The sequence below is a fragment of the Bacteroides muris (ex Afrizal et al. 2022) genome, assembly GCF_004793475.1.
Classification (GTDB): domain Bacteria; phylum Bacteroidota; class Bacteroidia; order Bacteroidales; family Bacteroidaceae; genus Bacteroides; species Bacteroides muris.
Genome location: NZ_SRYZ01000026.1, coordinates 1 through 56722 on the forward strand (window position 1 = coordinate 1; position 56722 = coordinate 56722).

A 56722-nucleotide genomic window follows, 5' to 3' on the forward strand; every position below is an offset into this window, starting at 1 on the left:
ATATATGCGATATTTACAAATTAAAACTAGCAAGCTGAACTTGCGAAACTTAAATTATGTTATTCTATAATTTTTATGGTTATGAAGAATTCAAGGCCCGTTTCGGACTTGAAAAGAGAGGAAATGGTGTGGCATTGTTAATCTCACGGGCATAGACAATCTTCTCACCGATTTTATGGGTCGTATTACTTTTCACCAGTTGTTTGTCACTATCCCATTTTAAAGGATCAATAGTATAACCAACCGAGAAACCGACTTCATTCTTCTTGCTGTTCCATCTTACCCGAATCATTACCTGCCCGTTCTTCATTACATAGGCTCTTGTGCTAAAATTTGTCTTTTTCATACGTTTTATTTAATTTTACCGCGAATCTAAAGAGAAGATTTTAAAAGGGAAATGGGCTGACACTACATGCATATGACTGATAGTACAAACTACTTTTCCATGGGTTTGCTTGCCTAATTCCAAGAGCGAAGATACGAAGACTAATCGGGGGGAGTAACCCCCTTTAACTACTCCCCCGATTTCTAAGAGTATATGATATTAATTGAATTTATATAGTAGATATCTTTTTATTATAGTGTTGATTATTAGTGTTTTGTAACTCTTTTGAAAATCAGATAATATCATTCAGAGACTCCTCCAGGTCCACTAATGGCAAGGAGACAGAATAATTAGGTTCATTATTAACTAAAATAAAATCCTTATGAAAAAGTTCTTTTTGCTATTTTTGTGTGGAGGAATTTTATTTTCTTGCTCAAATGAAGAAAAAATGTCCAAATTAGATGTGGATGCTCACAACGTTACAAAAGATGCGATGATTGAAGAAGATGCGTATCAACTTTATGAAGACTTGCAGTCTTCACTTGTGAAAACAAGAAGTTTGAATGCATCATACCCGGATAACTATGGAGGAAGTTATCTTGATAGCAATGGAGAGTTTGTTGTTTTAATTGTTGAAGGACAGGAAACGAAAAATTTGAATTTCGTACCAAAAGGTGCTGTTACAAAACCATGTAAATACTCATATAATGAGTTGCTTAATGTTCTTGATGTACTTACAGAGTACAAACTTTCGGACAATCGAGAAATTTATAATAACTTTTTGGTATTTTATATAGATGATAAGCAGAATAGGATAATAGTGGAACTAACAGACTTTTCTGAAAATGCGAAACAGGCATTTAGAGAAAATGTTTCAAATTCGGAAACGATAATTTTTGTTGAAGCATCTGTTAAATATGAATTACCTGTAATTCCATTTGGTAATTCTAATAGCGAAGAAATTGAGTATAAACCTTCTTGTGCAATTGAAACAAGAGCCGCAAATTATCCTTTTTTAGCAGGGGCACCTTTTGGAAATATATCAATAGGTTATAGAGCTAAAAAAGATGGCAAGATAGGATTGGTAACATGTGGACATTCGAATGCTCTTGGTAAAACATTTACAGTTAATGGTCAAACGATAGGTAAAATTACAGCGTGGATGTATAAAGGGACTGTGGATGCTTCTTTTATTGAGATAACAAATTCAGATTATGAGGGTTCTAACCAATTATATAAATACCCAGGAAGTACAGCTAGTGGTGAAATAAGTCCTGACATTAAAGAATATGGTGTCGGCTTTACTGTTAATAAAATAGGTCAGACGACTCAGCGTACTTGGGGGGAAATTTATACGACAACTGCAAGAATTAAAGATAAAGATGAAGCTATAGAATTTTATCCAATGACAGGAACGAGATATAATTCAGCAGGTGGAGATAGTGGTGGCATTGTTTATTCGTATGTAAGCTCAACAGATACACGATACACAGTGGGTATTCATAAAGGCTCTATGTTAGATGCGAGTGGTAACAAATGCTCTTTTTATGTTAAAGCCAATGATATTAAAAATGCTTTAAATGTTACACGGTACTAACCATCATCTCCTTTTATGTAGCAAATAATATCTGTAATAAAAAGAGTCAAAACCGATTTACTTGGTAGCCTCTTTCATTAATTGTTCGAGATGCTTCACGATATCGGGATGCTGTGCAGCTACATCATGTTCTTCCCTGATGTCATTCTCTAGATTATAGAGTTGCATCTGTGTATTGCCTTTCCGTGTATTCGTAATGATTCCCTTCCATTTTCCCATGCGGATTGCTTTGTTTCCGATTCTGGGATTGGGATATTCCCAATATAAGTATTCGTGTTGCTTTTGCTCTTCTTTTTTACCGAGTAATGTAGGGAGGAAACTGATACCGTCTGTCGGTGGACAAGAAATCCCTGCTATCTCAGCCAAGGTAGGCATTACATCCTGGAAAGCACAAATATGATCACTTTCCGTACCAGGTTTGATATGTCCCGGCCATGTCATGATTGCCGGAACCCGGATTCCACCCTCATGCAGGAAACATTTGCCCCATCCATATTCCGACTTGAAAAGACCGCCACTGTTGAACCAGGGCGAATCACTTCCACCGTTGAATGTGGCTCCGTTGTCGGAAGTGAAAACAATAAGTGTATTCTCATATAGATTTTCTTTTTTCAATTTTTCTATCAATCCGCCTATTTGTTCATCAAAATAGCTGATCATTGCTGCATAGGTGGCATGTGGATAACGGCAGGGCAGATAACCCGCTTTGCCTGTATAGGGTTCTTCGTCACCGAACTTTTCTACATAATACTTCACCCAACGTTCAGGAGCCTGTAGGGATACATGTGGTAGGGGAGTAGTCCACATCAGGAAGAAAGGAGTGGATTGATTGGTACTGACGAATTTTAGAAGTTCATCGAAGATTAAGTCGTTAGCATATTCTTTTTGCGTATATTTGGCATAACTGGCCGGATCATTCGGGTCAGCATTTTTGTCTAAGGGACTTCGGTGCGGGTCGGTCACCTTGTTGGATAAATAGATACGTTCTTCATTCTTATATAAAAATGGTGGATAATACGTATGTGCCTGGCGCTGGCAGTTATATCCATAAAACTGATTGAAGCCCTGCTTGCCGGGCGTTCCTTCGGATCCCGGATAACCAAGTCCCCATTTTCCGAAACATCCGGTAGCATACCCTGCCTGTTGCATCATTCGTCCGATAGTCATCGTGTTGGCTTGCAAGGGGAACTGTCCTTCCAGTTCTTTATGCACATATACGGAATCATAGTTGTTGACGGCTCCGCGTTCGGTCATTTCATTATTGAAACGGATTTGTGAGTGTCCAGAGTGCATGCCCGTCATTAATACGCAACGTGCCGGAGCTGATACAGGCGAACCGGAATAATGCTGTGTCAGTTTGATGCCTTCTTTGCATAAACGGTCGATGTTGGGTGTTTCTATTCTTTGTTGTCCGAAACACCCAATATCCCCATATCCCAGATCGTCCATTAAAATATAAATAATGTTGGGTTGTGTATGTAAAGTCTGCCCTTGTAGATAACTGCCGCATAGGGCGGAAACACCGATAAATAAGTTCCTTTTATTCATGATATTCTTTTTTTAATCCCATTTGTAATCTTGCGGCACTTCGCTTTTTAAAGCCGGCCCGAATTCATATCCTTGCTGTTCGAACCATTCTTTCTTTTGAAGCACGTGCTCATAGAAACGGGTAAAGTCCAGTGGCTCTCCCTGATACCACATCTGTTCTGCCAGTCCGATGATGCGGGGAAACAGGCGTTGGTCTATCATGCGTTCCGTCACTACGTCGTCTGTCCATAATGCGCAGCTCATGCCGAGAATCAAAGGATTCTTTTCATTGCAGGCCTTGTTTGAAGGATTGTTCAAATACAAGTCTTTCAAGTCGAACGTGCGTTCTTTTGCATATCCCCGCCACGGAGTGAGCGGGAAGTTGAGATACGTATAGTAGTTGGAGCTGCAAATGACCGGATAGTTGTGTTTGAGTGCATTGCGGAGCGCTAAGTCTTTATGTCCACGGTAGTTCCACCATTGGATGACTGTATTGTCGGGCAGCGGATATCCGTCCTGATATACGACATCTCCCCAGAAGATGGCTTTGCGTCCCTTTTGCTTCAAGTGGTTTGCCATCTGTGCAGAGAACCATAGTTGGAGGTCGTGACTGTCTTTCAGATTCAACGCTGCTATTCTCTTTTGGCAGTCTTCACATTTGTTCCAATTCCCCTTCGGTGCTTCGTCTCCTCCCAAATGGATGTAGGGGGAGGGGAATAGTTCACATACTTCGTCCAATACGTTTTTCAGGAAAGTCAGCACCTCATCTTTTCCGGCACAGAATATGTTTTGGGTGAATCCATGTTGAGGCACTTCGACGGGCAGCCCGAAGCAGCCCAACTCCGAATGGGCGGAAAGAGCAGCTTCCGCGTGTCCCGGCATATCTATCTCGGGCACGATGGTGATATTGCGCTGGCTGGCATAGCTGATTACTTCACGTATCTCTTCCTGTGTGTAGAATCCGTGTTGTTCTTCTGCCTTTCCTACCGAACCTCCTATTTGGGCAAGGCGCGGATACCGCTTGATTTCTATCCGCCATCCCAACCCTTCCGTCAGGTGCCAGTGGAAATAGTTCATTTTAAGCAGGGAAGCCATGTCGATGTACTTTTTGATGGTGGATACCCGTTGGTACTGGCGTCCGGAATCCAGCATAAAACAGCGCCATTGCATACTGGGGGAGTCGGTGATGTCGGCACAGGCAAAGGTAAGTTTCCCGGCCGGGCCCGAAACCCATTGACGCAAAGTCTGCACGGCGTAGATGAATCCTCTTTCGCCGGAGGCGGTTATGGTCATCTGTTTCGGATTGATGCTTATCTTATATCCTTCGGGCGGAAGCGACGGGTCGTTCATCCAGCAGATGTGAGCGGTCGATGCGTTGGACTGCCATTTGACGGAAGAGTTGCGGAGCACTTCGCTACGCAAAAGGCTTACGTAAAATGCGGTGGTGTCCGCAGTGTACATGGGAATGTTCTTTCGTAAGGTGAGTTTGCCTTTTTTCATTTCCACTTGGTTGGGAGAGGGAAAGACGATTTGACCGCATGTGATGGCTGCATAGGATACAAGCAGGAGAAGAATGGATAATCGGTGTTTCATACAGGTTATCTTGATAATGGTTATTTGTAGGTAAAGTTAAGAATAAACTGTCCAAAGTGGCAAACACTTTGGACAGTTTTAATTGATTAAGGTCTATTTATTAATTCTCACTTTCCCAACCGGGGTTTTGTTCGAGTTGAGGGTTTAACACTCGTTCGTTGCGTGGGATGGGGTTGAGGTAATAATAGTCGGGCCACAGATGAGTCTGTTGGGGATGGAACTCAAGATACCCTTCACTACCTCCACCGTCGATGGTGACACTGACGCCGGGGAAGTCGGATGAACGTACAAATTGTCCGAGTTTCTTTTTCAGTGCATAGTGGCATTTCTTCCATCTTCTCAGGTCGTCGAAACGGAAACCTTCGGAGAAGAGCTCGATGCGTCGCTCACGGCGAATCTCCCACAACAGGGGATTTACTTCGTAGTCGCCCGAATAATCGGAGTTTCCTTTGTCACGCTTCGGGTCGAAAGAAGCATTGATATTCGTAACAATCATCGGTGCTACATTAGCACGTGGGCGCAACTTGTTGATGGTAAGGTTGGCTACGGTCTGGTCGAATTCGCCCAATTCGCACATGGCTTCCGCATAGTTCAGCATCACTTCTTCGATGCGGAAGATAGGCATATCCGTCTCCTCATTTCGTTGGCTACCCATGTCTAAGTAGCAGCAATAGTATTTCCAGTTGTTGTATCCGAAAGCTGATTTATACCACGGCTGGTTGTTCAAGAAGAAGTCGAAGTGTGGCGAGGCTCCTAAGATACCGCCGATATATCCTTGACGGAACGGTAACGTTTTCTGCCGCTCTTTGGAAGTGCCGTATCCTATTCCTATACGCGTGCTGAGGCTGTCGATGAAACTTCTGTCTTTAGGATTGTCGGTAAATTCCCATTTGTTGTCCCATGCGTCGTTCGATTTGCTACGGTCTACGGTGTAAGGCGGAGTGACGTGCAGCCATAGACGGTGGTCGCGGTTGCTGAATTCATCGTACAGGTCTTCATCGCCTTTAAACAGAACGCTTGTCCAGCGTGGCTTACCATCCGAGCAAAGATAGCTGTCTACCAAATCACGGGTAGGATTGTAGAACGATGTGGCAGTGGTTCCGCCGATACTTACAGCGTGTACCACACCGACGGTGTTCGAGTACTCTCTGTATAAAATTACACCTGGAACGTCTTTCAGTTCCAGTGAGCAGAATAAGTCGTCATAGCAGTCGGCTACGTTGGGATACTTCTCTATCAGTTCGGCAGATACCCGCTTGCATTCTCGCAGGTAGGTTTCAGCATTACCCAAACCGTGGTATTTACGCCATGTACCTTCAAACAGACAGAAACGCGACAACAGTGCTTGCACGCAGGCTTTGTTGATGGTATTTGCCCCTTCGCCGTCTACATTGATATCCCTTTCGGCATCTTTCAAATCGTTCAGGATATGTTCGGCTATTTCATCTCTCGATGCTCTCGGGCCTTCGATTAATTCCGTCTCATCATCGCTCAATACGTGGTCAATCCAGGGCACACCGCCATAGGCCGACAGGAGAGAGAAGTAGCGGTAACTGCGGAAGAAATATCCCACAGAACGCCAGTGTTTTTTCTCCGTATCCGTCATATCGCTGCCTTCGATGCGGTCGAGCATTAAGTTCACACGGCGGATATAGCTGTAGTAACTCCATACAGTATTGTCTTTTGTGTCGGGAATAGTCACTAACTTCCGAATCCAGTTACTTTCGCTCGAACCTCTTGTCTGGTTGTACGAGATGTCGTCCGTAGAGTTTTCCGAACCGTATCCCAATGAAGGCAAGGTTTCGTACAGTCCCCAGGCGTAAGCCTTGAAGTTGTCGTATGTTTTAAAAGCTGTTTCGGCGGTCGGGTCTCCCAAAGGATACCTTTCCAGGAAATCATTATTAAGACAGCCGGTTAATAAAACCGTACATATCAGATATAAATATTTTCTCATAATGCATGGGTTATTAGAATGTAACATTGATACCAAGAGAGAATTTTCTCATAAACGGATATTCCCAAATGCCTTTTTGCAACATATCGGTTTCCAATCCTTCGGGCAAGTGGTCCCAAGTATAGAGATTTTCTCCACTGAAGAATACTTTCATTTCATCAAAATAGATGCGTTGCGACCACGTTTTGGGCAGCGTGTACGAAAGTGTGATATTCTGTAATTTCAAGTAAGATGCATCTGCCAGATACTTGGTTTGTTTCCAACGGTTGTAGGAGGTATTTACTGCATCGTTGGCATATACGCGCGGAAAGTGTGCGTTCGTGTTTTCGGGTGTCCAGAAGTCGAGCGTTTCTTTAAACAAGCTACCCCAGTTTCCGGTAGGCCATGCAATCTGGTCGGTACGCCAGTAATCGCGTTTGCCCACACCGCGTAGGAAAATAGACAAGTCAAATCCTTTCCAGCTTATTCCTGCGGTGATACCGTAGTGGAAGCGCGGTGTTGAGTTACCGATGATGCGTTGGTCACCTGGGTTGTCTGCCGTTCCCCGTCCACTCCAGATGGTTTCTGTATCATCGTCGAAGTTTTTGTATAGGATATCTCCTGGATACACTTTTCCGGCTCCTTGCGGTTTAGGAATACCGGCTTTCAATGTTCCGTCTTCGTTGAAGTCGTCTACGGTGTAGAAACGGTCGGTGACGTATCCCCATATTTCTCCCATTTTCATACCTTTACGATAAATGTTGTCACCCAACAGGTTGGTTTCGTTGTTGTACTTCGTAATCTCGCTTTGTGAGTCGTATAGGTTGAAGCCAATCCGGTAACTCCAGTCTTTGTTGATGCGGTCTCTCCAGTTCAATTCCAATTCCCAACCATAGGTTTTCAGGTCGGCGGCATTCTGTTTGGCGGCAGTAGCACCGATTACCCACGGAAAGTCCATACCGGGAGCCAACATTCCTTTGGTGTCGCGGCGATACCAGTCGAAAGTACCGTTCAGGCGGTTATTGAAGAATCCGAAGTCGACACCGAAGTCCAGTGTATATACTTTCTCCCATGAGAAATTGTTGCTTACCATTACAGGAACTGCCAATGTAGTGGCTTTCTGTCCGTCTACTAACCATTCTGTGAGATAAGGCGCCATGGAAGGAATGTACGGATAATTGTCGGGGGTATTGTTAGGCTTCAGGATAATTTGGTTTCCGATAGAACCCCACGAAGCGCGCAGTTTCAGGTTGGAAAGAATGTCTCTTGTTTTTTCCATAAATGGTTCTTCAGAGATTCTCCATCCGGCTGAGAAAGATGGGAAGAATCCGAAACGGTTCTTCTTCGGGAAACGGGAAGTTCCGTCGTAACGTCCGTTGGTTTCCAGCATATATTTGCCGGCATATGCATAATTGACACGGTAGAACAAACCTCTGATGGCATATTCGTCAAAGCTATCGCTGACAGAAGCCGTACCGGTCGAGCCTGAAAGAGAAGGCAGATTTTCCAACAATACGTCCGTACGTTGCGACCATTGGGACTCCTTGTGGCTCTCTTCCTGGTTATATCCTCCCATGATGGCAATGTCGTGTTTGCCTATGGAGAAGTCGTAATTGGCAAATACGTTGATGGCATTGTAGTTGGTGGTTCCTTGTGTCAGGGCATAACTAGAGTTTTCCACATTGTTCAGGACTCCCGTAAAGTTGAAACCGATGTATCGGTATTTGTTGATATACATCCGGTTGTATTCGGTAGTGCGGTTAAATGTATATTCACCCGTTATTTTCAATCCTTTTAACGGAGATATGATAACACGGCCCAATGTGCGCAGGTCGTTTTTCTTGATAACTCTCGGTTCGCCATAACGTACATAAGTAGCCGATGTTTCGGCCGGATATACTACACCGTCTTGTTCATACGGCAGGATGTTATGGTAAGATGGCAAAGCCATCGCACTTCCCCACACACCGTTGCGGCCGCCTTGCTCTACTTTATTTTGAGTAGAGTTGGCATATCTGATATCCAACTGAGTGGTAAGCCATTTGTTGACATCCACGCTGAGGAAGCTGGACATATTGATACGGTCAAACTTGTCTTTGTCTGTTATCAAAATTCCGTCTTCACCGGTATATCCTAAACTTAAGCGGTAATTGGTGCGTTCGCTACCTCCCGATACGGAGAAACTGTGGTTCTGCATGAAGCCGAATTCTTCCATCATGTCGGCAAACATATCGTTTTCCCGCATTAAAAACAAATTGCCTTTGTCGTCAAATATATAACCGTTAGGATATTTGGAAGGGTCGCTTTGGTAGTCGCGTATGTATGATTCCCACTGGGTGATGTTTTTTCCGTCCACATACGTGTCATTCGCCCATCCCATCTCCTTGTAGGCCAATACCGACTCCAATGGACTGGCTTTTTGCGGCAACTCCAATGCTTTCGAGAAGGAGAAGTTGTTATTATAGTTGAATTTGGGAGCCATATCTTTTTTACCTTGTTTTGTCGTTATCAAGATAACACCGAAAGCGGCACGCGCTCCATAGATAGCTGCCGAAGCGGCATCTTTCAGGATAGATACGGTTTCAATATCTTGTGGGTCAATCATATTGATATCCATCGGTACGTTGTTGACCAGCACCAAGGGCTCACCTCCGTTGATGGAAGTTGTTCCACGGATATTATATGTCATATTATCGCCGGGAGCACCTGTGGCCGATTCAATTTTCAAACCAGGCACAACACCTTGCAAAGCTGCCGATACATTGGTTATAGGACGGTCACCTAAGGATTCCTTAACGTTTACGGCTCCTACGGCTCCGGTCATATTCACTTTTTTCTGTGTACCGAATCCGATAACTACAACTTCCTCCATTATTTGTGTGTCTTCCTGCAACTGTATGTTGAAGGATGTCTGGTTTTTCACAGGAACTTCTTGTGTGGTGTATCCGATATAAGTGATTCGGAGTTTACCATTTGCCGGAACTTCCAATGAGAATTCTCCGTTGAAGTTGGTAATAGTAGCTTGCTTGCTACCCTCTACAAGAACGTTGGCACCAATCAAAGGCTCGCCTTGCATATCTGTGACGATCCCCCTTATTTTTATATTCTGTTGAGTTGTATTATTGGAAGGCATTTCCGCTTTTGTCGGAACAGGGACTATGATGATATGTTTCCCTTCCGGTCTGTAAGTGAATCCGGTTCCTTTTAATATCGAGTCCAGAACAGAAGAAACTGTTTCTTTGGTGAAATTGACGGTTACCTTTTGTTTGACGTCCAGTTTCGTCTGATTATAAGCAATACTTAAATCTGTCTGGGCTTCAATACTTTCAAATACTTTTAATAGAGATTGGTTTTTCATAGATACCGTTATTTGCTGTTTTTGCCCGAAGGCTGTGTTATAAAAACATAAAGCAAATAACAATATATAAATTTTATGAATTTTTACGGGGTAATTCTTACCCGATAACTTATAAAGTTTCATACTTTTGTGAGTTAATCATTAATACTAATTTAAGTGTATGCTACAAATTGAATCAAGTAATTTTGATTGATTTAGGGGAGTTGGTATCCGCGAAGTACCGGCTTCCTTTTTTTTGCCTATCTGCCTCCTTTCTTGTTTTGAGGTGAATAAATTAAAAGCACGTTCTCGTCCTCTACTTTATAATCGATGCTTCCTATCGTTTTTGTTACAATATTCATGATATCTTTGATAGGAACTTTATGTTTGAATTTAATCGTATATACATCCGTAGTGGCTAGATGTGGAGGAACGATGATATGTATATTATATATTCTTTCTATTGTAGTGAAAATGTCTTTGAGAGTCATTCCGGCAAAGTTTAATTCACCTTTGGTCTAACCGGAGTATAAGGAAGCGTCAATGATTTTTTTATTGAATTCTCCGGTTGGATTCTCATATTCGAGTTGCTCATCGGGTGACAGAGTAATGATGTCCTCATCGTTCGATTTCTGAACAACAATTGAGCCTGATTCAAGAGTAGCGATTGTTTTTTTATCTTCCGGATAGGCGTGTACGTTGAACTTGGTTCCCAAAACTTTAACTTTCAGATGGCTGGTCTTGACAATGAATGGATGTTGGCTATCTTTCTTTACATCGAAATTTGCTTCTCCCATCAGATATACGGAACGCATGTCATTAGCAAATTTCTGTGGATATATTAACAATGTCCCTGAATTGAGATGCGCTATGGAACCGTCGGGCAAAGTGATTTGCCTCTGTTCTCCCTTAGGCACAAAGTATTCTACCAATTCTACAGGTTTTTCGTCGGGTTGTATATACAAGTAAGCTATCCATATGGACAGCAGGGGGATGAGTAATGCTGCCGCTACTTGTCCCCATTTGCGCAACGTATAAGAAATGGCTGTTTTTTGTGAATGCGGCAACTTCTTGCGGAAATTCTGATAAGAGCATATGGTGCTTGCATCGGTTTTGAATTCTTGTTCTTCCCATACCTGCATCATTGCTTCTTCCTTCTCGTCCTGTTCTGCGGAGTCAATGAGCCATCTCCACATCTTTTCCTTAAGTTCGGGACTGAACTTGTCGGAAATAAAATTTTTAATTATTTTATAGGTATTCGACATATTAATGTTTTTATGGTGATGGTTTCTTATATAAGATACGTAACTGGTCAACTACGCACGGTCTGAATTCATATTTTTTTTAGAAAAATAGAATAAAGGCAATAAATAGCACTTTCCGTATGTCTGTGAGGGCTTGTGAAAGATGGTTCTCGACAGTCCGTTTATTGATGCCTAACGTTTGGGCTATTTCATCGCTGCTCATTCCTGATTCCCGGCTCATCTTATATATTTTCTTCCGTTGCGGAGGCATTTTTTCCACAACCATTGCTACCAGTAGTTCGAGTTCCCTAAGTTGTATCTTGTCGTCAGTTTCGTTGTTTTCCGGTGTGGAAACAACCTTTTCGGCTTGTTTTTGCTGGTAGTTTTTGAATAGTAACGCACGTTCGATATGCCGGTATGCCGCATTTTTGCAGACACGGAAAAGATAAGATTTGAAGTTGTTGATTGTATTGAGGGATGAGCGGTTGCCCCATAGCATTAGAAATATATCCTGCGATATATCTTCCGCTTCTTCCGGTGATTGTAATAATCCGGTGATAAATCCTTTGACTTGTGGGTAATAGTGCAGGAAGAAAATTTCAAAAGCCTTTTCGTTTCCTTTACTGATAGCCTCTAAAAGTTGTTTTTCATTAAAAGGTTGCATGCAGTTGAGATTGGGTGAATACTATCAATTGTGCAAAAATAACCCGTTGGCGGAATTAAATTGATAAAAGATTTATGTATAAAAAATTGTGCATATTGTTGATATTTGGTAAATTAAAGGTGACCAAACTTTTAATAGACAAATATCGTATGCACAACCTATATGCAATATTCGCAAAATTTCTGAACATATGCAAGCAAGTAGCCGTTAATTAAGTCAGTGAATCAGGGAATGTGCCAAGAAGAGGAGTAGTTTCCAGATTCTCAGACATTGAAATAGTGGCATTGAATATGGCGTCAGAAGCTGTTGGTATTGACAGTGAGTCATTGTTGTTTGCACAGTTACAAGAATATAAGATTGAAATTCCCAATCTTATATCCCGCAGACAATACACGATACAATGACAGACGTAAAATCACTTCATCCCTCTGCAATACAATCCGGGAAAGAATGGCCGCGGAAATGGATGGAGGCGAAAATTGTTTCTGCATTGACTCGAAGCCGATAGAGGTATGTCGTTTTTTCCGTTCCAAGCGTTGCGGTATGGGGAAGAAGGATTTTGAGAAAGCACCGGGGTAGGATACTGTGCGTCATAAGGAGCGTATTATTGCGGATATAAATTCCATGCATTCTGTGGATTAAGTGGAGTCATCCATTCCTTTGACCTCACCAAGGCAAGTGTACATGACATTCATTATCTGAAGGATGTGAAGGTGGACTATAGTAATCCGGTTTTTGCAAAAGCTAGAAAAAGAATTGAAATCCTATTTTCGCAGTTGTGTGACCGGTTTATGATTATAAGGAATTATGCGAAAGATACAGACGGATTGTTTACCCGGATTGTCGGGAAGATTAGCGCACTTACAATCCTGCAATATATTAACTGTAAAAATGGAAGCCCCATTGGCAGAGTCAAATATGTGCTAATTTAATTCCGCCAACGGGTTTTGATATATATTATACTGATATTGGGTCGGGAATATAGCGCAGGCATACCTTTTAAAGATAGAGAAGAACACGAATGACTGCATGGATTTTTGTTTTTAACTAAGCATTCCGGTTGGCTTCTGCTGCACAGTCCGGACAAATGCCTTTCAGTACATAGTTGATGCTGTTCAGCGTAAATCCTTGAGGCAGTTTCACCACCGGAGTGGGGCTGTTGGTGAAGCAGAAGGTTTTGTTGCATTTCTCGCAATGGAAATGGGTGTGCAGGTCGCTTACGGCGCAAGAGCAACTGTCGCTGCACACGGCATACTTGAAGGAGCCCGTCCCGTCATCTATACTGTGTATCAGATGATGGGAGAGGAATAGGGTAAGGGTACGGAAGATGGTGGATTTGTCTACCGTATCCAGCATGGTTTCAAGGTCGAGCAATGAGACGGAACAGCCTGCCTGCATCATGGTGCGCAATATCAGGATGCGGATAGCGGTGGGTTGTATTTCTCTTTTTGCCAATAGGTCCAAATATTTCTTTTCTTCCATTTTTTCTATTTAATAAGTTTCTGTATGCGTATGGCGTTCACTATCGCAATGAGGGCGACGCCTACGTCGGCAAAGACAGCTTCCCAAAGTGTGGCGATTCCACCGGCACCGAGGATGAGGACAAGCAGCTTCACTCCGAAAGCCAGCGAGATGTTCTGCCAGACAATCCGGCGGGTTTGCTTGCCTGCACGAATGGCGGTGGCCACTCTCGAAGGCTGGTCTGTCTGTATCACTACATCGGCGGTTTCGATGGCGGCATCGCTGCCAAGTCCGCCCATGGCAATGCCCACATGGCTAAGAGCAAGAACTGGGGCATCATTGATGCCGTCGCCCACAAAGGCTATCCGGTTGGCAGGGTTGTTGCGAAGTGCTTCGATGTGCTTCACTTTTCCGTCCGGCAGCAGGTCTCCGTATGCCTGGGTGATGCCTAGCTTTTCTGCAAAGTTAGTAACAATGGCTTGTTTGTCTCCCGATAATATCTGAATATTATTGATATTTAAAGCTTTTAATTCTTTGACAGCGTTGACGGCGTCTTCTTTTAATGTATCTGATAATAACAGATAACCGACATATTTTGTTCCGATGGCGCAGACCACAATCGTATCGACAATTGATGACAATTCATCAGGATATTCTATCCCGAATTTAGTCAGCAGGCGTGTGTTGCCTACCAGGACGCGCGTTCCATCCATAATGGTTTGCAGTCCGTGGCCGGCAATTTCCATAACGTCCGTTGTGGCAATCAGCTCTATATTTCTTTGTTTGGCATAGCTTGCGATGGCTTTGGCTACGGGGTGCGTACTGTTTCGCTCTGCCGAGGCGGCAAGCTGTATCAACTTCTCTTCCGTAATTCCCGGTTGTGTCTGGCAGGATTGTACATCGAAGGTGCCTTTGGTCAGCGTACCCGTCTTGTCGAATACCACCGTGTTGACTTGGGTGATGGCATCGAGGTAGTTGCCGCCTTTGAAGAGTACGCCAAGGCGGGAGGCGGCGCCGATTCCTCCGAAGTAGCCTAACGGAATACTTACGACGAGGGCGCACGGGCAGGAGATAACTAGAAAGACCAATGCCCTATATAGCCAGTCATTGAGGATGAACGAGAATTGTGTATTTGCCAGCGAATAGAAGAAGGGGAACAGTACAATTAACGTCGCCAGTCCGGTGACGGCGGGTGTGTAGATACGGGCAAACTTACGAATGAAAAGTTCTGCCGGTGCTTTGCGCTCGGCAGCATTCTGCACCAGTTCCAATATGCGGGAAAGAGCACTTTTCTCGAAGGGTCTGGCGACTTGGATGCGTACGACCTTGTCGGTCGCAATCATTCCGGCAAGCACTTCTTCGTCCTGGCGGATGTTGCGGGGAACACTTTCTCCCGTCAGTGCGGAGGTGTTGAAGGCGGCAACTTCGTCCAGCATCGTTCCGTCTAGGGGGACGCGCTCTCCGGCTTTTACTTCGATGGTTTCGCCTACCTGTACGCGTTGGGGAGCTTCGACAAGCGTACTGCCGTTTCTGATGACCGTTGCCGTTTCGGGACGTACGTCGAGCAGGGCGCTGATGTTACGCTTGGCTTTGTCTACGGCTTTGTCCTGAAAGAGCTCTCCCAAGGAGTAGAAGAGCATGACGGCAACGCCTTCGGGATATTCGCCTATATAGAAGGCGCCGAGGGTGGCGATGGACATAAGGGTGAATTCGCTGAACACGTCCTTTTGCAGGATGCTTTCCCAGGCTTCCCTCATTACTGGGAGGCCTACGGGGAAGTAGGCGAGTAGGTACCATATCAAAGATACATATTCTCCCTTGAAGAAGGTAGCGTCAGTAGCATTCAGGATGATACCTCCGAAAAGTAATAGAGCGGAAAGGATGATTCTCCAATAATCTTTCAGCAGACTGTTTCTTTTTTCTTGTATTACTGTATGTTCATGTGTGCAGCAGCATTTGCAACTCATTTTGTTTCCTCCTGTTTTAATTTTCTGTTGCAAAGGTAGCGTAAAGGGGATGCAACTTGGTTGCAAAATGAAAATGGTCAGTCTGCTGAATGTCTTGGCTTTTAGCTATCCGGCTGTTGGCTTGGATTACTCGGTTGCATGGATTTTTGCAGATTTCTTTTTGAAACCTGAATTCATTTATGTTTATCGGCAGATACTTTGCACAAGAAAATGGTGTATATTTGCACCGGGAGTTGGAAGATGATGAACGAGCGTAAAATCATACATATTGATATGGATGCGTTCTACGCCTCTGTAGAACAGCGCGATAATCCTGTACTGCGGGGCAAGCCCATAGCTGTGGGTTACGCAGAGGAGCGGGGAGTGGTGGCGGCAGCCAGTTACGAGGCACGTCGTTTCGGGGTGCGTTCTGCCATGTCGTCGCTGAAGGCAAAGCGGCTGTGTCCCCAACTAATCTTTATTCCGGGACGGATGGAAGTCTACAAATCCGTTTCCTGTCAGATACACGAAATTTTCCATGAATATACGGATATCATCGAGCCCATCTCGCTGGACGAAGCTTTTCTGGATGTGACGGAGAACAAGCCGTGCATTCCGTTGGCTGTGGACATTGCGAAGGAGATAAAGCAGAAGGTGCGGGAGAGATTGAATCTGGTGGCTTCAGCCGGCATATCCTATAATAAGTTTCTTGCCAAGATAGCCTCGGACTACCGCAAGCCGGACGGGCTTTGTACCATCCATCCTGCTCAGGCATTGGACTTTGTTGCCCGGCTGCCCATTGAAAGCTTTTGGGGAGTGGGACCGGTAACGGCAAAGAAGATGCACTCTTTGGGGATTCACAATGGGGAGCAGCTGCGCATGCAGTCTTTGGAGATGCTGACGCGCGAGTTTGGCAAAGTGGGGACAATCTATTATGATTTTGCCCGTGGCATCGATTCCCGTCCGGTAGAGGCTGTCCGCATTCGCAAGTCTGTGGGGTGTGAACATACTTTAGAGAAGGACATCAGTAAGCGTTCATCCGTCATTATAGAGTTGTACCATATTGTTGTAGAGTTGGTGAACAGGCTGGAACATATCGGTTTTCATGGGAATACGTTGACGCTGAAGATAAAGTTTCATGATTTCAGTCAGATAACTCGTAGCATTACTCAAGGAAGAGGGCTGATGTCTATTGATGTCATTTTGCCTTTATCCAAACAGTTGTTGCAGGAAGTTGATTATGAGCACCGTCCCATTCGTTTGATAGGGATTTCCGTTTCCAATCCCCGTGAAGAGAGTGAGGAAAAAGGTGTCTGGGAACAGCTTAGTTTCGAGTTTAGTGACTGGGAGGTGAATCATTGGAAGAAATAATCGTATATTTGCATTACATTGTCTATTAGTAGGAGAATTAATCTGGAGTTAGAATAACTCCTTAAACAGATAGGGCGTATGGGCTGTTTTATGAATATTTTATGGCTATTGTTTGGAGGTATTCTCACGGCAGTGGAGTATCTCATAGCTAGTTTGTTGATGATGATAACCATCATCGGCATTCCTTTCGGCATGCAAACCCTGAAGATGGCTGCACTTGCTTTGTGGCCTTTCGGCAAGGAGGTGCGTAGTGGTGAGCGCTCCGGTGGTTGTCTTTATGTGCTGATGAATATTCTTTGGATATTTTTGGGTGGCATTTGGATCAGTCTTTCTCATTTGGGGTTTGGGCTGTTGCTGTGCATTACTATTATCGGTATTCCGTTTGGCTTGCAGCATTTTAAACTGGCCGGATTGGCATTGACTCCTTTTGGGAAGGATATTGTAGAGGCTTGAATGATTCAAATGCTGGAGCCGGAGAGTGTTCTGGGGCTTTACTTCCTGTAAAGAAAAGGGGGTGTCAAAACACCAAAAATATGAAAATCACCCCTGTCACAGATATCTGTAGCAAGGGTGATTTTGTTAAAAAGAGGGTTTTGATACACCCCCTTCATTCATTGTATTTAAAGGTATTTTTTACATGGTTACAAGGACTGCTTTGCAAGCAGTTTTTGTAGTTTACCGTTCAGTGTTTGGCACATTGTTCCATTACCCATTGCTTGATAGCGTTTGATTTGGTACTGTAACATAAAAATTTCATTTGCATTCTTTTTCATAATTCTCATCTTTTTGTGCTCTCCGCGTTTCGGAAAGCGGGTTTTACATCTTTTCTTTTATCTTATAACGTTGCAAAGATACGAAATGTTTGCGAAAAAATATGTTTTATAACATAAAAAGTGGTTGTTCATCCTTTATTTTCTCCAGAAATACTATATTTTGCAATCTATATATGACAAAGATGTTACGCAAGTTTCGTAAACTCTTATCCGCAATTATAGGAATCATTATCTGTTGTCCGGGACGGATGATAACAATCGCATGTATTGGGGGAAACATGATGCTGTCGGGAATTGTTGGGCGATACACACAGTTGCCCGAGAACTACTGTCTGGTGCGTCGGTCGCAGTTGATGTCGGAAGTATGTATGCAGTACAATTGGGGCGTTCAGTACGACAATGAAGGGCGTTTCTGTAAAGCTGAACTTTATTATTTATGACCATCTGGCGTTGGAAGAAACAGATGCCGATACGAAAGTTGTCTTGCTTCCAGCGACCATTTTTTCTATGTAGGAGTGTATGTGACTTTAGGTAAGAAGACCGCCTACGATGTATCCAATTTTTAGACAATGACCTTTTTAAAATGAACAAAGATGAAAGTGATGATTATTTTTTTAGTATTTGTAATGCAAAGTGCCGCCCAGCTGCTCTTTGCCTAGAATCTGACTATTGAAGTGTGTGACATTGAAAAGGTGGAAGGGCATCTCTATGTCGCCATCTACAATTCGGAAGAAACATTCATGAAGAAACCTTTGACCGCCTTTCGGATAGATGTGAAAGATACGCCGCTCTCCATTCCCTGCCAGGGGTTACCTGCGGGTACGTATGCCATTTCGCTTTTTCAGGACGAGAACGGAAATGGGAAACTGGATACTGCCGTTTTGGGCATTCCTACAGAGAAGTACGGATTCAACAATGATGTCCGAGGTGTTATGGGCCCGCCGTCTTATGACAAATGCAGCTTCACTTTCTCCGGGGATACGATTTTAGTGATACATCTGAAGTAAAAATTGAAATATTATCCTTATTTTTGTGGCTCAACCTCAATAATAAGTATTATGAAACGAGTTGCACGACTTCTAGAATTTCTTGGACTGGTATGTTTACTGACCTCTTGTGGCGGACGTTCTTTCATTACAGACGCTTCTTACCACCAACGTGTGGAACAGGACTTCAATCAAAAAAAAGAGAGATTGCCGCAAGGCGATTTGTTTGCCATATTCGATACGGACTTGACGCCGTACGAGCGTGAAGCTTTGGAGTTCCTTTATGCCTATATGCCTCTGGCAGATATTACCGATTATCCCGGAGAATTTCATTTGATGAACGTGCGCGCCTCCCAAAAGGCTGCAGATGAGATGCCTTGGGGAGAAGTTATTCCTGAGGATTTGTTTCGTCATTTTGTACTTCCGGTGCGGGTGAACAACGAGCAACTGGACAGCGCGCGGGTAATATTTTACGATGAGCTGAAAAATCGTGTGAAATCCCTTTCCCTTTACGATGCCATTTTGGAGGTGAACCATTGGTGTCATGAAAAGGCTGTCTATACTCCTTCTGACGCCCGTACCAGTTCGCCGTTGGCAACGGTACGCACAGCGTACGGACGTTGTGGGGAAGAATCCACTTTGTTGGTTGCCGCCCTGCGTTCGGTAGGCATTCCTGCCCGTCAGGTCTATACGCCCCGTTGGGCCCATACGGACGACAATCATGCGTGGGTAGAGGCATGGGCAGATGGGAAATGGTATTTTTTGGGTGCTTGTGAACCGGAACCGGTACTCAATCTTGGTTGGTTCAATGCTCCGGCCAGCCGTGGCATGTTGATGCATACCAAAGTTTTTGGACGTTATGAAGGAGCAGAAGAAGTAATGTCAGTCACTTCCAATTATACGGAAATCAATGTAATCGGTAACTATGCACCGACGGCCAAGGCCATCGTTACGGTAACGGATGGGCAAGGCAATCCGGTGTCTGATGCTTGTGTGGAGTTCAAACTCTACAATTATGCAGAGTTCTATACCGTGGCTCGGAAGCAGACGGATGCGGAAGGAAAGGTGTTCCTGACAGCCGGTAAGGGTGACATGATGATATGGGCTTCCAAAGACGGAAAATTCGGTTTTTCCAAGCTTTCTTTCGGTAAGGATAATGAACTGACCGTGACGCTGGACAAAGCTGCCGGTGATACTTTTACTGCCGATTTTGAGCTGGTGCCTCCTCCCGAAAGTGCCGAAATGCCGGAAGTCACCCTCGAACAACGTGCTGCGAACGACTGCCGCATGGCTCATGAAGATTCTATCCGCCATGCTTACATGGCTACGTTTATGACGGATGAGGCGGCACGCTACTTTGCACGGCAGTACAAGCTCGACGAGGATGCCGTTTCCCGGATTCTGATAGCTTCCAGAGGGAACCACCAGGTTATTGCTGACTTCATGGCACGGTTGCGTTCTGAAAAGTCAAAGAGGGGAGGACTGGACCTGCTGCAACGGATTTCGGCAAAAGACCTTCGTGACGTTACGCTGGAAGTGCTAATGGACCACATGCAATCCGACATGTGCAAGAACCCCGACTATTTCCGCAGATATGTGCGCAATCCGCGTGTAAGCAACGAAATGCTGACTCCCTACAAGGGCTTTTTCAAGAAGGCCGTTTCAAAGGAAGAGGCTGAGGCATACAGGGCAGAGCCGATGAAACTGGTGGCATGGGTTGCCCGGAATATCCGTGTAGACAAAGAGTGTAATCTGGGCGGAGCTCCTATCTCTCCGGAAGGTGTTTGGAAAGCTCGTGTGGCTGATGCCCATAGCCGTGACATCTTCTTCGTATCTATGGCACGTAGCATGGCAATCCCAGCCCGTATCAACGAAGTGACCGGCAAGGTGCAGTTGATAGGGGATGATGGTGCGGTGGACGTGGACTTGGATGTACAGTTCCAGGAAGAGAAATTGGGACAAAGGGGTAGGCTGGTGGCTTCCTATAACCCTATCCGCTCGTTAGACAACCCGAAATACTATTCTCATTTCACTCTTTCCAGACAGATTCCGCAGGGAAATTTGCAGTTGCTTTCCTATGACGAAGGCGATACAGATATGGGCGGTGGTATTACGTGGAGCAACCTGCTGAAAGAAGGGACGCCTTTGGATGCCGGTGATTATGTTTTGGTGACCGGTACGCGCCTTGCCAGCGGTGCGGTACTTTCCCGAATCTCTTCTTTTTGCATTTTGCCGGATAAGACAACGGACATCGAGCTGGTGATGCGCGAGAGCAGGGATGAAGTGCAGGTTATCGGAAACTTTAATTCAGAGTCTCTCTTCACTCCGTTGTCAGATGACGGTTCCGTAATCCAGCAAAGCCTGTTGCAGGCTTGCGGGCGCGGTTATTTTGTCGTAGGTATTCTGGGTGTCAATCAGGAGCCTACCAATCATGCGTTGCGCGACATAGCTTCGTTCAAGGCCGATTTGGAGAAGTGGGGGCGTAAGATGGTGTTGCTGTTTCCTGATGAAGCCAAAGCCGGCAAGTTCGCCTGCGAGTCATTCCCCGATTTGCCTTCTACCATTATTTATGGTATAGATACGGACGGTATCGCTGCGCAGATTGCAGAAAGCATGAAGTTGAAGCATAAAGAGAGCCTGCCGATATTCATCATAGCCGATACTTTCAATCGGGTGGTCTTCGTATCGCAAGGATATACCATCGGACTGGGAGAACAACTGATGAAGACAATCAAAGGAATATAGAGTTGACGGTAAGTCACAGCGTTTTGTGCCTTGCTTATAGCACAACTGTGCCATCCCATTGGCAAACTTGTGCCATAGGCAAGGCACAACTGTGCCAGTATGGTGGCACAGCTTGCAATCTATAGTGTGGATTATGGGTGTGTTTTTACGTCCATAAATAGTCGTAGTAGTAGGAATCGAATTTCATTGGGGCGGTTATTCCGCATTCTTTGAGGACATTCAGTATGGATTCTTGCTCTGCGGGGGATAAGGCGCGTTCTCCGCTACGGACCCGGTAGTAGGTTCGGCGGCTGGAGTTGCTTATAAGTCGCTGGGCGAAGAGGCGTACCTGCTTGGCCGTGAGGTTTTCCAATATGCCGAGAAATCCTTTGGCATATTGTACTTTTGTGTTGGAACAGTAGTAGGGACATTCTCCTCCCAGACTAGCTATATGCTTGGGACTGACGATGCTATATTGTACAAGGTCTGTGGGGGCAAGCCTTTCTGCCACTTGCCTGAGGCAGGTTCCGGACTTGGGACATTGCCGGTCGATGCACCAAAGGAAATTATTGGGGACATCGGAAAATTCAAGTTCTTTTTCTTTCATCTTAACGGGATTTCTTTTCTTTACGTTTGATATGCTTTTCTTTTCTTGTTTGCAACGTATGCAGTAATTGCATGCTGTGGGAGGTATAGGAAAGCTTTTGCAAAAGTAAACATATTCTTCTGAATATGAAGCATGGTTTGCAGTTAATCATTTGCCAGGATTTTATCTTGTTTATTAAGTGTTCTATAAACGTTATATCGCAGATATTTCGTATTTTTGCATACAAATTCAGTTCTTAGATGGGGAAATGAATCCGGTACCATGAATTGTTTATGTTAAGTAGTTATTCATAGTTTGTTGCACATGATGAAGGTCGCTTGTAGATTGTCGTTTATCTTTCCATATCAGATAACAAACGAAAAAACTAACATGTTCTTATCCTCCAATACGCCTAACGTAAGGATTGAATACAAAGGGCGGCCATTGGATGCGGTTTTTGATACCGGCAATGTGAAATCTGATTTTGGAAATAAATTTGTGCAAATGTTCTCCGAAGCATTGTCAGGATTGGTGGAACATGAGGGTTGCCGAGGAGAATCCAACTATGAGAATATGTTTGTCCGTGGAGAGCGATAAAAATATTCTCCGCATGTAATATAATATATGGCTGTTATCGAAATATCATCATTAACTCATCCCGGTGTGGAAGTGTTCAGCACTCTTACCGAAGCCCAGTTGCGCAACCGTATCGAACCGGACAAGGGACTGTTCATTGCAGAAAGTCCCAAAGTTATCAAAGTGGCTTTGGACGTCGGTTATGAGCCTTTGGCTCTTTTGTGTGAGCACAAGCACATCTATGGGGATGCTGCCGAAATCATTGAGCGCTGTGGCGATATACCCGTCTACACAAGCGACAGGGAATTGCTTGCCGAACTGACCGGTTACGTCTTGACACGGGGCGTTCTTTGTGCCATGCGCCGCCCTGCTCCGAGGAGTATGGAGGAAGTCTGCCGGGGAGCCCGGCGTATTGTGGTTATCGACGGGGTGGTGGATACCACTAATATCGGAGCCATCTTCCGTTCGGCGGCGGCTCTTGGCATGGATGCCGTGCTGTTGACTCGGAATTCCTGCGACCCTCTGAACCGTCGTGCAGTCCGGGTATCTATGGGGACGGTCTTTCTTGTGCCATGGACGTGGATGGACGGTCCTCCCGGTGTGCTTGGTGAGTTGGGCTTCCGCACGGCGGCCATGGCGCTTACGGACAATTCCATTTCCATAGACAATCCCGTTTTAAAGGCCGAGTCCCGGTTGGCTATTATGATGGGTACTGAGGGAGATGGTCTTTCGCACGAAGCGATTGCAGGAGCCGACTATGTGGTTCGCATCCCTATGTCGCACGGGGTAGATTCGCTGAACGTGGCGGCCGCGGCGGCCGTTGCTTTCTGGCAACTTCGCGTTTGAAGTGATAACTCAAAAAAGCATATATTATGTTGGCATATACTTATATTGAACACGGAAAGTTCGGATTGCTTGAGAAACCGATACCGGTATTGGAAGATGCGCGCGATGCTATTGTGCGGGTGACACTGGGTAGCATATGCACCAGTGACTTGCATATAAAGCATGGAAGCGTACCGCGTGCTGTACCCGGAATTACGGTAGGACACGAAATGGTGGGCATCGTAGAGCAGGTGGGTGCCGAAGTTGAGTCGGTAAAGCCCGGTGACCGTGTGACTGTGAATGTGGAGACTTTTTGCGGTAAATGTTTCTTTTGCCGTCACGGATATGTGAACAACTGTACCGACGCCAATGGCGGTTGGGCTTTGGGGTGCCGTATTGATGGCGGTCAGGCGGAATATGTACGTGTGCCCTATGCCGACCAGGGACTGAACCGTATTCCCGATACGGTAAGCGACGAGCAGGCACTCTTGGTAGGCGATGTGTTGGCCACCGGCTTCTGGGCTGCCCGTATCTCCGAAATAACCGAGGAAGACACTGTACTCATCATCGGTGCCGGGCCGACGGGTATTTGTACCCTGCTTTGTTCCATGCTGAAGAAGCCCCGTCGCATTATTGTCTGCGAGCAGTCGGCCGAAAGAATCCGTTTTGTCCGCGAGCATTATCCGGAGGTGCTGGTCATTGGGCCGGAAAACTGCAAAGACTTTGTGAGGAAGCATAGCGACCATGGTGGGGCGGATGTCGTACTTGAAGTTGCCGGCACGGAAGATACTTTCCGTCTGGCATGGGAGTGTGCCCGTCCCAATGCCATTGTCACCATTGTGGCGCTTTATGACAAGCCTCAGTTATTGCCTTTGCCGGAGATGTATGGCAAGAATCTTGTCTTCAAGACCGGTGGTGTGGATGGGTGCGATTGTGCCGAGATACTGCGCCTGATAGCGGTGGGACAGATAGATACCACGCCGCTTGTCACGCATCGTTTCCCGTTGAAGGAAATTGACGAAGCCTACCGTATTTTTGAGAATAGGCTGGAGGGGGTGATAAAGGTGGCGATTATGGGTGAGAGGAATTCCTGATGGGGTTAAGGTCGCAGTCTTATTTGTGTGAGAACTGCACAGAACTCTTGGCTGTTACAAGCGAGGCCTGTCATCTGGTAAGGCACATTGCCAAAGAACTTTATGTGTTGTAATTTAATCTGCCCTCTCTTATAGCTTTTTCTTGGTTCAGGCGTTCCTGCTGTTTCCTTTTTTCTTCTAAAGTAGAATAGGGCTTCACTTCATCAAGAATGCGATGCGATGAAGCGAAGTCCTATTGAGAATGATTAGGTTGGAGAAACTTTCTTATAGATTGATTTCTACATTTGAAATTACTGTTCCTTGTACTTGTGCACCAGCGGGAATTTCTGCTTTGCCACCTTTGATGAGAAAACCGAACAGACAGCAAATCGTCAGAACAATAGATAACGCGAGTTTATTGCTACCTTCATCATATAAGTTGTTTCCTGACAAATAAACAGTAGTTCCGTCAACAGCTTTTACGCTTTTGATAGCTATTTCCAGTTCTCCTTCAGAACCCAGTAAACCTCTCTTTTTGGCTCTTGTAATCTGTCCTTGTGCAATAGAACCTGCTGAAATGACGATTTTTCCATTAGCCTTGACATCACTCAATACTCTGAAATCTACCATTTGTCCGCTTTTGACATTGCTGCTGTATAATGTTGATACCAACTCTAATGGAATGCTGGTTCCGGCTCTTAATATGACCACTTCGCCAGGCATTGTAAATGACATTGTCAACATTGCAATGGCCATTAATAACACTGCAGGTTTGAAATAAACCTTTTTTGTTAATTTTGTAAACATAATAAAAATGATTTAGTTAATAAAAAATGTTGTTTATCCTTTCTAATTTTCTGATTTGTTCGTTCTTCTTTTTTGAATTGTATCGAATGGCGCTTCTGCCTGCTCCGTTTATATTTCCTATATAGAATGACAATGATAAGAAACCGCAAACTCCTGCTACTCCATAGTTTTGCTTTTTTATGCTGGTATAGGTAGCGTAACCTAATAAGGAGTTGACTAAGAAAGCTGTCAGTGCACTTCCTTTATGCTTGGTATATAAGTATCCTGCTCCGGGAATTATTGATAGCATTCGGGCCATTGTAGGATTCTTCTTTTTCTGTTTCATCATTTGTTTGATAATATCAATGCTTTGCTGATTGAATGATGAAGTCCCTGCATTTTGATTGAAGCAACTCAAAGAGTTTTCGTATTCTTCGTTTTGTGCGGAAAGAATACCGTATAATGCATTTGCTTTTTGAACATCGGGAAATGAAACTGTATCACGTCTTATTTTCTCTGTCAAGTTTATAGCATTGCTGAAATTATTTGTGCAATAATATAAGATAGCTGCCTGCATTTGAAGCTCAGTGTTTTTCTTGATAGTGTCAGGAAATGTAACTTCGTATTCAAAAATGCCTTCTTCGTATTCTTTCAGTCCTCTGTGGCATAGAAGCTTTAGTTTATACAGCTGATGGTCTCCTTGGTTGGAAAAAAGTAGTCGTTCTATTTCCAATAGTGCAGGATAATACTCCTCTTTGTTGATTAATTGGTTGATAAAAAGTATATTGCTGTCTCTGTCGCTTCTCCATTTTAAGATATCTGTATGAGGCGCTTGATAACGATTATGGATTATTTGTGTAGGAAAATTGTCTTGCGGATAATCTATGAGACTTCTGTTTCCCGATTGGTAAGTAATGTCATAGTAACGTGCATCGTGGCTGCATCTTATAATTCGGTCACAAGTCAGGGTTATGGCTTTGGGAAAAGTGAAATTCTTAAAGGCCATTTTTCCGTATTGAGAGCAGGAGGGATACATAGCGCATCTGCTGTTTTTTTGACTGCTGAGAAAATCCTGATAAAAGCCGATGTAATCATCTGTGGCTATGTTTTGTGTAAAACTGGCAGATGTTTGTATGAGTAATAGTATTATATAGATATATCGTTGCATAACTTATATACGAGTAAGTGATATCTTTGCTATCTGTTTGTTTTTTCTAATGACAATGAAATAAGCCTCAACTATAGTGTCATATTGATTCTTCTTTATAAATAGGTTGGCAATGTATTTTCCTTTCTTTTTGAGGAAAACATCGTCCTTTTCAACTGATTTGTGGAATGAGATATTCTTTTTGTTGGCATATGATACATATATGATATTACCTTCATCGGATAATGATATTTCTTTATTATTATTATGGCTGCGAAATATGTGATTGATAATGTGAGTGTATAATTTGTTGGAACATCGATATTTATCGATTCTGAAATTTTCTCCACATAGTTTTGCGGAAAAGAATAATGAAAACAGAATGTATATGATAATTCTCATTTGTTTTTTCTGTAAAGATAGGGCGGCAGATGTTTGCATATCATTTTGGAATGATAGTATAATTCACGAATGTGTTGAAGAAAAATCACGCTTTTCTTGATTAAGCCGAGACTTAATTGACCTGTTTCCGGTCTAATTCGGTGAGGTAGTGTTGAAAGAAATTGTGTTGCAGCACGATGGAAATGCACAGCAGTAGGGCGGTGTCGATACTGGTACGCTTGAAGATGGAATACACATTTGTCCGTTCGCAGCAGAGTTTTTTGGCGAACCAGCTCACAGAGCGTTCTTGGCGGTGAAGCTCTTCCTCTATCAGTTTTCCAATGTGTATCATACAGAAATAAAAAAGGCGGAACCATTCGTGACTTATTTCAATCTGAGGCACCGCCAAGCACCTTGTTCACAAATAAGCACGAACAGTTCACGCCCAAACAGGACGTGAACCTTCATCTACTTATTCTCGTGAACTTCAAATTGGCGGTTTTCAGATTGAGAGAATAAGAGCTAAAAGCTCAAATATCTTTTAATAAGTAATGGAATGGAAACGCTTTTCCAAAAGTTTTTAATAAAAAATAGGAGAGTACTTAAAAAAGTACTCTCCATATAAATAATTTCAATATTACTTGCTCAAAGCAGTAGCAACGTCCACAGCACAAGCCACTGTACATCCTACCATCGGGTTGTTACCGATACCCAGGAATCCCATCATTTCCACGTGAGCAGGAACTGAGGATGAACCAGCGAACTGAGCGTCAGAGTGCATACGACCCATAGTGTCTGTCATACCGTAAGAAGCCGGTCCGGCAGCCATGTTGTCCGGGTGCAGAGTACGGCCAGTACCACCACCGGATGCTACTGAGAAGTACGGCTTGCCAGCCAATACACGTTCTTTCTTGTAAGTACCTGCAACCGGATGTTGGAAGCGGGTCGGGTTCGTAGAGTTACCAGTGATGGATACATCCACGCCTTCTTTCCACATGATAGCCACGCCTTCGCGAACATCGTCTGCACCGTAGCATTTTACTTTGGCACGAGGACCGTCGCTGTATGCGATTTCACGAACAACGTTCAGTTCGCCTGTATAGTAGTCGAATTGAGTCTGAACGTATGTAAAGCCGTTGATACGAGAGATAATCTGTGCAGCGTCCTTGCCGAGACCGTTCAGGATGCAACGCAGGGGTTCTTTACGTACTTTGTCAGCTTTAGCAGCAATCTTAATTGCACCTTCGGCAGCAGCGAATGACTCGTGACCTGCTAAGAAAGCGAAACACTTGGTTTCTTCGCGCAGCAACATGGCTGCCAAGTTACCATGACCGATACCAACCTTGCGGTCGTCGGCTACAGAACCCGGGATGCAGAATGCCTGCAGACCGATACCGATAGCTTCAGCAGCCTCAGCAGCGTTCTTGCAGCCCTTCTTGATGGCGATGGCGCAACCTACAACGTATGCCCATTTTGCATTTTCGAAACAGATGGGCTGAGTTTCTTCACAAGTCTTATAAGGATCGAGACCATGAGCTTCGCAGATAGCATTGGCTTCTTCGATGTCTTTGATACCGTTTGCGTTCAATGCAGCAAGAATCTGCTTGATACGACGGTCTTGGCTTTCAAATTTTACTTCTCTAATCATATGTCTTTCCTCCTTATATTATTCGTGACGTGGGTCAATGTGTTTAACTGCACCTTGCTCTTCAGTGAAGCGGCCGTATGTACCGGTAACTTTCTTCAATGCTTCATTGGCGTCTGTACCTTTCTTGATTTCATCCATGAACTTGCCCAGATGAACAAATTCGTAACCGCAGATTTCGTCGTTCTTGTCCAAAGCGATAGTCTTGATGTAACCTTCTGCCATTTCCAGATAACGAGAACCCTTAGCCAAAGTTCCGTACAGTGTACCTACCTGGCTACGCAGACCTTTACCCAGGTCTTCCAAGCCGGCACCAATCATCAAACCGCCTTCAGAGAAAGCTGACTGAGTGCGACCGTAAACGATTTGCAGGAAGAGCTCGCGCATAGCTGTATTGATGGCGTCGCAAACGAGGTCAGTGTTCAATGCTTCAAGGATAGTCTTTCCCGGGAGGATTTCTGATGCCATGGCAGCAGAGTGAGTCATACCGGAGCAACCGATAGTCTCAACCAAAGCTTCCTGAATAACGCCTTCCTTTACATTGAGGGTTAATTTACATGCACCTTGCTGAGGAGCACACCAGCCAATACCGTGTGTCAGACCAGAGATGTCAACAATTTCTTTCGCTTTTACCCATTTACCTTCTTCGGGAATAGGAGCCGGTCCGTGGTTAGGACCTTTCTTCACAACACACATGTGTTCCACTTCGTGTGAATAAGTCATAATTAGCTCTTTTTTAAGTGATATAATTAAAAAAAACGTAGTCCTCTTTTATTAGTCGGGTGCAAAGTTAGTTGTTTTCCCCGTTTCTGCCAACTGTTCAATTTGACTTTTTTATTAAAAAGAAGTAATGAGAAGTTGAATTTCTGCGGAATGTAAAGTAGAGTTTGCAGTTGACTGTTTTTTCGTCTCTGATAGGGCTTGTGAATCAATAAGGTATGTGCTTGTTAATCAGGAAGAGTCTTTTTAAAATTCCTTGCTTGCGTCTTGGTGATTTTTTGCCATGCCTATGGCACAGTTTTGCCAACACGGTGGCACAGTTTTGCCAATGGTAAGGCAAAATCTTGCCAACTGGTTGGCAAGACGAAGAAAATAAAGAGGAGTCCGTGTTTGACTATGGTTGCAAAGTCTTACCTTTGTGGCATAATAAATAAAAAACAAACTATGATAGAAGTTACAGATGTGGCATTGCGCCAGGCTGCCGGCGAAGGGATGGATGCGTTTATCGGCGTATTCACTGATGCTTATAAGAAAGAAATAGGCGGAGAAATGACTGCAGGGACGATGTCTTTGCTTACCGGTGAACAGCATTCTTTGTTGGCCTATCAGATATTCCGTGATGAAGTGATGGAGGGAGGCTTCTGCCAACTGATTCAAAATGGTTATGGCGGTTATATTTTCGACAATCCGTTTGCCAAAGTGATGCGTTTGTGGGGAGTGGGCGATTTGAGTAAGTTGGTTTATGCTGCCAGGAAAATATACGATAGCCATCGTGACGACTTGGAGCGTGAACGCACAGACGAGGAGTTTATGGCAATGTACGAGCAATATGAGGCTTTCGATGAACTGGAAGATGAATTCTTGGAGAAAGAAGAGGAATATACAGCTTTGGTTGCCGGCTATGTGGATGAACATTTGGAACTGTTTGCCAAGATTGTGTAGTGTGGATTAACTGATATAAATGTTAAATATTACTGTGGCATGCAGTATTTAGATTAATCTTTCATTTAATCTTAAAAACAATGAAAAAACGAGGAGAGTATTATATTACTCAATTCTTTTATTTAAATTTGCAAACTCTAATTTTATAAGAAAATGAAACAATTTAAGTTCTTAATGGTTGCCTTTAGCTTATTAATGGGCGTTTCTTTAACTTCGTGTCTGAATTCTGAAAGTGATCCTAACAGTTACGGAGGTGGTATGGTTAAAGTTCAGAGTTATATGGGCTATACATCTTTTAAAGGCGAGGGCGGCATAACTATTACCCCAACACCGGCTTCTATTTCTGTTTTAGAGGCTAATGGCCTCAAAATATCAGAATTGAGTGATAAAGTGGTGAATATAGCCTATCGTTGGGATCCTACCCAAGTGGATATACCTAAAGATTCCAAAGATATCAAAGGTGTTGAGTTGTATTCTATCGAATCTTTGGATAATCCGGTGGAAATCGTAGAAGAAAAGGGTGTGTCTGCAAACGACTCTCTTGCACACTCTAACAATGCTGCCATTATTTCAGTGGGATATGATGCAAGTGGTATGAAATATGAACCGCAATTCTTCTATGATGATTATACGATTGTTGTTCCGATGAATTATTATATTAATAACAAGAAACATTTCTTGTCGTTGATGTATTATCCGAATGAGGACAATGGCCCTGAACTGACATTGTATTTGGCTCATAATTCAAATAAAGATTCTGAATCCGCTAACAGTACTTCTTGGAATTTGACTGCAAATACAGGTGGCTATTATGGATTGGGATTGTTCTATAAGGCATACGATTTGAGAAGTGTGATTAGTCGTTATAAAAGAGAAACCGGCTTTTTTGAAAATCCTCCTGTTGTTAAGATTGTAGCGAACGTAAATCAATATTCAATGAAGCTGGATGATTCTCAGACAGAAGAGAAGACATATACAGTAACAAAGAAAGAAGCAGATAAATAAGATTTGAACTACAAAGAATTATTTCATATAGCAATACTACTGATTTCCTCTCCGGCTCGTGCTTGGGAGGAAATTAGTTTAGAGGATAGGCGAAAAGTTTTTACTGCTTTTGTCTATCCTATGATTGGTTTATGCGGGTTGTCCGTTTTCATCGGCTCTTTGATGAAGATGGGATGGGACGGACCGCAAAGTTTTCAATATGCCATGACACAATGCTGTGCGGTGGCTGTATCCTTGTTTGGAGGATATTTTTTGGCAGCCTATCTCATCAATGGGTTGCGTGTCCGCATGTTTATGCTGGACAGTGATATTCCTTTGGCGCAACAGTTTGCAGGTTATGCATTGGTAGTAGTGTTCATGCTGAAAATTGTCATCGGCATATTGCCGGACTTTGGCATTATGGCTCTGTTGCTCCAATTCTATATCGTGTATGTAGTGTGGGAAGGAAGCAAAAAGGTGATGCAGGTAGAAGAAAAAGACCGTTTGCGTTTCACTATTCTTTCTTCAATTTTCTTAATAGTTTGTCCGGTAGTGATTGAATGGATATTCAATAAGCTGACGGTAGTGCTAAACTGATAAATGTAATGAAACAAGCTCCTGTAAATATAAAGAATAAGCGTGCTACGTTCGACTACGAGCTGACGGACACCTATACGGCCGGCATTGTGCTTACGGGCACAGAAATCAAGTCCATCCGCTTGGGCAAAGCAAGCTTAGTTGATACGTTCTGTTACTTTGCAAACGGTGAATTGTGGGTGAAGAACATGCACGTGGCCGAATACTTCTATGGTTCGTACAACAATCACAATGCACGCAGGGAGCGCAAGCTTTTGTTGAATAAGAAGGAACTGGAGAAACTGATGCGCGGCACGAAAGACCCGGGTTTCACCATTGTTCCCGTGCGCTTGTTTATCAATGAAAAGGGGTTGGCCAAACTTGTGGTGGCACTAGCCAAAGGTAAGAAGCAATATGATAAGCGCGAATCACTGAAGGAAAAAGATGACAAACGCGATATGGCGCGTATGTTTAAAAGATAATATGAGTAAACTTGGTAGTTTGGTGCGTGAGCGCATCCTTATTCTGGATGGTGCAATGGGCACCATGATACAGCAGTACAACTTGACAGAGGAAGATTTTCGGGGCGAACGCTTCTCGCAGATTTCCGGACAGATGAAAGGTAACAATGACCTGCTTTGTCTGACACGCCCTGATGTGATACAAGATATTCACCGCAAGTATCTGGCGGCAGGTGCGGATATTATCGAAACAAATACATTCAGTTCCACCCGCATCAGTATGGCCGACTATCATGTGCAGGACTATGTGCGTGAGATGAATCTTGCCGCAGCTCGTCTGGCCCGTGAAGTGGCAGATGAGTTTACCTCTCTTACTCCCCACAAACCCCGCTTTGTGGCAGGCTCCGTAGGACCGACGAACAAGACCTGTTCCATGAGTCCTGATGTGAACAATCCGGCTTTCCGCGCCTTGAGCTACGATGAACTTGCCGATGCCTACCGTGAGCAGATAGAAGCATTACTCGAAGGTGGTGTGGATGCCTTGTTGATAGAAACTATTTTTGATACGCTGAATGCGAAGGCTGCTATTTTTGCCGCCGGTCAGGCAATGGAAACTGTAGGAGTTCATGTACCCTTGATGCTTTCTGTGACTGTTTCTGATATTGGAGGGCGTACTTTGTCGGGACAAACTTTGGATGCTTTTCTCGCCTCCGTGCAGCATGCCGATATTTTTTCCATTGGGCTGAACTGCTCTTTCGGAGCCCGCCAACTGAAGCCTTTCTTGGAGCAACTTGCCGTCCGTGCACCCTATTATATCAGTGCTTATCCCAATGCCGGACTGCCTAACAGTCTGGGAGAATACGACCAGACACCTGCCGACATGGCACTGGAAGTGAAAGAATACATTCACGAAGGACTGGTGAATATTATCGGTGGTTGTTGCGGAACGACAGATGCCTACATTGCCGAGTACTCCTCACTGATTGTCGGTGCAACGCCCCATCAGCCGGTTCCCAGACCGGAAAATCTTTGGCTTTCCGGGCTTGAACTTCTGGAAGTGAAACCGGAAAATAACTTCGTGAATGTGGGTGAACGTTGCAATGTGGCGGGTTCGCGCAAATTCTTGCGTCTGATTAATGAAAAGAAATATGACGAGGCGCTCAGCATTGCCCGCCAGCAGGTGGAGGACGGTGCGCAGGTCATCGATATAAATATGGACGACGGACTGCTGGATGCTCAAGTGGAGATGACGACTTTCCTCCATCTGATAGCTTCGGAACCGGAGATTGCCCGTGTTCCCGTCATGATAGACTCCTCTAAGTGGGAAGTGATTGTGGCCGGATTGAAATGCTTGCAAGGCAAGTCCATCGTCAACTCCATCTCCTTGAAGGAGGGGGAAGATAAATTCCTGGAGCATGCGCGTACCATCAAGCAATATGGTGCGGCAACTGTGGTGATGGCTTTTGATGAAAAAGGGCAGGCAGACACGTACGAACGTAAGATTGAGGTTTGTGAACGGGCATACCGTCTTTTGGTGGACAAGATAGGATTCAATCCCCATGATATAATTTTCGACCCGAATGTACTGGCTGTTGCCACGGGTATGGACGAGCACAATAACTATGCGGTGGACTTTATCCGTGCCACCGGATGGATACGCAAAAATCTGCCCGGTGCGCATGTCAGTGGGGGAGTGAGTAACCTTTCCTTCTCTTTCCGCGGCAATAATTACATTCGCGAGGCAATGCATGCCGTATTCCTTTACTATGCCATCCGCGAGGGCATGGATATGGGTATCGTCAATCCGGCTACTTCTGTTCTTTACACCGATATTCCCGCTGATATATTGGAACGCATAGAGGATGTGGTCTTGAACCGTCGTCCCGATGCTGCCGAGCGCCTGATAGAAACTGCCGAGCGCTTGAAAGCGGAAGCAGAGGCGGCAAAAACTTCCGGAGGAGAGCGGCAGGCTGCCGCTCATTCCCAACTTGCCTGGAGAGAGGGGACCTCTGTGGAAGAGCGGTTGAAGTATGCCTTGACAAAGGGTATTGGCGATTATCTGGTAGAAGACCTTGCCGAAGCGTTGAAACTGTATCCCAAAGCTGTTTCTATCATTGAAGGTCCGTTGATGGCGGGCATGAATCATGTTGGCGACTTGTTTGGGGCAGGCAAGATGTTCCTGCCGCAAGTAGTGAAGACGGCACGCACCATGAAGAAAGCGGTTGCCATCCTCCAGCCCGTAATCGAGTCGGAGAAAGAAGAGGGTACAACTGCTGCCGGGAAGGTGCTGTTGGCTACGGTAAAAGGTGATGTGCACGACATTGGCAAAAATATAGTCTCGGTAGTAATGGCCTGCAACGGGTACGATATAGTGGACCTTGGCGTCATGGTGTCTGCCGAAACCATTGTGCGGCATGCCATAGAGGAAAAGGTAGACATGATAGGATTGAGTGGTCTGATAACTCCTTCGCTGGATGAAATGGTGCATGTAGCCATTGAGCTGGAAAAGGCAGGTCTGGACATTCCTCTGTTGATAGGTGGTGCCACGACTTCACCGCTTCACACTGCTCTGAAGATTGCTCCGGTCTATCATGCTCCCGTAATCCATCTGAAGGACGCTTCGCAAAATGCTACAGTAGCAGCCAAACTGATGAATCCTAAGACAAAGGAGGAGCTGGAAGAAGAACTGCATGAGAAGTATCGGCAGTTGTGCGAGAAGAACTGGGGAACACAACTGCAAACAGTTTCTCTGGAAGAGGCGAGAAAAAATAAACTGAGGCTGTTTTAAGAATAAAAAATGAAGGATTAAGGATTAACCTGCGGTATATATTCCTAATATTATGCGCAATTCATTAATCCCTAATCCTTATTTTCTTCTTGTATTGTTCAAATCGTGAGGTAATATCCCTTACAAAATTATAAGTTTCGATGCCACGGAAATAACCGTTTTTGCAGACGGGGTCTGTGAAGTATTCCTCGTTGCTTTTTAGCAGAATGAAGTTTTCTACATTATCACGCCAGACATATTTGTTTTTGCCGTATTTTTCGGCCAGTGCCATGGCATCCAGCACATGGCCGATTCCGGAATTATAAGATGCCAGCACAAAGTTGATACGTTCTTCTTGGGGTATCTTGGAAAAACTTTTGGCTGTGGCGCCTATGTATTTCACGGCAGCCTTTATATTCTCTTCAGGATTCTGTTCCTTTCCTTCGGGCACCCCCATGGCTCTGGCTGTGGCGGGCATCAGCTGCATAAGTCCTTTGGCACCTGCCCAAGATACTGCGGTAGAGTCGAAGTTGGATTCTGTATATGCCAAGGATGCCAGCAGACGCCAGTCCCAATTTATCTCGGGAGCATATTTCTTGAACAAATCGTCGTAAAGGGAGATTTTCCCTTCTCGCAGGGAGAGGATGGGGGAGTGGGGAACGGCCTTGCCGATTTCAAAATATCGTTTCATGCTTGCCGTGTAGGCAGGCGAAGTCATATTCACCTCATGCCATTTGTTGGCGGCTGCTGCTAATTGCGGACAGTCTTTCCTGACTGCCCATGAGGCACGCTGGTCAAAGCTGATGGAAAGCTTGATATTCAGATTGGAATAATAAGTGGTATTGAGCTGTGCCACGTCATTGTCTGCTACAGTGTAGGAGATTTTCCCTTGCGCCACTTGAGTGATGAGGTCTTCTGCACTGATACTGTCGTTGGTCACTTTATGAATGTGGATACCTCCTCCGAGTTCCTCGTCCAGATTGACTAGCCGTTCATAATATTTTCCGGGCTTCACATACACATCTTTCCCGATAAGTTCCGTCACGTCCTTCAGTGGTTTGGTACGTCCGCCGTTACGTTGCACGATGACTTGGTGGGTGATGACTTCCTCACCGCAATAAAGCAGGCTATCTTTCCACTCTTTGGTGATGGGCAGGTTGTAGGCAATGAGATCTCCTTTGCCTGCCAACAACTTCTCTATGAGCTCGTGTACATTCCGGGCCACCTCTATTCTCAGCTTCACTCCTAGGCTCTTGGCAAATTGTTCGCTGAGTTCGTACTGAAATCCCATGTCTTGGCCACGGTAGATGAAGTAGGAAGTGGAACTGTACAGTGTCAATACAACCAGTTCTCCGCTGTCCTTTATCTGTTGCAGGTCATCCGCTTCTTCTTTTTCGGCAGGATGTCCTCCTCGGCATCCTGCCATGCAACACAACGACACCAGTAGAATCATTGATAACGGATTATTGATAATGGATAATGTATGCTTGGCGAGAGAAAATAGGTTGTTCATATTTCATAGGTTTAGTGCGTTCTTAATTATCCGTTATCAACTCTCCGTTATAAATTAATTCCCCAAATGCTTCTTGATATACATGGTCAATATATCAATAGCCACTTGGTTGTTTCCGCCTTCCGGTACAATGAGGTCGGCGTATCGTTTGCACGGCTCTATGAATTGCTGGTGCATGGGTTTCAGTATGCGAGTATAGCGCTCCATGACGGCTTCGGCTGTACGTCCGCGTTCCACCACATCGCGCTGGATTACACGAATCAGTCGTTCGTCGGGGTCAGCGTCTACAAATATCTTTAAATCCATCATGTTTCGTAGTTTCTTGTCGCACAAGGCAAGGATACCCTCGATGATGATGACTTCCCGAGGTTCGATATGGATGGTTTCGGGCTGGCGTGTACATGTCAGGTATGAATAGGTGGGCTGTTCTATACTTTTTCCTTCGCGCAGCATGGCGGCATGCCTGGAAAGAAGGCTCCACTCAAAAGCGTCGGGGTGATCAAAGTTAATGTTCTGCCGTTCTTCCACGGGCACATGGCTACTGTCCTTGTAGTAAGAGTCTTGTGGCAATAATACCACTTCACCAGCCGGTAGGCTTTCGATAATTTTACGTACGACGGTGGTTTTTCCCGAGCCGGTTCCACCTGCAATTCCTATTATTAACATCCGTTTAAGTGTATATTTGAAACAAAACCAGTATTTTTGCAGTTGTTAAGACAGCTGCTTAGGCTGACAAATATAAGGATAAATCATTTAAATAGCAAAGTTATGGTAAAGCACATTGTATTATTTAAGTTAAAAGATGAGGCACCTGCTGACGAGAAGTTAGCTGCCATGAACAGTTTCAAGTCGGCTATTGAAGCGCTTCCTGCTAAAATATCCGTTATCCGCAAGATTGAAGTCGGATTGAACGTCAATCCTGCCGAAACTTGGAGCATCGCTCTTTACAGTGAGTTTGATACGTTGGATGATGTGAAATACTATGCTACCCATCCCGATCATGTGGCTGCCGGTAAGCTCATCGCTGCTGTGAAAGAGAGCCGTGCCTGTGTGGATTATGAGATAATCGAAAATTAAAATCAGAGAACATGAAAAAATTACTGTTCCCTTTATTTCTGTTGCTCTTCGCTGTGGTGGTGCAGGCACAGATACAAGACCCCGTCAAGTTCAATTCCGAACTGAAGATCTTGGCTGCCGATGAAGCGGAGGTCGTTTTTACGGCTGCTATTGACAAGGGCTGGCATGTCTATTCCACCGACTTGGGCGATGGAGGGCCTATCTCGGCGACTTTCAATGTGGAGAAAATTTCCGGAGCGGAAGTAGTGGGTAAACTAAAGCCCATGGGCAAGGAAATTTCTACTTTCGACAAGCTGTTCGAAATGAAGGTGCGTTATTTTGAGAATACAGCCCAATTTGTGCAGAAACTGAAATTGACGGGTGGTGCCTATCAGCTGGAAGGGTATCTGGAATATGGTGCCTGCAACGATGAAAATTGTCTGCCGCCCACACAAGTGCCTTTCCAATTCTTTGGTAAGGCAGAAGGGGCTGCAAAAGAAGCTGTCGTTGCTGGGGCTGAAACGAAAGTCGAAGAGCAGCCAGCAAAGCAGGAAGCTGACACCGATGCAGCTTCTGGGGTTGCCATCGCCAGTGTGGACGGTCCGACAGAGATTAATGTGACGGACAAGGTAGACCTCTGGAAGCCGGTCGTCAATGAACTGCAATCTTTGGGCGAAACTACTTCGCAGGAAGATATGTCCTGGATTTATATCTTTATTACCGGATTTGTCGGTGGACTGCTGGCGCTCTTCACTCCTTGTGTATGGCCCATTATCCCGATGACTGTCAGCTTCTTCCTGAAGCGTAGTAAGGATAAGAAGAAGGGTATTCGTGATGCATGGACGTATGGTGCTTCCATCGTAGTGATTTATGTGACACTCGGACTGGCCATTACGCTGATTTTCGGAGCCAGCGCACTGAACGCACTCTCTACGAATGCAGTATTCAATATTCTTTTCTGTTTGATGCTGGTTGTATTTGCGGCTTCTTTCTTCGGAGCGTTCGAGATAACGTTGCCCTCCAAGTGGAGTACGGCTGTAGACAGCAAGGCCGAGGCGACAAGTGGTTTGCTCAGTATCTTCTTGATGGCGTTTACCTTGTCGCTGGTATCTTTCTCCTGCACGGGACCTATTATCGGATTCTTGCTGGTACAGGTTTCCACGACGGGCAGCGTGGTGGCTCCCGCCATCGGCATGCTGGGCTTTGCCATAGCTTTGGCATTGCCTTTCACGCTGTTTGCTTTATTCCCGTCTTGGTTGAAGTCCATGCCCAAATCCGGCGGATGGATGAACATCATCAAGGTGACGCTCGGCTTCCTGGAGCTGGCCTTTGCCCTGAAGTTCCTTTCAGTAGCCGATTTGGCTTACGGTTGGCGTATCCTCGACCGTGAAACGTTCCTTGCCTTGTGGATTGTACTTTTTGCGCTGCTTGGTTTCTACTTGTTGGGCAAAATCAAGTTCCCGCACGATGATGATGATACGAAGGTCAGCGTACCCCGTTTCTTCATGGCGTTGGCCTCACTGGCATTTGCGGTGTATATGATTCCCGGTTTGTGGGGAGCTCCGTTGAAGGCAGTCAGTGCTTTTGCGCCGCCCATGCAGACGCAGGATTTCAATCTTTACAATAATGAGGTACATGCCAAGTTTGATGATTACGACCTCGGTATGGAGTATGCCCGCCAGCATGGCAAGCCCGTGATGCTCGATTTCACCGGCTACGGCTGCGTGAACTGCCGTAAGATGGAGCTTGCCGTATGGACCAACCCGAAGGTGAGCGACATTATTAATAACGACTATGTGCTTATCACGCTCTACGTGGACAACAAGACCCCGCTTCCTTCTCCCGTGAAGATTGTGGAGAACGGCACGGAACGCACGCTGCGCACCGTAGGCGACAAATGGAGCTATCTGCAGCGTGTCAAGTTCGGCGCCAATGCACAGCCCTTCTATGTGCTGATTGACAACGAAGGCAAGCCGGTCAACAAGTCCTATTCCTACAATGAGGATATTCCTGCATACATTGAATTCCTTCAGACCGGGTTGGAGAATTATAAAAAAGAGAAATAAATAGAATCGGAAAAGGATGCTTGTAAAAAGGCATCCTTTTTTCACTAAATTCCCTTTTTGTATGAAACACATTATAGACATTGATGCTTGGGAACGCCGGGACAATTATGGCTTTTTCCGTGGATTTGCAAACTCTTGGTATTCTGTCACCACTGAGATTGATTGCACAGAAGCCAGTGCTTCTGCCCGAGCGATGAAGCATTCCTTTTTCCTTTATTATCTTTACGCAGTGTTGCGTTCGGCCAATGAAGTTGATGAGCTGCGTTACCGTACAGACAAGGAAGGCCGGGTGGTTTTTCACGACCGTGTGGACATCATCTCTCCGATAGCCGTTCCTGGAAAGACCTTCTATACTGTGCGCATTCCCTATCACGAGGATTTTGAGCGTTTTTATGCCGCGGCCTTTGCTCTGATAACGAATATACCTGAAGACGGTGACCCGTATGGAGCTGAAAAAGTGCTGGCAAGTCAGGGTGATTACGATGTAGTCCATCTGAGTGCGGTTCCAAAAATGTATTTCACCTCCATTAGTTACACGATTGCCGAAGTCGGTAATGGTTGCAGTTATCCTCTGATGACTGCCGGAAAAGTTGTGACTCGCGAAGGACGTCTGGTATTGCCGCTTTCCATCTACGTCAACCATGCTTTTGTAGACGGTTCGCATCTTACCTCCTTCTTCGGAAAGGTGGAGAAGTATTTGAAGGAAATCAATTCTCCTATGCCAAGATTATTTAATTAATTACTAACTTGTCCCGATTTTAGTGGGGCACTAATGCCTATCGTGCCGTACATTGGGACACAAAACATCATCTGGGACGGCTATAGGAATAGATAGAATAACGTTTTCTGTTTGAAGCGAGTAACGTGTTTTTTCTTCCTTGATTTATATCTGAAAAGTAAGCGTATATTAAATTCTTCATTGAAATTTAATATGCGCTTTTTGGTGTATGAGAAAAGAAAAATCTATCTTTGTCCATAGTCGTTAATTTGAATGCAAACAGAAGATTTTGTATAATTGAACAAACTTCGACAGCATTATAATCCAATTATCAGAGATATGGGAAAGAACCTCTTTGTGCACATAAAGGTATTTGTTTTGTCGGTTTTTCTGCTGTTTGTTTCGTCTTTTCTCCTGCATGCACAGAAAAAAGATTTTACTACTTGGACGAATCTCGGTTTCGAATATAAGTTGAAGCCGGCATTTGCTGTTTCCGCTGCTCTGGAGTGGCGCACGAAGGATGATTTTGGGAAAACAGACCGATGGGGATTGCAGGTGGGAGGAAGCTACAAGCCGCTGTCCTTCTTGAAGTTCGGAGCAGGATATGAGACACATTATCGTAACCGGGGAACGGATGGATGGAAGTTTCGGCATCGCTACCATGTAGACGGAACCTTGTCTGCTCGTGTGCAAAGGGTAAAACTGTCCTTGCGTGAGCGCTTTCAGCATACGTTCGATGGATATGAGGACGAGTTCCGCATGCGCTCGTGTGCGAAGGTGGCATATGACATTCCGAAGTGTAAGTTGGAGCCGTATGCTTCGGTCGAAATGTATAATGGTTTGAATAGGACAGAGCATTTTGGAGTAAAGCGGATGCGTTATCGCGGGGGAATCACGTTGCCTTTGTCTGAGCGCTGGGAGGCGGACCTCTTTTATTGCAGGCAGTGGGAGCAGGATAAGCGGAAGAATATAGTAGGAGTGGAGTGTGCTTATAGCTTCTGAGAGTGGAGCCTGTCAGTATCGACAGCCCATCCCAGGAATATCCAACGCCATCCGAAGTAAGCGCCTGTCTTGTTGTGCGGGTTGGGCGAGAAACGGAGCCGCTGGTCGTCATTACCTACGGAGTAGTATTCGTAATTGGTGAAATGGTCGAGCATCAGGGCGTAATTGTATTGGTTGGGGCTGATATAGGTGGTGTCGAAGTCGCTGAAATTGAGGAATTTCTTCAGTGATTTTCCGAAGGTGTTCTTATGCACGACGCTGTCGTACGCAATAGGATTGTTCTCCTTGTTTTGTGCAAACAATGAGAATGTAAATAATATCCATAAGCAGAAAAAGCCTCCTCTTTGCATCTTGTTGTTCTCTCTCATCTATACAAAGCTAAATAAAATAACCGGTTTTAAACAGTATCTCGCTAATTTTTCTCTGAAAAAGGTATTAATAATTTGTAGTTTTCAATCGGAATGACTAATATTGAACGTTTTATTAAGCGAATTTATGAGTCAGAACCAGATAAAGGAGAATACTATATGAAGAAGATTATCAATCCGTGGAAAGATATGGAGGGGTACAACTGTTTCGGTTGCTCTCCCGACAATGAAGCAGGTGTGAGAATGGAGTTTTATGAGGACGGCGACGAGGTGGTGAGTATCTGGAAGCCGCGTCCGGAGTATCAAGGATGGCTGAATACGTTGCATGGAGGCATCCAATCCGTATTGCTGGATGAAATCTGTGGCTGGGTAGTGTTCCGCAAGTTGCAGACCGGTGGGGTAACATCGAAAATGGAGACCCGATTCCGCAAATCCATATCAACCAACGACGCGCACGTGGTATTGCGGGCTTCGCTTCGGGAGCAGAAACGGAATATTGCCATTATAGAAGCGCATCTGTACAATAGCATGGGAGAACTTTGTACGGAAGCTACATGCACCTACTTCACCTTTCCGAAGGAGAAAGCGGAAGCGGAAATGCATTTTCATAGCTGCGAAGTGGAGCAGGAGGAAATATTGCCGTTGATTTGATTGATTCACCACATATTACACAGATTTGCATAGATTGGAATAAAAATAATCTGTGCAAATCAGTGTAATCTGTGGTGAACTAAGATGAATTTGAAAGAAAAAATAAACTTTTTGTGATAATTTTTTTGGAGTTTCAAACTTTTAGTTTACTTTTGTCGCATTAAAATCCAAAAAATATGAAGAATATCGTTGCACATCATCACCATCATCATCCTAACGAATAACTCGGTGGGCGTATGAGTGTATATGTACAACAGATGACATAACAGACGAGGCTTGCCGAATATTGGTAAGCCTCGTTTTGTTTTCTGTCATCTCATTCAAAATAGTAAATAGTAAATAACCTTATGTTAAGAATTGCAGTACAAGCTAAGGGTCGTCTGTATGACGAGACCATGTCTTTTTTGGGAGAATCGGATATTAAGTTGAGTGCCATGAAGCGTTCGTTGTTGGTGCAGTCATCAAATTTTCCTCTTGAAGTGTTGTTCCTGAGGGATGACGACATTCCGCAGTCTGTGGCTACCGGAGTGGCTGATATAGGAATTGTGGGTGAGAATGAATTTGTTGAGAAGAATGAGGATGCAGAGATAATCAAGCGTCTGGGATTTAGTAAGTGTCGTTTGTCTCTCGCCATGCCGAAGGATATTGAGTATCCGGGGGTGAAGTGGTTTCACGGAAAGAAGATTGCGACATCTTATCCGGGTATCCTTTCCGGCTTTTTGAAAGAGAATGGGGTGAATGCGGAGATACACGTCATTACGGGGTCGGTAGAAGTGGCGCCGGGCATCGGTCTGGCAGATGCCATTTTCGATATTGTAAGTTCCGGTTCTACGCTGGTGAGCAACCGCCTGAAGGAAGTGGAGGTTGTGATGAAGTCCGAAGCCCTGCTGATTGGTAACAGGAACCTGAGCGAGGAAAAGCAAGAGATATTGAGGGAACTGTTGTTCCGTATGGATGCTGTGAAGACAGCCGAAGATAAGAAGTATGTGCTGATGAATGCCCCGAAAGAGAAACTGGATGAGATTGTCTCTGTACTTCCGGGCATGAAGAGCCCCACGGTGATGCCTTTGGCACAAGAAGGCTGGTGCTCGGTACATACCGTACTCGACGAGAAGTGTTTCTGGGAGATTATCGGAAAGTTGAAGGCATTGGGGGCGGAAGGCATTCTGGTGCTGCCGATTGAGAAAATGATAATTTAAAGCCTCGAGGATGTGTCAAAAGTATATAAACGCTTTCTTTATGTTACGACATTAGGTACGAATTACGCGAAATAGCGCGGAATCGGTAAAATGAATCCGTGAAATCCGCGCCTAATAGAAAGTCTTCAGAGAGTTTTGACACACCTCCAATAATATCATGGTTTATGCATAAATCTTTAAAAACATGTCATTATGATATTGATTAGTAATCCCGATAAATCCCAGTGGCAAGAGATCCTGAAACGTCCGGTGATGAATACGGAGAATCTGTTTGATACGGTACGGAGCGTTATTGACCGTGTGAAGGCAGAGGGAGACCGTGCTGTACTGGATTATGAAGAAAAATTTGATAAAGTGGTACTGGCCTCGCTGGCAGTGTTGGAAGAGGAACAGCAGGAAGCGGAAAACCTGGTGAGTGAAGACTTGAAAGCGGCCATTCGCTTGGCAAAGCAGAACATCGAGACTTTCCACGCCGCACAACGTTTTGAGGGCAAGAAGGTGCAGACCCAACCGGGAGTGACCTGCTGGCAGAAAGCGGTTGCCATAGAAAAAGTGGGATTGTATATTCCCGGAGGAACTGCTCCGCTGTTCTCTACGGTACTGATGCTAGCTGTTCCTGCCAAGATTGCCGGATGCAAGGAGATTGTTCTCTGCACCCCTCCGGGACGTGACGGAAAGGTACATCCCGCTGTGCTGTTTGCCGCAAAAGTGGCAGGTGTCAACCGGATTTTCAAGGCTGGCGGCATACAAGCCATTGCCGCTATGGCATACGGAACGGAGAGTGTACCTAAGGTTTACAAGATATTCGGTCCGGGAAATCAGTATGTTACGGCTGCCAAACAGCTTGTGAGCTTGCGTGATGTGGCGATAGATATGCCGGCAGGACCTTCGGAAGTAGAAGTATTGGCTGACGAAACTGCTAATCCGGTTTTTGTTGCTGCCGACTTATTGAGCCAGGCGGAGCACGGAGTGGACAGCCAGGCTGTATTAATCACTACCTCTGTCGAATTGCAACAAGCTGTAAAGGTGGAAGTAGAACGCCAACTAGCCTTACTGCCACGTAAAGAGATTGCCGAAAAGTCTCTTGCCAACAGCAAACTGATTGTTGTGGACAGTATGAAAGAAGCCATCGAACTGACCAACGCATATGCTCCCGAGCATCTTATCATAGAAACCAAAGATTACCTTTCCTTGGCAGAACGTATTGTGAATGCCGGTTCCGTATTCTTGGGTTCCCTCACTCCGGAGAGTGCGGGAGATTATGCTTCGGGCACAAACCACACCTTGCCGACAAACGGCTATGCCAAAGCATACAGCGGTGTCAGCCTCGACAGCTTTATCCGCAAGATAACCTTCCAGGAGATAAAGCCGGAAGGGCTGAATAGCATCGGTCCTGCTATTGAGTTGATGGCTGCCAATGAACAGCTGGATGCGCATAAGAATGCCGTGAGTGTGAGACTTCTTTAATTGATAGTTGATAATGGATAATTATTGTTGTCATTATCTATTATCAATCGTCAATTATCAATCGTTAATTATCCATTATCAACTAATAAAGTGAAAACATTACAAGAACTTACCCGTCCGAATATCTGGCGTCTGAAGCCTTATTCTTCAGCACGTGACGAATATAATGGTGTTGCAGCATCCGTTTTTCTTGATGCAAACGAGAATCCTTATAATATGCCGCACAACCGTTATCCCGATCCTATGCAGCGGGAACTAAAGACAGAATTGTCTAAAATTAAAAAGGTGAGTCCCGATTCCATCTTCTTGGGGAATGGCAGTGACGAAGCTATCGATTTGGTGTTTCGTGCTTTTTGTGAACCCCGTGTGGACAATGTAGTAGCTATAGACCCTACCTATGGCATGTATCAAGTCTGTGCAGATGTCAATGATGTGGAGTATCGTAAGGTGCTGCTTGATGAGGATTTCCAGTTCTCTGCCGACAAGCTTCTGACAGCTGTGGATGAGCATACCAAACTGATTTTTATCTGCTCCCCCAACAATCCCACCGGAAATGATTTGCTCCGTAGCGAGATTGAAACGCTAATCCGTCAGTTTGACGGGCTGGTGATACTGGATGAGGCATACAATGACTTCTCCGAGGCACCTTCCTTGCTCGAAGAATTGGTCAATTATCCAAACCTCATTGTGCTGCAAACCTTCTCCAAAGCATGGGGATGTGCTGCCATCCGTCTGGGTATGGCATTTGCTTCACCGGAGATTATCGGCATCCTCAATAAAATAAAGTATCCCTATAACGTGAACCAGTTGACGCAGAAGCAGGCGATGGAAATGCTTTACCGTTATTATGAAATAGAACGTTGGGTGAAGACGTTGAAGGAAGAACGGGAAATCTTGGAAGCGGAGTTTGCCGTATTGCCATGTACGGTGAAGATGTTCCCCTCCCATGCCAATTTTTTCTTGGCCCGTGTAACGGATGCTGTGAAAATTTACAATTATTTGGTAGGCAAGGGCATTATTGTCCGCAACCGTAATTCTGTTTCACTCTGTGGAAATTGCCTGCGGGTGACAGTAGGAACGAGAGGTGAGAATGAAAAGTTGATTGAAGCGCTGAAAGCATTTACGATTTGAGCATTTATCATTTATGAAGAAAAAAGTTCTTTTTATAGACCGTGACGGAACATTAGTCATTGAGCCGCCGATTGATTATCAGTTAGACTCTCTGGAAAAGTTGGAGTTTTATCCGAAAGTGATGCGTAATCTTGGTTTTATCCGCAGCAAGCTGGATTTTGATTTTGTGATGGTGACCAATCAAGACGGGCTCGGTACAGTTTCCTTTCCGGAAGAGACCTTTTGGCCGGCACACAACCTGATGATGAAGACATTGGAAGGCGAAGGCATCACCTTCGACGATATCTGCATAGATCGAAGCATGCCTGACGACAATGCACCGACCCGCAAGCCGCGTACCGGAATGCTTACCAAGTATCTCGATAACCCGGACTACGATTTGTCCCACAGCTTCGTCATCGGCGACCGATCTACGGATGTGGAACTGGCAAAGAATTTAGGCTGCCGCGCCATTCTTCTGCAAGATGACACGGCATCATTGAAACCCGTTTCCGAAGGTGATGGTGCTGCTTGTGACGGGCTTGAAGATTACTGTGCCCTCTCCACCAAGGATTGGGATAAGGTGGCCGAATTCCTCTTTGCCGGTGAGCGTACAGCGGAAGTACGTCGCGCTACCAAGGAGACAGATATATACGTATCCTTGAATCTGGATGGCGATGGGCATTGCGACATCGCGACCGGACTGGGATTCTTTGACCACATGTTGGAACAGATAGGCAAGCACGGTGGCATAGACCTTACTATCCGTGTGAAAGGTGACCTCGAAGTGGACGAGCATCACACCATTGAAGATACTGCCCTTGCTCTGGGTGAGTGTCTATACCAAGCCTTAGGCAGTAAGCGGGGCATTGAACGCTATGGTTATGCCCTTCCTATGGACGACTGCCTTTGCCAGGTGTGTCTTGACTTTGGTGGACGCCCGTGGCTGGTATGGGATGCCGAGTTCAAGCGCGAGAAGGTAGGAGACATGCCTACAGAAATGTTCCTGCACTTCTTCAAATCCTTGAGTGATGCTGCCCGGATGAATCTTAATGTAAAAGCCGAAGGACAGAACGAACATCATAAGATAGAGGGTATTTTCAAGGCGCTGGCACGTGCATTGAAGATGGCGGTGAAGAGGGATATTTATCACTTTGAACTGCCAAGCTCGAAAGGAGTGCTGTAAAAAGGAAATAGAGGATGAACTGTTCCTCCATCTTCTACATCTTATTAAACTTTTCCGTATCTTTGCCGACGAAAAGGTATACAGACGAAGAATTATGTCACACTTGGCTCCCCTCATAGCTGATTTAGCTCTGATATTGATTTGTGCGGGGATTATGACCCTGCTTTTTAAGAAGTTGAAGCAACCGCTGGTATTAGGATATGTAGTTGCAGGATTCCTTGCCAGCCCTCACATGGCCTATACACCGTCGGTGATTGACACGGCTAATATACAGACTTGGGCGGATATAGGTGTTATTTTCCTGCTGTTTGCACTGGGATTGGAATTCAGTTTCAAGAAGATTGTGAAAGTGGGAGGGGCAGCGATTATTGCTGCGTGTACTATCATCTTTTGTATGATATTGTTGGGTGTGGCTGTAGGTACCGGTTTTGGCTGGAAACGGATGGACTGTATCTTTTTGGGTGGTATGATTGCCATGTCGTCCACCACCATTATCTATAAGGCGTTTGATGATTTAGGGATGCGCAAGAAGCAGTTCACGGGATTGGTGCTCAGTGTGCTTATTCTAGAGGATATTCTTGCCATCGTATTGATGGTGATGCTCTCCACGATGGCAGTCAGTCATAACTTCGAGGGTATGGAGATGTTGGAGAGTATTGCCAAATTGCTGTTCTTTTTGATACTTTGGTTCGTGGTGGGTATTTATCTCATTCCCGGATTGCTGAAGCGGTGCCGGAAGCTGATGAGCGAGGAAACCTTGCTGATTGTATCTCTCGGACTCTGTTTCGGTGTGGTGGTGATGGCTGCGCGTACGGGGTTCTCGGCTGCTTTCGGCGCATTTATTATGGGCTCCATTCTTGCCGAAACAGTAGAGGCGGAGAGCATAGAGCGGTTGGTGAAGCCGGTCAAGGACTTGTTCGGTGCCATCTTCTTCGTATCTGTCGGCATGATGGTAGATCCGGCTATGATTACAGAGTATGCTGGACCTATTATCGTGATTACTTTGGCGGTCATTCTCGGGCAATCCCTCTTCGGTACATTGGGTATGTTGCTGGCAGGGCAACCGCTGAAGACGGCCATGCAGTGCGGTTTCAGTCTGACGCAAATAGGTGAGTTTGCCTTTATCATAGCTTCCCTGGGTGTATCGTTGCGCGTCACCAGTCATTTCTTGTATCCTATCGTGGTGGCGGTGTCTGTCATCACTACTTTCCTAACTCCTTATATGATTCGTTTGGCAGATCCAGCTTCCAATCTTGTGGATACGCATTTACCGGAAAAATGGAGAAAGTTCTTGACCCGCTATGCTTCTGGTTCTCAGACCATGAATCATGAAAGTCTGTGGAGGAAGTTGATTTTTGCATTGGTCAGGATTACGGTTGTATATTCCATCATTTGTGTGGCGGTGATAGCTTTGGCATTCCGTTTTTTGGTGCCTTTTGTACATGAGGGTCTGCCTGGTGGATGGGGCTCTTTGCTGGCTGCCTTTATCATCATTCTGTGTATAGCTCCGTTTCTGCGTGCTATCATGCTTAAAAAGAATCACTCGGAAGAGTTCATGACTTTATGGAGGGATAACCGTGGGAATCGGGCACCGTTGGTGGCTACCATTGTACTGCGTTTACTGCTGGGTGTCTCGTTTGTCATGTTCGTTATAGCTGGTTTATTCAAGATGTCTGTGGGGTTGGTATTTGGAGTGGCGGTGTTATTGGTGACTTTGATGATACTCTCCCGTCAGTTGAAGAAGCAGTCTATCATGATAGAGAGGACATTCTTCCAGAATCTGCGGTACCGCGACATGCGTGCCGAGTATATGGGAGAGAAGAAACCGGAGTATGCGGGGCGTCTGCTTTCACGCGACCTGCACTTGACGGATTTTGAGATTTCCGGTGAGTCGGAATGGGCAGGCAGGACATTGGCAGAGCTGAATTTTGGAAAGAAATACGGCATCCATGTGGTCTCCATTCTTCGGGGCAAGAAACGGATTAATATTCCCGGGGCGTCTGTCCGTCTTTTCCCGCAGGACAAGATACAGGTTATTGCTACGGATGAGGAATTGAACACCTTCGGTCTAGAGATGGATAAAGTATCTGCCATGAATGCGGATGTGATAGAGAAGAGTGAAATGATTCTACGCCAGTTCTATGTGGACGGGCAATCTCCTTTCTTGAACAAGACCTTGAAAGAGGCAGGAATACGGGAGAAATATCACTGCTTGATTGCCGGTGTGGAACGGGGAGGGGAGACCTTGCATGCTCCCGACCCGCATGAACCTTTTGTAGAGGGGGATGTGGTATGGATTGTAGGCGAGAGTGCCGATGTGTACAAACTGGTTGGCCTGAAATGTGAAGGTTTCGACATGGGGTAAGGTGTGCCTCATGAACACTAATCAGAGTTTGTTCAATATTTTGTCCATTACCCAGTTGGTAAGAGTAGCGCTTTCGCCGTCACAGTTGCAGATTGACTTGCCCAGTAGGTGGTCTACCACTGCTTGAATAAGCGGTTGTTGGACGTAGGTGGGATTTTCGACAATGATTTCTTCACGTCCTCTTTCTGTGTGTAGCGCAATGGGGGCATAAGTAAACACGGAGAAACAAATCATGCCTTTGTCTCCAATGATTTCTATACGATCTTCGCGGGCAGATTCGTGGGCGACAAAACACCAAGAACCGCTGCCCACCAGTCCGTTGTCAAACTGGAAACATGCGCTTAGGGTGTCCTCGGCAGGATATAGTCCGCCACGGTTGCTCTTGTATCCGCTGGCTTCGAGGATGCATCCGAAGATTTCCTGTAACAAATCTATCTGGTGGGGTGCAAGATCATAAAAGTATCCTCCACCGGCAATGTCCGGTTGCACACGCCACGGTAGGTTTTCCTTGTTATGGTCGAGGTCGCGGGGAGGCTGGGCAAAACGGATTTGAATGTTGATGACGTTGCCAATGTGCCCCTCCTCGACCAGTGACTTTACCTTTAGGAAGTAGGGCAGATAGCGGCGGTAATATGCAACAAAACATGGAACACCCGTTTCTTTGGAAATGCGGTTGATGCGGCAGCATTCTTCGTAGGTAACGGCCATCGGCTTCTCTATGTAGACTGGTTTTCCTGCCTTCATGGACATGATGGCGTACGTAGCATGTGAAGAAGGAGGAGTGGCAATGTACACAGCGTTCACCTCATCGTCATCAATCAGCTCCTGGGCATCGTCATACCATTTGGGAATTCCTCTTTCTTTGGCATAGGTCTTGGCCTTGTCGCCATTTCGGCTCATGACGGCTACTACTTCAGAGTTTTCTATTTTCTGAAATGCCGGTCCACTTTTGTATTTGGTCACTTCTCCGCAACCGATGAATCCCCATTTTATTATTCTCTCGCTCATAATCTTTCTCTTATTTTACTCTTCCTCAAAATCGAATTCAAAGTCGAAATCATCCAGAAATTCCGGCTCCGTAAATTCTTCCAGACTCCGGCGGTCTTTTTTCGTTGGCCGTCCAGTACCTTTGGCGCGGTTGACAAAACCGCTGACACGGCTCATCTCCAGCAGTTCATATTGTTCCGGAGTCGTTGCATTCTCCATCATTTCGGCCACTAATTTTGCGCCGACACGCTTTTCGATGGGTTGCAGTACTTTGAAAGAGTAGGTGACGGGGGGCTTGCGCACCTGGATGATGTCTCCCGGTTTCACTGTACGGGCAGCCTTTGCCAGTGCGCCATTGATGCTGATGCGTCCTTTTTTGCAAGCTTCGGCGGCTATGGTACGCGTCTTGAAGATGCGTACGGCCCACATCCATTTGTCAATTCTGGCTTCGTTCATTTCTTGTTATATTGATTCATGGTGATATCTATGCCCGCCAAGCAGAAACTTTTGATGATTTCTCCGGCTGTTTCCAGTCTCTCGTCCATTGTTTTCCAATCTTCATCGGTAAAATGTCCCAACACATAGTCAATCTGTCCGCCACGGGGAAAGTCATTGCCGATGCCGAAACGCAGGCGTGCATAATTCTGGGTTCCCAGAGTTGCTGCAATATGTTTAAGGCCGTTATGTCCCGCATCGCTTCCCTTACTTTTTAGGCGCAGTGTGCCGAAAGGTAGTGCAAGGTCATCTACTACTATCAATACATTCTCCAATGGAATGTTTTCCTTTTGCATCCAGTAGCGTACGGCGTTGCCGCTGAGGTTCATAAAGGTAGAAGGCTTCAGCAGTAACAGTTGGCGTCCTTTGACTGACAGTGTTGCGGTGAAGCCATAACGTCCGTCGGTAAAAGTGGCACCTGCTGCTTTGGCTAGAGTATCTGCTACCATGAATCCGATGTTGTGGCGGGTCTCATGATATTCGGGGCCGATATTGCCCAATCCTACAATTAAATATTTCATTATCAGTGATTCAAGTCAATTATCTTTCTTCCTTAAGAGGGAAATGAGCAGTAAAAAAAGAACGCGGACTATCGCAACTTTCCGCGGAAATCAGTATGAAATCTGCGTTGGCTGCGTTAATCCGCGTTCCCGAATATTTAGTCTTTTTTGGAAAGAATCGATTAGTTACCTGCAGCAGCGGCGGCACCTCTTGCAGCACGAGTCAGCTTAACGGCGCATACAACAGCCTCTTTGGCATTCAGCAATTCCAATCCTTCGTATTGCAATTCGCCAACTTTGACAGTCTTACCAAGTCCCAAGTGAGCAACGTTAATAGTCAGTCTTTCAGGAATTACGTTATACAAAGCTTTTACTTTCAGCTTGCGCATCTGGAGTACCAGCTTACCACCGGCCTTAACACCTTCTGCCAAACCTTCCATCTGCACTGGAACTTCCATGACAATGGGCTTAGCCTCGTCGATTTGATAAAAGTCAACGTGCAGGATAGTGTCCTTTACGGGGTGGAATTGGATATCTTTCATAATGGCATTTACTTTTTTGCCATCAATCACCAAGTCTACTACGTAGATGTGCGGAGTGTAAACCAAGTTACGCAGACCTTCTGCAGGTACAGTAAAGTGAACATTTTCACCTGCACCATAAAGTACACAAGGTACACCGTTGTTTTTACGGATAGCTTTCAAAGCTCTTGCTTGTTCCGAAGAACGTTCTGCAATTGTTCTTGCAGTTCCTTTTACTTCAATTGATCTCATTTTTTAATTGTGTTACTCTAAATTAAGTATTATTTTTGCTTAATTCACCATCACACGATGTGGCTTGCCACACGATGTTGCAAAAAAGCGGTGCAAAATTACAGCTTCTTTTTGAATTTTCAAAAGTTTATAACTTAAAATTCAATGTCTATTTTGATTTCTTCGTCCAGAGGATAGGTTTTTTCTTCTTGCGGCACTTCTTCTTTGGACGTTTCGGGAGCTTCTATCTCGTCGTCAGCGGCATGTCTTGTGTAGCAACCCTGCTGTTCCTGGATAAAGCCGATGGCCTGCTGGAGTCCGTTCATGAACTTTTCAAAATCTTCTTTGTATAGAAAGATTTTGTGCTTTTCGAAACTTACTTGCGAGTCGTCTCCCTCGCCCATCACAATTTTTTTGCTTTCCGTAATGGCGAGAAACATTTCGTCTTTTCTGTTTTTCTTGACGTCTAAATAGTAGATGCGCTTACCTGCTTTGATGGATTGGGAGAATACGATCTCCTTGTCGTTCATGTCCGGTGCGTTTTTCTTCTTAAAGTCTTCCATATTATAATAGGTCTCAAATTTGATATTATCACCTTAAAACTTGTATCTCGTAGCTTTTAGCTCTTTATCGGGCTCAAAATTGACGATTTTTTTTAAACTGTCAAAAGAAAAAGGCCGGATATTCAATATCTGCATTAAAAAATGTGATTTATTTATGTAAACTCATTAAAATTGTCTACTTTTGCACCTTGTTAAAACACTAGTATTTACTTTAGAATTATGATCAACAGAGTTCTTATTCGTCTTAAGATTATACAGATTGTATATGCTTATTATCAGAATGGCAGTAAAAATTTAGACTCAGCGGAGAAAGAATTGTTCTTTAGCCTTTCAAAGGCATACGACCTCTACAACTACCTGCTGATGCTGATGATAGCTTTGACGAACTACGCACAAAAACGTATTGATGCGGCAAAAGCTAAGCTGGCTCCTACTGCCGAGGAGTTGTATCCCAACATGAAATTTGTGGAAAACAAGTTCATAGCCCAGTTGGAAGTGAACAAACAGTTGACGGAATTCATCGCCAACCAAAAACGTACATGGGCCAATGATGAGGATTTCGTTAAGGGATTGTATGAGAAAATTGTGGAATCTGATATATATAAGGAATATATGGCTTCTTCGGACGATTCTTACGAATGCGACCGTGAATTGTGGAGAAAGCTGTATAAGACTTTTGTCTTCAACAACGAAGCTTTGGACAATGTGCTCGAAGACCAGAGTCTCTACTGGAATGACGACAAGGAGATTGTGGATACTTTCGTGCTGAAAACTGTCAAGCGTTTCGAAGAGAAGAATGGTGCCAACCAGGAGCTTCTGCCAGAGTTCAAGGATGAGGAAGACCAGGAATTTGCACGCCGTTTGTTCCGCCGTACTATTTTGAACTGTGACTATTACCGTCACCTTATCAGCGAGAATACCCGTAATTGGGACTTGGACCGTGTAGCCTTTATGGATGTTGTAATCATGCAGAGTGCCTTGGCCGAAATATTAAGTTTCCCGAACATTCCGGTGAGTGTTTCGTTAAACGAATATGTGGATATTGCCAAAGTTTACAGCACGGCCAAAAGCGGTAGTTTTGTAAACGGTACATTGGACGGAATAGTTAATCAATTGAAAAAAGAAGGTAAGTTGACGAAAAACTAATACCTTTGTTTAATAATAGAAACCAAAACTGAGTATTTATGAACTTAATGACTGTATTTTTCCTGCAAGCTCCCGTTGCAGGCCCAGCTGCTAATGGTAGCATGATGTGGATTATGCTGATAGCCATGTTCGTTATAATGTATTTCTTTATGATTCGTCCTCAAAACAAGAAGCAAAAGGAAATAGCAAACTTCCGTAAATCGCTTCAAGTGAATCAGAAAGTAATCACAGCCGGTGGTATCCATGGTGTTATCAAGGAAATCAACGACAATGACGTGGTGCTTGAAATCGCTTCTAACGTTAAGATTCGTATAGACAAGAATTCTATTTTTGCTGCAGCTGCTGATGCGAACAGCAGTCAGGCATCTAAATAATGGAATGTGAGCCTATGTTTGAACGTAGGAACATACAACGTACATATCTGAGGATATCAAGAGAAGTGAAGGACTTTCTGCTTAGCGATAAAAGCAGAGAGTTCTTCATTTTTTTGTTTTTCTTCTTTGTAGCCGGTGGCTTCTGGCTCTTGCAGACCTTGAACAACGACTATGAGGCGGACTTTTCCATACCGGTGCGACTGAAGGGAGTGCCTAATAATGTGGTGATTACCTCTGAACCTGCTTCAGAACTCCGCATCAAGGTAAAAGATAAGGGAACGGTACTGCTCAACTACATGTTGGGAAAGAGCTTTTATCCCGTGATTCTCGATTATGCCGATTATAAGGGCGTGGATAATCAAGTAAGGATATATCCCCCGCAGTTTGAAAAGAAAGTGCTGAACCAGTTGAATGCCTCTACCCGCTTGCTTTCCATGAAGCCGGACACATTGGAGTACATCTACTCGACGGGAGCTTCCAAACTGGTTCCGGTGAAGTTGCGCGGCACATTGAGTGCTGGGCGTGAGTATTACCTTTCGGATACGATATTCAGTCCCGATTCCGTATTGGTGTATGCACCGCAAGGCGTGTTGGATACGATTACTGTTGCTTGTACGCAACCGGTGAAGCTGGAAGATATATCGGATACCTTGAGGCAGCAAGTCTCTCTGCGTATTCAGAAAGGTGTGAAGTTTGTGCCTTCTTCCATCGAGATGATGCTTCCGGTGGATATTTATACGGAAAAGACAGTGGAGGTGCCGTTGCGTGGCGTTAACTTTCCTGCCGACAAGGTGCTACGTGCTTTCCCTTCCAAGGTACAGGTTACGTTTCAGGTCGGTCTGAGTCATTTCAGGCAGATTAACGCTGATGATTTTCATATTTACGTATCTTATGAGGAACTGCTTCGTCTGGGGTCTGACAAGTATACGGTAAAGATTAAGAATCTGCCGAAAGGGGTGAGTCAGGTGCGCTTCAATCCGGCACAGGTGGATTTCCTGATAGAGCAAGTTTCTCCTGATTATGGCGATTAAAATAGGTATAACCGGTGGTATCGGTAGCGGAAAAAGTATGGTATCCCGGCTGCTGGAAGTACTGGGTGTTCCCGTCTATATCTCGGACTTGGAGACGAAAAGGCTGATGGCATCCGATTTATTTATCCGTGAGGAGTTATCTGCCTTGCTTGGTGCGGAAGTTTATGCCGGTGGCACGCTGAACAAGCCTTTGTTGGCGTCTTATCTTTTCAGCAGTCCGGAGCATGCCAAAGAAATCAACGGTATCGTTCATCCTCGTGTAAAGGAGGATTTCAGGCGGTGGGCACAATGCCACGCTGCTTCTGCTATTGTCGGCATAGAATCGGCCATCCTGGTTGAAGCGGGTTTTACGGGTGAAGTGGATGCCATTGTCATGGTCTATGCACCCGAAGAGGTGCGCATTTCACGCGCCGTCCGGCGGGATGCTTCCTCGCGTGAGTTGATAGAAAAGCGTGTCCGTAGCCAGATGGACGACGAAGAAAAGCGTAAATATGCAGATTTCGTCATTGTAAATGATGGTGAAACTCCATTGATTCCGCAAGTTTTAGAGCTAATCGGTTCTTTCTCTGAAAAAATGCACTATCTGTTACGAAAATAGGTATCTCCTTCATGATAAAAATAAGCACGCTTATTTTGTATTGTCTTCGGCTTACATTATCTTTGCCCCCCAAAAAAATAACTACTAATCATCAAAACAGAATATATTATGTTGAAGACAATTTTGACTATTTCCGGTAAACCGGGATTATATAAGCTTGTTTCCCAGGGAAAAAATATGTTGATTGTAGAGTCGCTTGCAGACAAGAAGCGTTTCCCTGCCTATGGTAATGAGAAGATTACTTCTTTGGGCGATATCGCCATGTATACAGATACGGAAGATGTTCCTTTGAAGGAAGTGTTTCTTTCCATGAAGAAAAAGGAAAACGGTGCTGCCGTAGCGATGGATTTGAAGAAAGCTACTGCCGACGACTTGCGTGCTTACCTGGCAGAGGTGTTGCCTACCTTCGACCGCGACCGCGTATATCCGTCCGACATCAAGAAACTGATTGCTTGGTATAATCTGCTGGTGGCAAGCGGTATGACGGATTTTGAAGGAACTCCTGCAGCAGAAACGAAAGAGGAAAGCAAGGCCGAGTAACCGGAGAAGGATTGAAATACAAAATAAAATGAGGTTGTGTCAAAATGCTGGCACAACCTTTTTTTATGCGCAAAGCCCGGACTTT

Annotated in this window: 51 protein-coding genes and 4 pseudogenes; 30 read left to right on the forward strand and 25 right to left on the reverse strand. The window is 44.9% G+C overall.

The window, feature by feature from the left end:
- Positions 1-79 precede the first annotated feature (79 nt).
- Positions 80-346 carry a hypothetical protein gene (locus E5355_RS11740; protein ID WP_246866939.1) on the reverse strand — a complete coding sequence of 89 codons (267 nt, stop codon included), beginning with the start codon at positions 344-346 and terminating at the stop codon, positions 80-82.
- 361 nt (positions 347-707) lie between these two features.
- On the opposite strand from E5355_RS11740, the gene E5355_RS11745 reads away from it, so the two are divergent.
- Positions 708-1922, forward strand: coding sequence for a hypothetical protein (locus tag E5355_RS11745; protein ID WP_136010539.1), 1215 nt, complete (start codon positions 708-710; stop codon positions 1920-1922).
- Between the two features lie 57 nt (positions 1923-1979).
- Here the strand turns inward: E5355_RS11745 and E5355_RS11750 are convergent, their stop codons facing one another.
- The 7 genes and pseudogenes from E5355_RS11750 to E5355_RS11775 all read right to left on the reverse strand — a co-directional run bounded on the left by E5355_RS11750 (position 1980) and on the right by E5355_RS11775 (position 12220).
- On the reverse strand, positions 1980-3470 hold the full coding sequence (locus E5355_RS11750; RefSeq protein ID WP_136010540.1) for an arylsulfatase: 1491 nt from the start codon (positions 3468-3470) through the stop codon (positions 1980-1982).
- A 12-nt stretch (positions 3471-3482) separates the two neighbouring features.
- The gene (locus tag E5355_RS11755) at positions 3483-5042 is read right to left on the reverse strand and encodes a beta-N-acetylhexosaminidase (RefSeq protein ID WP_136010541.1); all 1560 of its coding nucleotides are present in this window, start codon (positions 5040-5042) and stop codon (positions 3483-3485) included.
- A gap of 100 nt (positions 5043-5142) precedes the next feature.
- Positions 5143-6996 (reverse strand): RagB/SusD family nutrient uptake outer membrane protein, encoded by a 1854-nt coding sequence (locus E5355_RS11760; RefSeq protein ID WP_136010542.1) that lies wholly within the window; start codon positions 6994-6996, stop codon positions 5143-5145.
- 13 nt (positions 6997-7009) lie between these two features.
- The gene (locus E5355_RS11765) at positions 7010-10456 is read right to left on the reverse strand and encodes a TonB-dependent receptor (RefSeq protein WP_136010543.1); all 3447 of its coding nucleotides are present in this window, start codon (positions 10454-10456) and stop codon (positions 7010-7012) included.
- Between the two features lie 116 nt (positions 10457-10572).
- Positions 10573-10806, reverse strand: a pseudogene (locus E5355_RS19910) (DUF4974 domain-containing protein); the annotation flags it as partial.
- A gap of 24 nt (positions 10807-10830) precedes the next feature.
- Complete coding sequence (locus E5355_RS11770; RefSeq protein ID WP_246866941.1) at positions 10831-11577, reverse strand: FecR family protein; 747 nt, start codon at positions 11575-11577, stop codon at positions 10831-10833.
- 79 nt (positions 11578-11656) lie between these two features.
- A complete protein-coding gene (locus E5355_RS11775) occupies positions 11657-12220 on the reverse strand; it encodes an RNA polymerase sigma-70 factor (RefSeq protein ID WP_136010544.1) in 564 nt (187 codons plus the stop codon).
- Between the two features lie 74 nt (positions 12221-12294).
- Here E5355_RS11775 and E5355_RS11780 point away from each other — a divergent pair.
- Positions 12295-13152, forward strand: a pseudogene (locus tag E5355_RS11780) (transposase).
- Positions 13153-13267: 115 nt separating this feature from the next.
- Here E5355_RS11780 and E5355_RS11785 read toward each other — a convergent pair.
- Together E5355_RS11785 and E5355_RS11790 are read right to left on the reverse strand one after the other, a co-directional pair.
- Positions 13268-13702: a Fur family transcriptional regulator gene (locus tag E5355_RS11785; RefSeq protein WP_136010545.1), complete on the reverse strand. Its 435-nt coding sequence runs from the start codon at positions 13700-13702 to the stop codon at positions 13268-13270.
- Between the two features lie 5 nt (positions 13703-13707).
- Complete coding sequence (locus E5355_RS11790; protein WP_136010546.1) at positions 13708-15648, reverse strand: heavy metal translocating P-type ATPase; 1941 nt, start codon at positions 15646-15648, stop codon at positions 13708-13710.
- A gap of 243 nt (positions 15649-15891) precedes the next feature.
- On the opposite strand from E5355_RS11790, the gene dinB reads away from it, so the two are divergent.
- Together dinB and E5355_RS11800 are read left to right on the forward strand one after the other, a co-directional pair.
- Entirely contained in the window at positions 15892-16998 is a 1107-nt protein-coding gene (dinB, locus tag E5355_RS11795; RefSeq protein ID WP_136010568.1) for a DNA polymerase IV, read from the forward strand.
- 78 nt (positions 16999-17076) lie between these two features.
- Positions 17077-17451: a YccF domain-containing protein gene (locus E5355_RS11800; RefSeq protein WP_136010547.1), complete on the forward strand. Its 375-nt coding sequence runs from the start codon at positions 17077-17079 to the stop codon at positions 17449-17451.
- A gap of 188 nt (positions 17452-17639) precedes the next feature.
- On the opposite strand, the gene E5355_RS20140 is transcribed toward E5355_RS11800, so the two are convergent.
- The gene (locus tag E5355_RS20140) at positions 17640-17771 is read right to left on the reverse strand and encodes a hypothetical protein (protein ID WP_255260542.1); all 132 of its coding nucleotides are present in this window, start codon (positions 17769-17771) and stop codon (positions 17640-17642) included.
- Positions 17772-17953: 182 nt separating this feature from the next.
- On the opposite strand from E5355_RS20140, the gene E5355_RS11805 reads away from it, so the two are divergent.
- The 3 genes and pseudogenes from E5355_RS11805 (at position 17954) to E5355_RS11815 (ending at position 21502) form a co-directional block, all read left to right on the forward strand.
- Positions 17954-18211 (forward strand): hypothetical protein, encoded by a 258-nt coding sequence (locus E5355_RS11805; protein ID WP_246866942.1) that lies wholly within the window; start codon positions 17954-17956, stop codon positions 18209-18211.
- 153 nt (positions 18212-18364) lie between these two features.
- Positions 18365-18778 (forward strand): annotated as a pseudogene (locus E5355_RS11810) (DUF2141 domain-containing protein).
- A gap of 51 nt (positions 18779-18829) precedes the next feature.
- Positions 18830-21502 (forward strand): transglutaminase domain-containing protein, encoded by a 2673-nt coding sequence (locus E5355_RS11815; RefSeq protein WP_136010548.1) that lies wholly within the window; start codon positions 18830-18832, stop codon positions 21500-21502.
- Between the two features lie 145 nt (positions 21503-21647).
- On the opposite strand, the gene E5355_RS11820 is transcribed toward E5355_RS11815, so the two are convergent.
- Positions 21648-22088: a DUF6078 family protein gene (locus tag E5355_RS11820; protein ID WP_136010549.1), complete on the reverse strand. Its 441-nt coding sequence runs from the start codon at positions 22086-22088 to the stop codon at positions 21648-21650.
- A 369-nt stretch (positions 22089-22457) separates the two neighbouring features.
- Between E5355_RS11820 and E5355_RS11825 the strand changes: the two genes are divergently transcribed.
- From E5355_RS11825 to E5355_RS11835, 3 genes are read left to right on the forward strand one after another with little or no spacing between them, the layout of a single operon-like run.
- Positions 22458-22664 (forward strand): hypothetical protein, encoded by a 207-nt coding sequence (locus E5355_RS11825; RefSeq protein ID WP_136010550.1) that lies wholly within the window; start codon positions 22458-22460, stop codon positions 22662-22664.
- A 27-nt stretch (positions 22665-22691) separates the two neighbouring features.
- Positions 22692-23489 carry a TrmH family RNA methyltransferase gene (locus E5355_RS11830; RefSeq protein WP_136010551.1) on the forward strand — a complete coding sequence of 266 codons (798 nt, stop codon included), beginning with the start codon at positions 22692-22694 and terminating at the stop codon, positions 23487-23489.
- 26 nt (positions 23490-23515) lie between these two features.
- Positions 23516-24562 (forward strand): alcohol dehydrogenase, encoded by a 1047-nt coding sequence (locus tag E5355_RS11835; RefSeq protein ID WP_136010552.1) that lies wholly within the window; start codon positions 23516-23518, stop codon positions 24560-24562.
- 264 nt (positions 24563-24826) lie between these two features.
- Here the strand turns inward: E5355_RS11835 and E5355_RS11840 are convergent, their stop codons facing one another.
- From E5355_RS11840 to E5355_RS11860, 5 genes are all read right to left on the reverse strand, one after another.
- Positions 24827-25348: a hypothetical protein gene (locus E5355_RS11840; protein WP_136010553.1), complete on the reverse strand. Its 522-nt coding sequence runs from the start codon at positions 25346-25348 to the stop codon at positions 24827-24829.
- A gap of 16 nt (positions 25349-25364) precedes the next feature.
- Complete coding sequence (gene yidD / locus E5355_RS11845; RefSeq protein WP_136010554.1) at positions 25365-26495, reverse strand: membrane protein insertion efficiency factor YidD; 1131 nt, start codon at positions 26493-26495, stop codon at positions 25365-25367.
- Between the two features lie 493 nt (positions 26496-26988).
- Positions 26989-27207, reverse strand: coding sequence for an XRE family transcriptional regulator (locus tag E5355_RS11850; RefSeq protein WP_136010555.1), 219 nt, complete (start codon positions 27205-27207; stop codon positions 26989-26991).
- Positions 27208-27492: 285 nt separating this feature from the next.
- Positions 27493-28503, reverse strand: a complete 1011-nt coding sequence (locus tag E5355_RS11855) for a GGGtGRT protein (protein WP_016272859.1) — start codon at positions 28501-28503, stop codon at positions 27493-27495.
- An 18-nt stretch (positions 28504-28521) separates the two neighbouring features.
- Positions 28522-29223, reverse strand: coding sequence for an iron-sulfur cluster assembly scaffold protein (locus E5355_RS11860; protein WP_005831848.1), 702 nt, complete (start codon positions 29221-29223; stop codon positions 28522-28524).
- 441 nt (positions 29224-29664) lie between these two features.
- Between E5355_RS11860 and E5355_RS11865 the strand changes: the two genes are divergently transcribed.
- From E5355_RS11865 to metH, 5 genes are all read left to right on the forward strand, one after another.
- Positions 29665-30162, forward strand: a complete 498-nt coding sequence (locus tag E5355_RS11865; protein WP_016272858.1) for a DMP19 family protein — start codon at positions 29665-29667, stop codon at positions 30160-30162.
- A gap of 153 nt (positions 30163-30315) precedes the next feature.
- Positions 30316-31167, forward strand: a complete 852-nt coding sequence (locus E5355_RS11870) for a hypothetical protein (protein ID WP_016272857.1) — start codon at positions 30316-30318, stop codon at positions 31165-31167.
- A 3-nt stretch (positions 31168-31170) separates the two neighbouring features.
- Entirely contained in the window at positions 31171-31743 is a 573-nt protein-coding gene (locus E5355_RS11875) for a Yip1 family protein (RefSeq protein WP_016272856.1), read from the forward strand.
- 8 nt (positions 31744-31751) lie between these two features.
- Positions 31752-32204, forward strand: a complete 453-nt coding sequence (gene smpB, locus E5355_RS11880; protein ID WP_005831836.1) for an SsrA-binding protein — start codon at positions 31752-31754, stop codon at positions 32202-32204.
- 1 nt (position 32205) lies between these two features.
- A complete protein-coding gene (gene metH / locus E5355_RS11885; protein ID WP_136010556.1) occupies positions 32206-34971 on the forward strand; it encodes a methionine synthase in 2766 nt (921 codons plus the stop codon).
- Positions 34972-35035: 64 nt separating this feature from the next.
- Here metH and E5355_RS11890 read toward each other — a convergent pair whose 3' ends face one another.
- Positions 35036-36403 carry a transglycosylase SLT domain-containing protein gene (locus E5355_RS11890; protein WP_136010569.1) on the reverse strand — a complete coding sequence of 456 codons (1368 nt, stop codon included), beginning with the start codon at positions 36401-36403 and terminating at the stop codon, positions 35036-35038.
- A 114-nt stretch (positions 36404-36517) separates the two neighbouring features.
- Positions 36518-37129, reverse strand: coding sequence for a uridine kinase (udk, locus tag E5355_RS11895; RefSeq protein WP_136010557.1), 612 nt, complete (start codon positions 37127-37129; stop codon positions 36518-36520).
- A gap of 102 nt (positions 37130-37231) precedes the next feature.
- Between udk and E5355_RS11900 the strand changes: the two genes are divergently transcribed.
- From E5355_RS11900 to E5355_RS11915, 4 genes are all read left to right on the forward strand, one after another.
- Positions 37232-37540, forward strand: coding sequence for a Dabb family protein (locus E5355_RS11900; RefSeq protein WP_136010558.1), 309 nt, complete (start codon positions 37232-37234; stop codon positions 37538-37540).
- 11 nt (positions 37541-37551) lie between these two features.
- Positions 37552-39585 (forward strand): protein-disulfide reductase DsbD family protein, encoded by a 2034-nt coding sequence (locus tag E5355_RS11905; RefSeq protein WP_136010559.1) that lies wholly within the window; start codon positions 37552-37554, stop codon positions 39583-39585.
- Between the two features lie 61 nt (positions 39586-39646).
- Entirely contained in the window at positions 39647-40324 is a 678-nt protein-coding gene (locus E5355_RS11910; protein ID WP_136010560.1) for a chloramphenicol acetyltransferase, read from the forward strand.
- Between the two features lie 318 nt (positions 40325-40642).
- Positions 40643-41305, forward strand: coding sequence for a DUF2490 domain-containing protein (locus E5355_RS11915; RefSeq protein ID WP_136010561.1), 663 nt, complete (start codon positions 40643-40645; stop codon positions 41303-41305).
- Here E5355_RS11915 and E5355_RS11920 read toward each other — a convergent pair.
- Positions 41299-41673: pseudogene (locus E5355_RS11920) on the reverse strand (DUF4421 family protein); the annotation flags it as partial. The gene E5355_RS11915 and the pseudogene E5355_RS11920 overlap by 7 nt on opposite strands.
- A gap of 159 nt (positions 41674-41832) precedes the next feature.
- Between E5355_RS11920 and E5355_RS11925 the strand changes: the two are divergent.
- The 6 genes from E5355_RS11925 (at position 41833) to E5355_RS11950 (ending at position 49651) form a co-directional block, all read left to right on the forward strand.
- Positions 41833-42324: a PaaI family thioesterase gene (locus E5355_RS11925; RefSeq protein ID WP_136010562.1), complete on the forward strand. Its 492-nt coding sequence runs from the start codon at positions 41833-41835 to the stop codon at positions 42322-42324.
- A gap of 347 nt (positions 42325-42671) precedes the next feature.
- Entirely contained in the window at positions 42672-43523 is an 852-nt protein-coding gene (gene hisG, locus E5355_RS11930) for an ATP phosphoribosyltransferase (RefSeq protein WP_005832724.1), read from the forward strand.
- Positions 43524-43715: 192 nt separating this feature from the next.
- Positions 43716-44990, forward strand: a complete 1275-nt coding sequence (gene hisD, locus E5355_RS11935; RefSeq protein WP_136010563.1) for a histidinol dehydrogenase — start codon at positions 43716-43718, stop codon at positions 44988-44990.
- A 90-nt stretch (positions 44991-45080) separates the two neighbouring features.
- Positions 45081-46121: a histidinol-phosphate transaminase gene (gene hisC, locus E5355_RS11940; RefSeq protein ID WP_136010564.1), complete on the forward strand. Its 1041-nt coding sequence runs from the start codon at positions 45081-45083 to the stop codon at positions 46119-46121.
- A gap of 13 nt (positions 46122-46134) precedes the next feature.
- Positions 46135-47286: a bifunctional histidinol-phosphatase/imidazoleglycerol-phosphate dehydratase HisB gene (gene hisB / locus E5355_RS11945; RefSeq protein WP_136010565.1), complete on the forward strand. Its 1152-nt coding sequence runs from the start codon at positions 46135-46137 to the stop codon at positions 47284-47286.
- Between the two features lie 94 nt (positions 47287-47380).
- Positions 47381-49651, forward strand: a complete 2271-nt coding sequence (locus tag E5355_RS11950) for a cation:proton antiporter (RefSeq protein ID WP_136010566.1) — start codon at positions 47381-47383, stop codon at positions 49649-49651.
- 21 nt (positions 49652-49672) lie between these two features.
- Here E5355_RS11950 and E5355_RS11955 read toward each other — a convergent pair whose 3' ends face one another.
- The 5 genes from E5355_RS11955 to E5355_RS11975 all read right to left on the reverse strand — a co-directional run bounded on the left by E5355_RS11955 (position 49673) and on the right by E5355_RS11975 (position 52948).
- Entirely contained in the window at positions 49673-50659 is a 987-nt protein-coding gene (locus E5355_RS11955) for a Gfo/Idh/MocA family protein (protein ID WP_016272843.1), read from the reverse strand.
- Between the two features lie 15 nt (positions 50660-50674).
- Positions 50675-51094, reverse strand: a complete 420-nt coding sequence (locus E5355_RS11960) for an RNA-binding S4 domain-containing protein (protein ID WP_136010567.1) — start codon at positions 51092-51094, stop codon at positions 50675-50677.
- On the reverse strand, positions 51091-51654 hold the full coding sequence (gene pth / locus E5355_RS11965) for an aminoacyl-tRNA hydrolase (protein ID WP_016272841.1): 564 nt from the start codon (positions 51652-51654) through the stop codon (positions 51091-51093). Before pth ends, E5355_RS11960 begins: the two co-directional genes overlap by 4 nt.
- Before the next feature lie 161 nt (positions 51655-51815).
- Positions 51816-52406, reverse strand: a complete 591-nt coding sequence (locus E5355_RS11970; protein ID WP_016272840.1) for a 50S ribosomal protein L25/general stress protein Ctc — start codon at positions 52404-52406, stop codon at positions 51816-51818.
- A gap of 134 nt (positions 52407-52540) precedes the next feature.
- Positions 52541-52948: a PUR family DNA/RNA-binding protein gene (locus E5355_RS11975; protein WP_016272839.1), complete on the reverse strand. Its 408-nt coding sequence runs from the start codon at positions 52946-52948 to the stop codon at positions 52541-52543.
- Positions 52949-53167: 219 nt separating this feature from the next.
- Between E5355_RS11975 and nusB the strand changes: the two genes are divergently transcribed.
- From nusB to E5355_RS12000, 5 genes are all read left to right on the forward strand, one after another.
- Entirely contained in the window at positions 53168-54094 is a 927-nt protein-coding gene (nusB, locus tag E5355_RS11980; RefSeq protein WP_016272837.1) for a transcription antitermination factor NusB, read from the forward strand.
- A 38-nt stretch (positions 54095-54132) separates the two neighbouring features.
- Positions 54133-54468 (forward strand): preprotein translocase subunit YajC, encoded by a 336-nt coding sequence (yajC, locus tag E5355_RS11985; protein WP_016272836.1) that lies wholly within the window; start codon positions 54133-54135, stop codon positions 54466-54468.
- A gap of 14 nt (positions 54469-54482) precedes the next feature.
- On the forward strand, positions 54483-55499 hold the full coding sequence (locus E5355_RS11990) for a YbbR-like domain-containing protein (protein ID WP_016272835.1): 1017 nt from the start codon (positions 54483-54485) through the stop codon (positions 55497-55499).
- Positions 55489-56097 (forward strand): dephospho-CoA kinase, encoded by a 609-nt coding sequence (gene coaE, locus E5355_RS11995; protein ID WP_016272834.1) that lies wholly within the window; start codon positions 55489-55491, stop codon positions 56095-56097. The genes E5355_RS11990 and coaE overlap by 11 nt, the downstream gene beginning before the upstream one ends.
- Before the next feature lie 108 nt (positions 56098-56205).
- A complete protein-coding gene (locus E5355_RS12000; protein ID WP_016272833.1) occupies positions 56206-56637 on the forward strand; it encodes a DUF5606 domain-containing protein in 432 nt (143 codons plus the stop codon).
- Positions 56638-56722: the final 85 nt, after the last annotated feature.

Coding starts and splice junctions, on each gene's coding strand:
- E5355_RS11760 (WP_136010542.1), bottom strand. CDS start 6,996: ATGAGAAAATATTTATATCTGATATGTACGGTTTTATTAACCGGCTGT.
- E5355_RS11785 (WP_136010545.1), bottom strand. CDS start 13,702: ATGGAAGAAAAGAAATATTTGGACCTATTGGCAAAAAGAGAAATACAA.
- coaE (WP_016272834.1), top strand. CDS start 55,489: ATGGCGATTAAAATAGGTATAACCGGTGGTATCGGTAGCGGAAAAAGT.
- E5355_RS11740 (WP_246866939.1), bottom strand. CDS start 346: ATGAAAAAGACAAATTTTAGCACAAGAGCCTATGTAATGAAGAACGGG.
- E5355_RS11820 (WP_136010549.1), bottom strand. CDS start 22,088: ATGAAAGAAAAAGAACTTGAATTTTCCGATGTCCCCAATAATTTCCTT.
- hisD (WP_136010563.1), top strand. CDS start 43,716: ATGATATTGATTAGTAATCCCGATAAATCCCAGTGGCAAGAGATCCTG.
- nusB (WP_016272837.1), top strand. CDS start 53,168: ATGATCAACAGAGTTCTTATTCGTCTTAAGATTATACAGATTGTATAT.
- smpB (WP_005831836.1), top strand. CDS start 31,752: ATGAAACAAGCTCCTGTAAATATAAAGAATAAGCGTGCTACGTTCGAC.
- E5355_RS11765 (WP_136010543.1), bottom strand. CDS start 10,456: ATGAAACTTTATAAGTTATCGGGTAAGAATTACCCCGTAAAAATTCAT.
- yidD (WP_136010554.1), bottom strand. CDS start 26,495: ATGCAACGATATATCTATATAATACTATTACTCATACAAACATCTGCC.
- hisG (WP_005832724.1), top strand. CDS start 42,672: ATGTTAAGAATTGCAGTACAAGCTAAGGGTCGTCTGTATGACGAGACC.
- E5355_RS11905 (WP_136010559.1), top strand. CDS start 37,552: ATGAAAAAATTACTGTTCCCTTTATTTCTGTTGCTCTTCGCTGTGGTG.
- E5355_RS11830 (WP_136010551.1), top strand. CDS start 22,692: ATGGCTGTTATCGAAATATCATCATTAACTCATCCCGGTGTGGAAGTG.
- E5355_RS11750 (WP_136010540.1), bottom strand. CDS start 3,470: ATGAATAAAAGGAACTTATTTATCGGTGTTTCCGCCCTATGCGGCAGT.
- yajC (WP_016272836.1), top strand. CDS start 54,133: ATGAACTTAATGACTGTATTTTTCCTGCAAGCTCCCGTTGCAGGCCCA.
- E5355_RS11745 (WP_136010539.1), top strand. CDS start 708: ATGAAAAAGTTCTTTTTGCTATTTTTGTGTGGAGGAATTTTATTTTCT.
- E5355_RS12000 (WP_016272833.1), top strand. CDS start 56,206: ATGTTGAAGACAATTTTGACTATTTCCGGTAAACCGGGATTATATAAG.
- E5355_RS11970 (WP_016272840.1), bottom strand. CDS start 52,406: ATGAGATCAATTGAAGTAAAAGGAACTGCAAGAACAATTGCAGAACGT.
- pth (WP_016272841.1), bottom strand. CDS start 51,654: ATGAAATATTTAATTGTAGGATTGGGCAATATCGGCCCCGAATATCAT.
- E5355_RS11955 (WP_016272843.1), bottom strand. CDS start 50,659: ATGAGCGAGAGAATAATAAAATGGGGATTCATCGGTTGCGGAGAAGTG.
- E5355_RS11800 (WP_136010547.1), top strand. CDS start 17,077: ATGGGCTGTTTTATGAATATTTTATGGCTATTGTTTGGAGGTATTCTC.
- E5355_RS11910 (WP_136010560.1), top strand. CDS start 39,647: ATGAAACACATTATAGACATTGATGCTTGGGAACGCCGGGACAATTAT.
- dinB (WP_136010568.1), top strand. CDS start 15,892: ATGAACGAGCGTAAAATCATACATATTGATATGGATGCGTTCTACGCC.
- metH (WP_136010556.1), top strand. CDS start 32,206: ATGAGTAAACTTGGTAGTTTGGTGCGTGAGCGCATCCTTATTCTGGAT.
- E5355_RS11825 (WP_136010550.1), top strand. CDS start 22,458: ATGTTCTTATCCTCCAATACGCCTAACGTAAGGATTGAATACAAAGGG.
- E5355_RS11950 (WP_136010566.1), top strand. CDS start 47,381: ATGTCACACTTGGCTCCCCTCATAGCTGATTTAGCTCTGATATTGATT.
- E5355_RS20140 (WP_255260542.1), bottom strand. CDS start 17,771: ATGAAAAAGAATGCAAATGAAATTTTTATGTTACAGTACCAAATCAAA.
- E5355_RS11850 (WP_136010555.1), bottom strand. CDS start 27,207: ATGATACACATTGGAAAACTGATAGAGGAAGAGCTTCACCGCCAAGAA.
- E5355_RS11790 (WP_136010546.1), bottom strand. CDS start 15,648: ATGAGTTGCAAATGCTGCTGCACACATGAACATACAGTAATACAAGAA.
- E5355_RS11860 (WP_005831848.1), bottom strand. CDS start 29,223: ATGACTTATTCACACGAAGTGGAACACATGTGTGTTGTGAAGAAAGGT.
- E5355_RS11865 (WP_016272858.1), top strand. CDS start 29,665: ATGATAGAAGTTACAGATGTGGCATTGCGCCAGGCTGCCGGCGAAGGG.
- E5355_RS11770 (WP_246866941.1), bottom strand. CDS start 11,577: ATGTCGAATACCTATAAAATAATTAAAAATTTTATTTCCGACAAGTTC.
- E5355_RS11890 (WP_136010569.1), bottom strand. CDS start 36,403: ATGATTCTACTGGTGTCGTTGTGTTGCATGGCAGGATGCCGAGGAGGA.
- E5355_RS11960 (WP_136010567.1), bottom strand. CDS start 51,094: ATGAACGAAGCCAGAATTGACAAATGGATGTGGGCCGTACGCATCTTC.
- E5355_RS11775 (WP_136010544.1), bottom strand. CDS start 12,220: ATGCAACCTTTTAATGAAAAACAACTTTTAGAGGCTATCAGTAAAGGA.
- E5355_RS11855 (WP_016272859.1), bottom strand. CDS start 28,503: ATGATTAGAGAAGTAAAATTTGAAAGCCAAGACCGTCGTATCAAGCAG.
- E5355_RS11815 (WP_136010548.1), top strand. CDS start 18,830: ATGAAACGAGTTGCACGACTTCTAGAATTTCTTGGACTGGTATGTTTA.
- E5355_RS11975 (WP_016272839.1), bottom strand. CDS start 52,948: ATGGAAGACTTTAAGAAGAAAAACGCACCGGACATGAACGACAAGGAG.
- E5355_RS11835 (WP_136010552.1), top strand. CDS start 23,516: ATGTTGGCATATACTTATATTGAACACGGAAAGTTCGGATTGCTTGAG.
- E5355_RS11915 (WP_136010561.1), top strand. CDS start 40,643: ATGGGAAAGAACCTCTTTGTGCACATAAAGGTATTTGTTTTGTCGGTT.
- E5355_RS11925 (WP_136010562.1), top strand. CDS start 41,833: ATGAAGAAGATTATCAATCCGTGGAAAGATATGGAGGGGTACAACTGT.
- hisB (WP_136010565.1), top strand. CDS start 46,135: ATGAAGAAAAAAGTTCTTTTTATAGACCGTGACGGAACATTAGTCATT.
- E5355_RS11805 (WP_246866942.1), top strand. CDS start 17,954: ATGTTACGCAAGTTTCGTAAACTCTTATCCGCAATTATAGGAATCATT.
- E5355_RS11900 (WP_136010558.1), top strand. CDS start 37,232: ATGGTAAAGCACATTGTATTATTTAAGTTAAAAGATGAGGCACCTGCT.
- E5355_RS11990 (WP_016272835.1), top strand. CDS start 54,483: ATGTTTGAACGTAGGAACATACAACGTACATATCTGAGGATATCAAGA.
- udk (WP_136010557.1), bottom strand. CDS start 37,129: ATGTTAATAATAGGAATTGCAGGTGGAACCGGCTCGGGAAAAACCACC.
- E5355_RS11840 (WP_136010553.1), bottom strand. CDS start 25,348: ATGTTTACAAAATTAACAAAAAAGGTTTATTTCAAACCTGCAGTGTTA.
- E5355_RS11755 (WP_136010541.1), bottom strand. CDS start 5,042: ATGAAACACCGATTATCCATTCTTCTCCTGCTTGTATCCTATGCAGCC.
- E5355_RS11870 (WP_016272857.1), top strand. CDS start 30,316: ATGAAACAATTTAAGTTCTTAATGGTTGCCTTTAGCTTATTAATGGGC.